Origin of the sequence: Streptacidiphilus alkalitolerans, from assembly GCF_042511045.1 — a bacterium.
GTDB lineage: Bacteria > Actinomycetota > Actinomycetes > Streptomycetales > Streptomycetaceae > Streptacidiphilus > Streptacidiphilus alkalitolerans.
In genome coordinates, this window is the sequence record NZ_JBHEZX010000005.1 from 284066 (window position 1) to 340353 (window position 56288).

At 71.5% G+C, this 56288-nt stretch carries 53 protein-coding genes, 1 tRNA gene and 1 pseudogene (2 of these 55 running past the window's edge); 28 read left to right on the top strand and 27 right to left on the bottom strand.

Features of this window, described 5'->3' with window-relative positions; genetic code table 11:
* Both ACEZDG_RS13465 and ACEZDG_RS13470 read right to left on the bottom strand, forming a co-directional pair.
* A pseudogene (locus tag ACEZDG_RS13465) lies at positions 1-593 on the bottom strand (NTP transferase domain-containing protein); it reaches 321 nt to the left of the window's first position.
* 12 nt (positions 594-605) lie between these two features.
* Positions 606-1772 (bottom strand): acyl-CoA dehydrogenase family protein, encoded by a 1167-nt coding sequence (locus tag ACEZDG_RS13470; protein WP_380507638.1) that lies wholly within the window; start codon positions 1770-1772, stop codon positions 606-608.
* A gap of 209 nt (positions 1773-1981) precedes the next feature.
* On the opposite strand from ACEZDG_RS13470, the gene ACEZDG_RS13475 reads away from it, so the two are divergent.
* Genes ACEZDG_RS13475 through ACEZDG_RS13485 form a run of 3 tightly spaced genes read left to right on the top strand, consistent with a single transcriptional unit; the run spans position 1982 to position 4872 of the window.
* Positions 1982-2740: a DUF5819 family protein gene (locus ACEZDG_RS13475; RefSeq protein WP_380507641.1), complete on the top strand. Its 759-nt coding sequence runs from the start codon at positions 1982-1984 to the stop codon at positions 2738-2740.
* Positions 2737-3990 (top strand): HTTM domain-containing protein, encoded by a 1254-nt coding sequence (locus tag ACEZDG_RS13480; protein WP_380507644.1) that lies wholly within the window; start codon positions 2737-2739, stop codon positions 3988-3990. The genes ACEZDG_RS13475 and ACEZDG_RS13480 overlap by 4 nt, the downstream gene beginning before the upstream one ends.
* A gap of 48 nt (positions 3991-4038) precedes the next feature.
* Positions 4039-4872 carry a BRO-N domain-containing protein gene (locus ACEZDG_RS13485; RefSeq protein WP_380507647.1) on the top strand — a complete coding sequence of 278 codons (834 nt, stop codon included), beginning with the start codon at positions 4039-4041 and terminating at the stop codon, positions 4870-4872.
* Here ACEZDG_RS13485 and ACEZDG_RS13490 read toward each other — a convergent pair.
* From ACEZDG_RS13490 to ACEZDG_RS13525, 8 genes are all read right to left on the bottom strand, one after another.
* Positions 4840-5631 carry a TrmH family RNA methyltransferase gene (locus ACEZDG_RS13490; protein ID WP_380507650.1) on the bottom strand — a complete coding sequence of 264 codons (792 nt, stop codon included), beginning with the start codon at positions 5629-5631 and terminating at the stop codon, positions 4840-4842. The two genes, ACEZDG_RS13485 and ACEZDG_RS13490, sit on opposite strands and share 33 nt — an antisense overlap.
* A gap of 91 nt (positions 5632-5722) precedes the next feature.
* On the bottom strand, positions 5723-6574 hold the full coding sequence (locus tag ACEZDG_RS13495; RefSeq protein WP_380507653.1) for an ABC transporter permease: 852 nt from the start codon (positions 6572-6574) through the stop codon (positions 5723-5725).
* A complete protein-coding gene (locus ACEZDG_RS13500) occupies positions 6574-7497 on the bottom strand; it encodes an ABC transporter permease (protein WP_380507656.1) in 924 nt (307 codons plus the stop codon). Before ACEZDG_RS13500 ends, ACEZDG_RS13495 begins: the two co-directional genes overlap by 1 nt.
* Positions 7494-8645, bottom strand: coding sequence for an ABC transporter ATP-binding protein (locus ACEZDG_RS13505; protein WP_380507659.1), 1152 nt, complete (start codon positions 8643-8645; stop codon positions 7494-7496). The genes ACEZDG_RS13500 and ACEZDG_RS13505 overlap by 4 nt, the downstream gene beginning before the upstream one ends.
* A 54-nt stretch (positions 8646-8699) precedes the next feature.
* Positions 8700-9944, bottom strand: coding sequence for an ABC transporter substrate-binding protein (locus ACEZDG_RS13510; RefSeq protein ID WP_380507662.1), 1245 nt, complete (start codon positions 9942-9944; stop codon positions 8700-8702).
* A 549-nt stretch (positions 9945-10493) separates the two neighbouring features.
* Positions 10494-12158 (bottom strand): phenylacetic acid degradation protein PaaN, encoded by a 1665-nt coding sequence (gene paaN / locus ACEZDG_RS13515; protein ID WP_380507665.1) that lies wholly within the window; start codon positions 12156-12158, stop codon positions 10494-10496.
* A 96-nt stretch (positions 12159-12254) separates the two neighbouring features.
* Positions 12255-12689: a MarR family winged helix-turn-helix transcriptional regulator gene (locus ACEZDG_RS13520; RefSeq protein WP_380507668.1), complete on the bottom strand. Its 435-nt coding sequence runs from the start codon at positions 12687-12689 to the stop codon at positions 12255-12257.
* Positions 12686-14146 carry an MFS transporter gene (locus tag ACEZDG_RS13525; protein WP_380507671.1) on the bottom strand — a complete coding sequence of 487 codons (1461 nt, stop codon included), beginning with the start codon at positions 14144-14146 and terminating at the stop codon, positions 12686-12688. Before ACEZDG_RS13525 ends, ACEZDG_RS13520 begins: the two co-directional genes overlap by 4 nt.
* Positions 14147-14257: 111 nt before the next feature.
* Here ACEZDG_RS13525 and ACEZDG_RS13530 point away from each other — a divergent pair, with 111 nt between their 5' ends.
* Together ACEZDG_RS13530 and ACEZDG_RS13535 are read left to right on the top strand one after the other, a co-directional pair.
* A complete protein-coding gene (locus ACEZDG_RS13530; protein WP_380508533.1) occupies positions 14258-14737 on the top strand; it encodes a GNAT family N-acetyltransferase in 480 nt (159 codons plus the stop codon).
* Between the two features lie 18 nt (positions 14738-14755).
* Positions 14756-15376, top strand: coding sequence for a TetR/AcrR family transcriptional regulator (locus ACEZDG_RS13535; protein WP_380507674.1), 621 nt, complete (start codon positions 14756-14758; stop codon positions 15374-15376).
* A 52-nt stretch (positions 15377-15428) separates the two neighbouring features.
* On the opposite strand, the gene ACEZDG_RS13540 is transcribed toward ACEZDG_RS13535, so the two are convergent.
* Entirely contained in the window at positions 15429-16076 is a 648-nt protein-coding gene (locus tag ACEZDG_RS13540) for an Lrp/AsnC family transcriptional regulator (RefSeq protein ID WP_380507677.1), read from the bottom strand.
* A 205-nt stretch (positions 16077-16281) separates the two neighbouring features.
* Here ACEZDG_RS13540 and ACEZDG_RS13545 point away from each other — a divergent pair, with 205 nt between their 5' ends.
* The 3 genes from ACEZDG_RS13545 to ACEZDG_RS13555 are packed head-to-tail and all read left to right on the top strand — an operon-like array spanning position 16282 to position 19759.
* Positions 16282-17415, top strand: a complete 1134-nt coding sequence (locus ACEZDG_RS13545) for a thiamine pyrophosphate-dependent dehydrogenase E1 component subunit alpha (RefSeq protein ID WP_380508536.1) — start codon at positions 16282-16284, stop codon at positions 17413-17415.
* Positions 17412-18413 (top strand): alpha-ketoacid dehydrogenase subunit beta, encoded by a 1002-nt coding sequence (locus ACEZDG_RS13550; protein WP_380507680.1) that lies wholly within the window; start codon positions 17412-17414, stop codon positions 18411-18413. The genes ACEZDG_RS13545 and ACEZDG_RS13550 overlap by 4 nt, the downstream gene beginning before the upstream one ends.
* 5 nt (positions 18414-18418) lie before the next feature.
* The gene (locus ACEZDG_RS13555) at positions 18419-19759 is read left to right on the top strand and encodes a dihydrolipoamide acetyltransferase family protein (protein ID WP_380507685.1); all 1341 of its coding nucleotides are present in this window, start codon (positions 18419-18421) and stop codon (positions 19757-19759) included.
* Positions 19760-19769: 10 nt separating this feature from the next.
* Here the strand turns inward: ACEZDG_RS13555 and ACEZDG_RS13560 are convergent, their stop codons facing one another.
* The 3 genes from ACEZDG_RS13560 to ACEZDG_RS13570 all read right to left on the bottom strand — a co-directional run bounded on the left by ACEZDG_RS13560 (position 19770) and on the right by ACEZDG_RS13570 (position 21634).
* Positions 19770-20273 (bottom strand): GNAT family N-acetyltransferase, encoded by a 504-nt coding sequence (locus tag ACEZDG_RS13560; RefSeq protein WP_380507688.1) that lies wholly within the window; start codon positions 20271-20273, stop codon positions 19770-19772.
* A 130-nt stretch (positions 20274-20403) separates the two neighbouring features.
* Positions 20404-20733 carry a rhodanese-like domain-containing protein gene (locus ACEZDG_RS13565; RefSeq protein WP_380507691.1) on the bottom strand — a complete coding sequence of 110 codons (330 nt, stop codon included), beginning with the start codon at positions 20731-20733 and terminating at the stop codon, positions 20404-20406.
* 85 nt (positions 20734-20818) lie between these two features.
* Complete coding sequence (locus ACEZDG_RS13570) at positions 20819-21634, bottom strand: hypothetical protein (RefSeq protein ID WP_380507693.1); 816 nt, start codon at positions 21632-21634, stop codon at positions 20819-20821.
* A 317-nt stretch (positions 21635-21951) separates the two neighbouring features.
* On the opposite strand from ACEZDG_RS13570, the gene ACEZDG_RS13575 reads away from it, so the two are divergent.
* From ACEZDG_RS13575 to ACEZDG_RS13610, 8 genes are all read left to right on the top strand, one after another.
* A complete protein-coding gene (locus ACEZDG_RS13575; protein WP_380507696.1) occupies positions 21952-24672 on the top strand; it encodes an ATP-binding SpoIIE family protein phosphatase in 2721 nt (906 codons plus the stop codon).
* A 62-nt stretch (positions 24673-24734) separates the two neighbouring features.
* Positions 24735-25163 (top strand): MarR family winged helix-turn-helix transcriptional regulator, encoded by a 429-nt coding sequence (locus ACEZDG_RS13580; RefSeq protein WP_380507699.1) that lies wholly within the window; start codon positions 24735-24737, stop codon positions 25161-25163.
* A gap of 92 nt (positions 25164-25255) precedes the next feature.
* Positions 25256-27385 (top strand): MMPL family transporter, encoded by a 2130-nt coding sequence (locus tag ACEZDG_RS13585; protein ID WP_380507702.1) that lies wholly within the window; start codon positions 25256-25258, stop codon positions 27383-27385.
* Between the two features lie 146 nt (positions 27386-27531).
* Positions 27532-27717, top strand: a complete 186-nt coding sequence (locus ACEZDG_RS13590; RefSeq protein WP_380507705.1) for a 2-hydroxymuconate tautomerase — start codon at positions 27532-27534, stop codon at positions 27715-27717.
* A 93-nt stretch (positions 27718-27810) separates the two neighbouring features.
* A complete protein-coding gene (locus ACEZDG_RS13595; RefSeq protein WP_380508539.1) occupies positions 27811-28443 on the top strand; it encodes an RNA polymerase sigma factor in 633 nt (210 codons plus the stop codon).
* Positions 28440-29606, top strand: a complete 1167-nt coding sequence (locus ACEZDG_RS13600; protein ID WP_380507708.1) for a CU044_5270 family protein — start codon at positions 28440-28442, stop codon at positions 29604-29606. Before ACEZDG_RS13595 ends, ACEZDG_RS13600 begins: the two co-directional genes overlap by 4 nt.
* Positions 29607-29773: 167 nt before the next feature.
* Positions 29774-30433: a zinc ribbon domain-containing protein gene (locus ACEZDG_RS13605; RefSeq protein WP_380507711.1), complete on the top strand. Its 660-nt coding sequence runs from the start codon at positions 29774-29776 to the stop codon at positions 30431-30433.
* A gap of 247 nt (positions 30434-30680) precedes the next feature.
* Positions 30681-32339: an RICIN domain-containing protein gene (locus ACEZDG_RS13610; RefSeq protein WP_380507714.1), complete on the top strand. Its 1659-nt coding sequence runs from the start codon at positions 30681-30683 to the stop codon at positions 32337-32339.
* 202 nt (positions 32340-32541) lie between these two features.
* Here the strand turns inward: ACEZDG_RS13610 and ACEZDG_RS13615 are convergent, their stop codons facing one another.
* Positions 32542-32880: a hypothetical protein gene (locus ACEZDG_RS13615; RefSeq protein WP_380507717.1), complete on the bottom strand. Its 339-nt coding sequence runs from the start codon at positions 32878-32880 to the stop codon at positions 32542-32544.
* Between the two features lie 146 nt (positions 32881-33026).
* Here ACEZDG_RS13615 and ACEZDG_RS13620 point away from each other — a divergent pair, with 146 nt between their 5' ends.
* The 3 genes from ACEZDG_RS13620 to ACEZDG_RS13630 all read left to right on the top strand — a co-directional run bounded on the left by ACEZDG_RS13620 (position 33027) and on the right by ACEZDG_RS13630 (position 35572).
* Positions 33027-33524, top strand: coding sequence for a YfbM family protein (locus tag ACEZDG_RS13620; protein WP_380507719.1), 498 nt, complete (start codon positions 33027-33029; stop codon positions 33522-33524).
* Positions 33525-33568: 44 nt separating this feature from the next.
* The gene (locus ACEZDG_RS13625) at positions 33569-34261 is read left to right on the top strand and encodes a hypothetical protein (protein WP_380507722.1); all 693 of its coding nucleotides are present in this window, start codon (positions 33569-33571) and stop codon (positions 34259-34261) included.
* A gap of 114 nt (positions 34262-34375) precedes the next feature.
* Complete coding sequence (locus tag ACEZDG_RS13630; RefSeq protein WP_380507725.1) at positions 34376-35572, top strand: barstar family protein; 1197 nt, start codon at positions 34376-34378, stop codon at positions 35570-35572.
* 399 nt (positions 35573-35971) lie between these two features.
* Here the strand turns inward: ACEZDG_RS13630 and ACEZDG_RS13635 are convergent, their stop codons facing one another.
* Positions 35972-36277, bottom strand: a complete 306-nt coding sequence (locus ACEZDG_RS13635; RefSeq protein ID WP_380507728.1) for a hypothetical protein — start codon at positions 36275-36277, stop codon at positions 35972-35974.
* Positions 36278-36920: 643 nt separating this feature from the next.
* The gene (locus tag ACEZDG_RS13640; RefSeq protein WP_380507731.1) at positions 36921-37964 is read right to left on the bottom strand and encodes an ArsR/SmtB family transcription factor; all 1044 of its coding nucleotides are present in this window, start codon (positions 37962-37964) and stop codon (positions 36921-36923) included.
* 179 nt (positions 37965-38143) lie between these two features.
* On the opposite strand from ACEZDG_RS13640, the gene ACEZDG_RS13645 reads away from it, so the two are divergent.
* Positions 38144-38698 (top strand): hypothetical protein, encoded by a 555-nt coding sequence (locus tag ACEZDG_RS13645; protein ID WP_380507734.1) that lies wholly within the window; start codon positions 38144-38146, stop codon positions 38696-38698.
* Between the two features lie 94 nt (positions 38699-38792).
* Here the strand turns inward: ACEZDG_RS13645 and ACEZDG_RS13650 are convergent, their stop codons facing one another.
* From ACEZDG_RS13650 to ACEZDG_RS13660, 3 genes are all read right to left on the bottom strand, one after another.
* Entirely contained in the window at positions 38793-38987 is a 195-nt protein-coding gene (locus ACEZDG_RS13650; RefSeq protein ID WP_380507737.1) for a hypothetical protein, read from the bottom strand.
* Between the two features lie 649 nt (positions 38988-39636).
* Positions 39637-40398: an ATP-grasp domain-containing protein gene (locus ACEZDG_RS13655; protein WP_380507739.1), complete on the bottom strand. Its 762-nt coding sequence runs from the start codon at positions 40396-40398 to the stop codon at positions 39637-39639.
* Between the two features lie 341 nt (positions 40399-40739).
* A tRNA-Leu gene (locus tag ACEZDG_RS13660) sits at positions 40740-40822 on the bottom strand.
* 507 nt (positions 40823-41329) lie between these two features.
* On the opposite strand from ACEZDG_RS13660, the gene ACEZDG_RS13665 reads away from it, so the two are divergent.
* The 7 genes from ACEZDG_RS13665 (at position 41330) to ACEZDG_RS13695 (ending at position 50095) form a co-directional block, all read left to right on the top strand.
* Complete coding sequence (locus ACEZDG_RS13665) at positions 41330-42298, top strand: FhaA domain-containing protein (RefSeq protein ID WP_380507742.1); 969 nt, start codon at positions 41330-41332, stop codon at positions 42296-42298.
* Positions 42299-42308: 10 nt separating this feature from the next.
* Positions 42309-42836: an FHA domain-containing protein FhaB/FipA gene (locus ACEZDG_RS13670; RefSeq protein WP_380507745.1), complete on the top strand. Its 528-nt coding sequence runs from the start codon at positions 42309-42311 to the stop codon at positions 42834-42836.
* A gap of 164 nt (positions 42837-43000) precedes the next feature.
* A complete protein-coding gene (locus ACEZDG_RS13675) occupies positions 43001-44488 on the top strand; it encodes a PP2C family protein-serine/threonine phosphatase (protein ID WP_380507747.1) in 1488 nt (495 codons plus the stop codon).
* The gene (locus tag ACEZDG_RS13680) at positions 44473-45900 is read left to right on the top strand and encodes an FtsW/RodA/SpoVE family cell cycle protein (RefSeq protein WP_380507750.1); all 1428 of its coding nucleotides are present in this window, start codon (positions 44473-44475) and stop codon (positions 45898-45900) included. The genes ACEZDG_RS13675 and ACEZDG_RS13680 overlap by 16 nt, the downstream gene beginning before the upstream one ends.
* Before the next feature lie 55 nt (positions 45901-45955).
* A complete protein-coding gene (locus ACEZDG_RS13685) occupies positions 45956-47422 on the top strand; it encodes a peptidoglycan D,D-transpeptidase FtsI family protein (protein ID WP_380507753.1) in 1467 nt (488 codons plus the stop codon).
* A 190-nt stretch (positions 47423-47612) separates the two neighbouring features.
* Entirely contained in the window at positions 47613-49544 is a 1932-nt protein-coding gene (gene pknB, locus ACEZDG_RS13690; protein ID WP_380507756.1) for a Stk1 family PASTA domain-containing Ser/Thr kinase, read from the top strand.
* A 122-nt stretch (positions 49545-49666) separates the two neighbouring features.
* A complete protein-coding gene (locus ACEZDG_RS13695; protein ID WP_380507759.1) occupies positions 49667-50095 on the top strand; it encodes a PPOX class F420-dependent oxidoreductase in 429 nt (142 codons plus the stop codon).
* A gap of 22 nt (positions 50096-50117) precedes the next feature.
* On the opposite strand, the gene ACEZDG_RS13700 is transcribed toward ACEZDG_RS13695, so the two are convergent.
* The 5 genes from ACEZDG_RS13700 to ACEZDG_RS13720 all read right to left on the bottom strand — a co-directional run bounded on the left by ACEZDG_RS13700 (position 50118) and on the right by ACEZDG_RS13720 (position 54281).
* Positions 50118-50855, bottom strand: coding sequence for a class E sortase (locus tag ACEZDG_RS13700; protein ID WP_380507762.1), 738 nt, complete (start codon positions 50853-50855; stop codon positions 50118-50120).
* 63 nt (positions 50856-50918) lie between these two features.
* On the bottom strand, positions 50919-52508 hold the full coding sequence (locus tag ACEZDG_RS13705) for a class E sortase (RefSeq protein ID WP_380507764.1): 1590 nt from the start codon (positions 52506-52508) through the stop codon (positions 50919-50921).
* A complete protein-coding gene (locus ACEZDG_RS13710; RefSeq protein WP_380507767.1) occupies positions 52505-53149 on the bottom strand; it encodes an aminodeoxychorismate/anthranilate synthase component II in 645 nt (214 codons plus the stop codon). The genes ACEZDG_RS13705 and ACEZDG_RS13710 overlap by 4 nt, the downstream gene beginning before the upstream one ends.
* Positions 53149-53463, bottom strand: a complete 315-nt coding sequence (locus ACEZDG_RS13715) for a hypothetical protein (RefSeq protein WP_380508566.1) — start codon at positions 53461-53463, stop codon at positions 53149-53151. The genes ACEZDG_RS13710 and ACEZDG_RS13715 overlap by 1 nt, the downstream gene beginning before the upstream one ends.
* 125 nt (positions 53464-53588) lie before the next feature.
* The gene (locus tag ACEZDG_RS13720) at positions 53589-54281 is read right to left on the bottom strand and encodes a DUF881 domain-containing protein (protein ID WP_380507770.1); all 693 of its coding nucleotides are present in this window, start codon (positions 54279-54281) and stop codon (positions 53589-53591) included.
* Between the two features lie 251 nt (positions 54282-54532).
* Here ACEZDG_RS13720 and crgA point away from each other — a divergent pair, with 251 nt between their 5' ends.
* A complete protein-coding gene (gene crgA, locus ACEZDG_RS13725; protein ID WP_380507773.1) occupies positions 54533-54784 on the top strand; it encodes a cell division protein CrgA in 252 nt (83 codons plus the stop codon).
* 244 nt (positions 54785-55028) lie between these two features.
* On the opposite strand, the gene ACEZDG_RS13730 is transcribed toward crgA, so the two are convergent.
* Together ACEZDG_RS13730 and ACEZDG_RS13735 are read right to left on the bottom strand one after the other, a co-directional pair.
* Positions 55029-55856, bottom strand: a complete 828-nt coding sequence (locus tag ACEZDG_RS13730) for a rhomboid family intramembrane serine protease (RefSeq protein WP_380507776.1) — start codon at positions 55854-55856, stop codon at positions 55029-55031.
* Between the two features lie 90 nt (positions 55857-55946).
* Positions 55947-56288 carry the 3' portion of a peptidylprolyl isomerase gene (locus ACEZDG_RS13735; RefSeq protein ID WP_380507779.1) on the bottom strand. The gene runs 186 nt beyond the window's last position, so the window shows 342 of its 528 coding nt (coding positions 187-528); its start codon lies off the right edge, out of view — the gene reads right to left on this strand; it ends in the stop codon at positions 55947-55949.

The window sequence follows — 56288 nt, forward strand, 5'->3', positions numbered from 1 at the left end:
GCCTCGGCGCGGGCTCGTGCGTCGGCCAGGTCGTCCCAGGTGTCGCAGTCCAGCGAGGCCCCCGCCGGGTCCGGCAGCCGCCGGGTGGCCAGCCCGCCGACCAGGCGGCGCAGTGGCAGACCGGACGCGTCGCCGTCCCGGTCCGCCACCAGCGCGGCCAGGGCCGCCCGCAGCGGCGCGGCGCGGTAGGCGGCGGCCAGCGGCTGGTCCCGTCCCCCGGCGTCGACCAGCACGGCGGCGTCCGCGGCGGGGTCCTCGGCCAGGGCGGTGACCAGTGCCTCCGCCGTCGCGGCGGAGAAGAACGGCAGATCGGCTGCGAGCAGCAGCACCGTCCCTGCGGTGACCTGCGGCAATGCCGCCGCCACCGCTGCCACCGGGCCGCCGCCCGGCGGCTGTTCGCGGACCTGCCGCACCGGCAGCGCCGTGACCCGCTCCGGCCCGACCACGATCACGCCGCGCGCGCCCGCACAGCCGGCCAGCACCCGGTCGAGCAGCGGCACCCCGCCGACCGTCAGCGCGGGCTTGTCCGTCCCCCCGCCGAGCCGCCGGGCCGCACCGCCGGCGAGCACCACCGCGTCGTAGACCTCATCCATGCGGCCAGTACATCAGAGCTGGTGCTCGGCGAGGATGTCGCCGACCTCCTGCTCGTACGCCGGGGCCGGGCCGAGGAACAGCTCCAGGTGCTTGGCCCAGGCGTGGTAGCGGTGCAGCGGGTAGTCGAGGTCCGCGCCCATGCCGCCGTGCAGGTGCTGCGCGGTGGCGGCGATGCCGCGCACGCCCTCCGCCGACCAGACCTTGGCGGTGGCCAGGTCGGCCGCCAGCGGGATCCGTCCAGGCTCCTCGGCCACCCCGGCCTCGGCGAGGCCGATCCGCCAGGCGGCCTGCCAGAGCGTCACCTCCATCGCCCGCAGGTCGACGTACCGGTCGGCGGCCTGCATCGCCACCGCCTGGAAGGTGGCGACCGGGTGGCCGAACTGCTCCCGCTTGCCGGTGTAGTCGGCGGTGATCCGCAGGATCTGCTCGCCGAGGCCCAGGCACAGCGCGGCGTTGCCGACGATCAGCAGTCCGCGCAGGTGCAGCCAGTTGGCGCCGTCCGGCGCGGGCTCGCCCAGCACGGCGGCGGCCTCCACCCGGGCGCCGTCGAAGACCATCTCGGCGGCCGGTTCGCCGTGCGCGGTGACCTGGCGGCGCAGTTCGACGCCGGGCCCGTGCGGGTCGACCAGCAGCAGCAGGGTGCCCAGGTCGCTGCGGGCGGGGACGACGATCCGGTCCATCAGCGGGGCGTAGGGGACGGCGGTCTGCGTCCCGTGCAGCAGCCAGCCGCCGTCCGGACCCGGCCCGGCCTCGGCGCGTACCGCCTGGTCGGCGGGCTCGTGCCCGGTACGGCCGTGCGGGGCGACGCCGAGCAGCAGCCGCCCGGCGGCGACCTCCGGCAGCAGCCGGCGGCGCTGCTCGGCGCTGCCGTAGCGCTGGACGGCCAGGGCGGCGGCGCCGGTCTCCAGCAGCGGCACCCGGGCCAGCACCCGGGCCGCCTCGCGCAGCACCAGGCACCAGGCGACCGGGTCGAGCCCGGAGCCGCCGTACTCCTCGGCCAGGGCCAGGCCGGTCAGGTCGGACTTGGCGAGGCGCTGCCACAGTTCGCGGTCGATGTCCTCGGCGACCGGCTCATTGCTGACGGCGGGGCTGGGCACGCCGTCCACCGCCACGTCGGCGAGGGCCGCGCGAGCGGCCTCGGCTGCGGCCTGCTGCTCCTCGGTGAAGGTGAAGTCCACGGCTTGCCCTTCCTCTGACCGGATGTGACGAGACGTCAGATTAGAACGGGTTCTAGTAGATGGGAAGGGGCGCGCCTGCCGCCGCACATTCCGGCAAATCGCCTATTCCGGGCAATGGTCGACTCCCGCTGTCACAAGCCCCACCGGGTCAGTACCGTTCGGGGCGGACAGGGACACACAGCACCACGACAGCGAGCGAGCGGGTAGGCGTGTCAGAACAACCTCAGCCGGACACCTCCATACCCGGCCTCGCCCTGCCCGCTCAGGCCGCCCTGCCCGCTCAGGCCGCCCTGCCCGAGCAGCCGGCCGAGCCCGAGCATCAGGACGTGCCCGCCCAGCAGCGCTGGTCGCTCCCGTCCCGGATGGTGCTGGCCGGCGCCGCCGCCGTCCTCCTCCTCGCCACCTGCTGGCACCTCGGCACGGTGTTCCTGGCCATTGCGCCCGGCAATCCGGCGTCCCACCGCTACAGCGCGCAGATCTCCGCCCATGTCTATCCGGAGTTCGAGCAGAACTGGCAGCTCTTCGCGCCGAACCCGCTGCAGGACAACATCGCGGTCCAGGCCCGGGTGCAGACCCTCACCGCCGAGGGCGGCCACCCCCAGTCCGGCTGGACCAACCTCACCGCGCACGACATCGCCGCGGTCCGCGGCGACCTCGCCCCCAGCCATGTGGACCAGAACCAGCTGCGCCGCGCCTGGGACTACTTCTCCACCTGGCACAGCCTGCCGAGCGAGGACTCCCTGGGCAGCGGCGGCCCGCTGTCCAAGGAGTACCTCAAGCGGATCGCCCTGCAGCGGATCGGCCGCGACTGGGACGGCAGCCCGGTCAACCAGATCCAGTTCCGGATCGCCACCACCCCGGTGGCCGGACCGGCCTGGACCCAGGCCCAGCTGAAGCCGAAGACCACCTACCAGACCCTCCAGTGGTGGGTCGTCGGCGACGAGGACTACACGGGGCTGCTGCCATGACCACACCGACCACACCCGCACCCACCGCAGCCGCACAGTCGACGCCCGTTCCGCTCCCGGAACGCCTCGGCGCCGCGGCCCGCAGCGGCTGGGCCGCCGCCACCTCCCGGACGCTGGCCCCGTACCAGGCCGCCGTGGTCCGGATCGGATTCGCCCTCTGCTTCGGCGGCTTCCTGCTGCGCGAGTGGCCGCACCGCCGGGTGCTGTACGGGGACCGCTCCCCCTGGAGCCTGGACCTGGCCCGGCAGATGCTGGCCGGCAACCACGCCTTCACGGTGCTGGCCTGGTCCGACAACCGCTGGTGGTTCGAACTGGTCTATACGCTGGCGATCCTGGTGAGCGCCCTGCTGCTGCTCGGCTGGCGTACCCGGACCATGTCCGTGCTGTTCCTGGTCTGCGTGCTGTCCATCCAGAACCGCAGCGTGCTGGTCGGCGACGGCGGCGACAACGTCATCCACCTGATGGCGATCTACCTGGCCTTCACCCGCTGCGGCGCGGTCTGGTCGCTGGACGCCCGCCGACGCCGCCTGCGCGGCGAGGAGGCGGCCGAGGGCGGCGGCGTCGCGCTGTGGGCGGTGCTGGGACTGCTGCTGGCGGTCGTGCAGTTCTCCGGGCTGGTCGACACCCGGGGCATGCTCGACCCCGGGCTGTACTCCTGGAGCACCGTCTTCTGGTGCTTCTGGCTGCTCAGCGGCCTGTGGTGGTACCTCGGCCGACGCGATCCGGAGGGCGAACCGCGGGCCCTGCTGGACACCCTCGGCGACATGCTGCACAACTGCGCGATGCTGGTGGTGGCGGTGGAGGTCTGCTTCATCTACGCCACGGCCGGCTGGTACAAGATCCAGGGCTCGCTGTGGCAGGGCGGCACCGCGCTCTACTTCCCGCTGCACCTCGACTACTTCAACCCCTGGCCCGCGCTCTCCCAGCAGATGGGCGCGCATCCGCTGATCGTCTTCGCGCTCAGCTACGGCACGGTGATCGTCCAGGTGGCCTTCCCGTTCGTGGTCTTCAACCGGCGGATCAAGAACGTGCTGCTGGTGCTGATGATGATCGAGCACGCGGCCATCGCGTTCATCCTCGGCCTGCCGTTCTTCTCGCTGGCGATGATCTCCGCGGACGCGGTGTTCCTGCCGACCTCGTTCCTGCGGTGGGCGGGGGCTGGGGTGGCGCAACTCGCCACCCTCGCGCGCGACTCTTTCACGCGCCGTATACAAACTGCGCGCTCCCCCAACCGGGTGACCTCAGTCTGACAATCGCGTTTGGCATGACGTCAGCACCACCTCACTGAGAGGAACGTCATGTTCCGCACCGAAAAACCGACCCTGACCCACTCCGCCTTCCCGGTCACCGGACAGCCGATCCGCGTGGTCATGATCGACGGCGAGCCCTGGTTCGCCACGACGGACGTCTGCCGGATCCTGGGCCGGACCAACCCGAGCGAGGCTGCCAAAATGCTCAAGGGGCACCAGACGCAGACCTTGGACATGCGGACCGTAGATCTAAGTTCAACCGAGACCTACGAGGAAACCGCAGGTCGGAATGCCTATGGAAGGGGGAATCCCACCCTCAACCTGGTCAGCGAGAGCGGGCTGTACACCCTGGTCATGCGCTCCAGGAAGCCTTCTGCCGAGCCCTTCCAGCAGTGGGTCACCGCCGAACTGCTCCCCTCCCTCCGTCGTGGAGACATCAACATCGAGGCCGAGCGCCTGCGCATGGCCGACGTCCTCACCGGGGCGGTCGAGCACCGGCCCGTCGACCTCCTCTCCCAGGTCGACGGCATCCAGGAGGGTGACTTCCGCGTCCTCGCCGACGGCGCGGTTCACTGCCTGCACGGACGTACGGATGTCTTCGTGCCCAAGCGCGAAGAGAACAGCGGGCCGTACTTCCGCTGCCCCGAGCTGCGACGGGTCGGGATCCGGGGCAGCAAGGGCATCCGCCCCTGCGGCAGCATCCGCTTCGTGGACGTGGTCCGCCGCCTCGCCGCTCCGCGCGAGCCCGAGACCCCCGCCGCCGCGGCCACGCCGCCCACCGGGCCGGGGCTGATGTCACTGAACATCGGCAAAGCCCGGGTGCACGGCACCGCCCAGGAGATCGCCGGACTACTCCGGGAGCTCGGCATCGCCGTTGCGTGACCCCGGCCCGGACCCCCAGTGGAACAGGCCCATCCCGACGCTCGTCGCCAGGTTGAAGCTGGACACCTGCGGCCGCATCGGGATGGCCACGAGCCGTGTCGCCCGGGCACGCAACTCGGCCGACAGGCCGTGCCGTTCGGAGCCGAAGGCGAGCAGCGTCGCGTCCGGGAAGGTGATCCCCCGGATGTCCTCGCCCTCCGGGTCCAGGGCGTACAGCGGTCCACCGCCCGGTAGTTGATCGACCGTCAACTGCTCGACCACAGTGGCAAAGTGGAGGCCGGCCCCGGCCCTGACCACGGTCGGGTGCCAGGGGTCGGCGTCTCCGGTGGTGACCACGCCGGTCGCGCCGAAGCCGGCCGCGAGGCGGACCACGGCACCGATGTTGCCGAGGTTGCGGGGGTTGTCCAGGACCACCACCGGGGCCCGGCGCGGCTGCGCCGCCAGCGCGGCGAGGTTGGCCGCGCGGTCCGGCCTGGCGGCGAGGGCGGCGATGCCGGTGGGGTGGATCCGCGGCACGAGCTGTTTCAGCGCCTCGGCCGGGACCTGCACCGCCAGCGCGTCGATCCGGTCGGCGACATCGGGGGCGAGCTCCCTGGCCAGCGCCGCGACGGCGGCCCGGTCGCTGGTCAGCACCAGCTCCACCGCGGCGTCGAAGCGCAGCGCGTGCTTCAGCGCGTGGAAGCCGTCGAGCAGCACGCTGCCCGGCGCCGCCCCGCGCCACCGCCGCACCACCACCGCGTCAAGGAGTTCCTGGTCCACCCCCCGACCATACGCGCGGCGCGGCGCGACGCGACGCGGCCCGCCGCCCCCGCCAGGGGCAGGCAGACCGCGCCGTCCGTACGAACAGGAGCTAGCGCCGGGTGGCGCGCATCCGGCCGAGCGCCGTGGAGGCCGCGATGATCAGCATGGTGACGATCAGCATCAGCGAGCCGATCACATTGATCTGCGCCGGGTAGGCGCGCTGCACCGAGCCGAAGATGAACATCGGGAAGGTCTCCCGCTGTCCGGCCGTGAACGCGGTGATGATGTAGTCGTCGACCGACAGCGCGAAGGAGAGCAGCGCCGCGGCGGCGATACCGGGGGCGACCAGCGGCAGGGTGACCTTCATAAAGGTCTGGGTCGGGGTGGCGTAGAGGTCCTGCGCCGCCCGCTCCAGGGTCGGGTCCATGCCGGCCAGCCGGGATTTGACCGTCACCACCACATAGCTGAGGCAGAACATCACATGCGCGATGGTGATGGTCCAGAAGCCCAGCGAGCCGGGGCCGATGGTGTTGAAGAACAGCGCGGTCAGGGTCGCGCCCATGACCACCTCGGGCGCCGCCATCGGCAGGAACAGCAGGGCGTTGATGCCTGACCTGGCCTTGAAGCGGTGCCGCACCATGGCGAAGGCGATCATCGTGCCGAGCAGGGTGGCGACCACGGTGGCGATGGCGCCGATCCGCAGCGACAGGCTCATGCTGGTACAGAGTTCCTGGGTGGCGCAGGGATGGGCCCAGGCATGCAGCGAGAACTTGTTCCAGACGTAGTCGTACTTGCCGATCGGCTGGTTGAACGACATCACCAGGATGACGAGGTTCGGCAGCAGCATGAAGACGAAGATCAGGGCGGTGAGGAAGCCGAGCAGGTGGTCGCTGATCCAGGCCAGCGGGCTGCGGCGGCGGATCACCGGCGCGGTCGGCCATTGTGCGGATTGAGTAGCCATCAGATCAGGTCCTCCGTACCGGCCTTGCGGATGTAACTCATCACCAGCACCAGGGTGCCGACCATCATCAGGACCGACATCGCCGAGCCGACCGGGTAGCCGTCGGTCTGGCGCAGGAAGAGGTTCTCGATGCTCTGGCCGACCACGCTGGTGTTGGGGTTCCCGAGCAGCTGGGCGTTGATGTAGTCGCCGATCGCCGGGATGAAGGTCAGCAGGGTGCCGCCGATCACCCCGGGCATGGACAGCGGGAGGGTGATCCGGCGCCAGGTCTGGAAGGTGCTGCAGTACAGGTCGTTGCCGGCCTCCAGCAGCCGGGCGTCGATCTTCTCCAGCGAGGTGTACAGCGGCAGGATCATGAACGGCAGGAAGTTGTAGACCATGCCGAACACCACCGCGCCGGGGCTGGCCAGCACCCGGTGCTCCACGGTGATGCCGAGGCTGCTGGTGACGCTGAGGATGTGCAGGTGGTCCAGCACCCGGACCACGATGCCGTGGTCGGCGAGGACCGTCTTCCAGGCGATGGTGCGGATCAGGAAGCTGGTGAAGGAGGGCACGATCACCAGGGCCATCAGCAGCGACTTCCACTTGCCGCCCTTGAAGGCGATGAAGTAGGCCACCGGGTAGCCGAGCGCCAGGCAGAGCACCGTGGTGGCCACGGAGTAGATGCCCGAGTGCAGGTACTGGTGCCAGAACGGGTGCAGCGCCGCCTTGTAGTTGGCCCAGTGCCAGGTGAGCTTGAAGCCGTCGTCGAAGTTGCCCTGCTGCACCGAGGCGGAGACCGAGCTGAAGATCGGCACCAGGAAGAACAGCACCAGCCAGAGCAGGCCGGGCAGCAGCAGCATCCAGGGCGTCAGGTTGCGGCGCGGCTTGCGGTCGGCCGGGGCCGGCGGCGCCGTGGGCTTGTCGAGCAGGGAGGTGGTCACGCGGCGCCCTCCTCGTCCAGGACCGCGCCCGCGTCGATGTCCTGGGTGCCGTCCAGGCCGAAGCCCTGGCTGGGGTCCCAGTGCACGACGACCTCGGTGCCGGGGCGCTGGATCGCGCGGCCGGTGTTCTGCTCGAAGACCGAGATCTCCTCACCCGAGGGCAGCTTGACCAGGTACTGGGTGGAGACCCCGATGAACGAGGCGTCGGAGACGGTGCCGCTGAGCGCGTTGTAGCCGCTGGGGACCTCCGCCTCGGTCGCCACCAGCTGGACCTTCTCCGGCCGCACGCCGAGGATGACCGCGCCGGACAGCGAGCGGCAGCGCTTGGCGTCCAGGGTGAGCCTGCGGCCCTGCGCGGAGACGGTGACCACGTCGCCGGTGGCCGACTCGACCGTGCCGGGGATCAGGTTGGACTGGCCCAGGAAGTTGGCGACAAAGGTGGTCAGCGGGTTCTCGTAGAGCTCGGCGGGGGAGCCCATCTGCTCGATCCGGCCCTGATTCATCACCGCGATGGTGTCGGCCATGGTCATGGCCTCCTCCTGGTCGTGGGTGACGTGCACGAAGGTCAGCCCGACCTCGGTCTGGATCCGCTTGAGCTCGATCTGCATCTGCCGGCGCAGCTTGAGGTCCAGCGCGCCCAGCGGCTCGTCCAGCAGCAGCACCTGGGGCTCGTTGATCAGGGCCCGGGCCAGCGCGATCCGCTGCTGCTGGCCGCCGGACAGCTGGCTGGGCTTGCGCTTGGCCAGGTGGCCCAGCTCGACCAGCTCCAGCATCGCCTCGACCTGCGGCTTGACGCTCTTGAAGCCGCGGCGGCGGAGGCCGAAGGCGACGTTCTCGAAGATGTCCAGGTGCGGGAACAGCGCGTAGTTCTGGAACACCGTGTTGACCGGGCGCCGGTACGGCTTGGTGTCGGTGACGTCCTTGTCGCCCAGGAAGATCTGGCCCGCCGTCGGGTCCTCCAGACCGGAGACCATCCGCAGCGTCGTCGTCTTGCCGCAGCCGGACGCGCCGAGCAGGGCGAAGAAGGAGCCCTGCGGGATGGTCAGATCGAGGTTGTCGACGGCCGTGAATGCGCCGAAGCGCTTGGTGAGGCCGGCCAGGCGCAGATCGCCGCCCTCGGTCCGGCCGAGTACGTCAGTGGAGCTCATCGAAAGTTCTTCCTTCGCGTCGATGAAAGGGGAGGCGTCCTTCGGCGGGACCGGCTACTGGCCGATGGTCTGCTGGAACCGGCTGGTGTAGTCGTTGAGTTGGGCGATGGTGAGCGCCATGAAACCGTGCGCCTTCGCCTCCATCTCCTTGGTGGGGACGATCAGCGGCGAGGACGCGGTGTCCGGGTCGAGCTGCTGCAGGGCGGCGACCGCGCCGTCCACCACGGGGACGTAGTCGATGTAGTCGTCGAGCGCCGCCGCCACGTCGGGCTGCAGGTAGTAGTTGAGCAGCTTCTCGGCATTGGTCTTGTGCCGGGCGAAGTTGGGGATCACACAGTTGTCGGACCAGGCCAGCAGCCCCTCCTTGGGGAGGTTCACGGTGACCAGGTAGTCGATCCCGAGCTGGGCCACGTCGCCGGAGTAGGCCATGGTCACGGCGGTGTTGCCGTTCTGGAAGTCGCTCAGGTAGTCGTTGCCGGTGAAGGCGCGGATCTGGCCGGAGCTCTTGGCCTTGCGGATGTACTCCAGCGCCTCGTTGAACTCGGCGTCGGTGAACTTCTCCGGGTCGTGGCCGAGGGCCAGCAGGGCCAGCGCCGCGGTGTCCTCCATCTCGCTGAACAGCGAGACCTTCCCGTGCAGGTCGGGCCGGGTGAAGATCTCGGCGACGGAGGTGATCGGCTGCTTCACCAGCTTGCTGTTGTACGCGATGGTGGTGAAGCCGTAGGCCCACGGGATCGAGAAGCGGCGGCCGGGGTCGGTCGGGTCCTTCAGGACGCTCGGCAGCATCTTGTCGTGGTTCGGGATGTTGGCGAGGTCCAGCTCCTGCAGGTAGTCGTACGTCCGGTACTTGGCCACCATGTAGTCGCTGACGACCATGATGTCGTAACCGGTGTCGATGCCCTTGACCAGGTACGGGTCGACCTTGGTGTAGAAGTCGTTGTTGTCGTTGATGATCTCCAGGTAGTCGACCTGGATGCCGCTCTCCTTGACGAAGGCGTCCAGGGTGGGCCGCTTGTCCGGATGCTTGTCGTCGATGTCGATGTAGGCCGGCCAGGTCGCCCAGACCACCTTCTTCTCGGTGTCCGAGTAGTCCTTGCCTGCCTGCCCGGTCGCCTTGGCGCCGGGCGGGACGACGTGGCCCTGGACCCCGCAGGCCGACAGCAGTCCGGCTCCGGCGACGGCCAGACCTCCTGCTGTGGCGCCGCGGAGCAGGGAGCGGCGGCTCATCGCGGCAGCAGACGAGCGGGCACGGGTGCGGTTGGCGAACCGTGCGAGGTCTTCGAAGCTGGGGCCGGTCATGGGGGAGGCGTGGCCTTTCTGCGACAAGTCAGGGAGGCGATGGGGTCAGAGATTAGGACTAAAACCTGCGCTTTCCAGGCTTGGAGGGGCGTTCGACAGCGGAATCGTTATCGTTCGGAGGAATTGGCAACGTGATCCGCATCACCGCTTACCCTGCGTCACAGGTCGTCCCGAGGGACAGATACAGCCTGTAAAAGACGCAACAGAAGGCTTGCAGGTATGACAGCGGTACCGCCGGGGCGGCGCGCGGGACAATCGGGCGTTCAGACCCGCGGCCGGGCGCCGCGGCCGGGTCGGGCGCGGCGCCCCGTACCGGGGCCCGAGACGGAGGCGCCGCCGGAGGCGCTGAAGAAGATCAGCGCCCCCAGCGGCATCGGGTGGACCCGCCGGCTGGTTCACAACCGTGGCGGCCATTCTCACCCCTGTCAGGTAAGCGGAAGGGAAGACTCCGTTCGACCTAGAGTCTCAACCCTCGCGCCACCCGGATCACCAGGCATTTCGTCAACCGTCCGTACGCCTCCTTGACACTCTGCCTACGTAGCGTTGACCTCAGCTGTGCCTGCGGACCTCGATCGTGCGGAACCGGGAGGCGACGAAGGCCGCGTCGCAGTAGGCCGAGTTGGCGGCCGGGTTGGCCCCGGTGCCGTGCAGGTCGGAGAAGGCGGCGGTCTGGTTGACGTAGACCTGGCCGGTGAGGTTCAGCGACAGCGACACCCCGGCGTCCAGGCAGGCGGCGACGACCGCGTGCTCCACCTCCGGCGAGGTGGTGTACGCCGAGGCGGTCATCGCCCCGCGCTCGCGCACGGTCTCGGCCAGCAGCTCCACGCCGCGGGCGGCGGAGTCCACCGCGACCAGGAAGGCCACCGGGCCGAAGCACTCCCCCGGCAGGGTGGCCTCGGCGCCGTCCAGCACCACCAGCGCCGGGGTGCGCACCACCGCGTCCGGCCAGTCCGGGACGGCGACCGGGCGCGGGGCCAGGGCCAGTTCGCCGAACTCGCCCTTCTCCGCCTGCTCGATCCGGCCCAGCACCCCCGGGTTCACGATCGCGCCGAGCAGCGCCGCCGCCCGGGCGTCGTCCCCGAGCAGCCGGTCCAGGGCCGCGGACAGGTCGGCGACGAACTCGCGGAAGGAGCGGTGGCCCTGGTCGGTGCCGATGCCCTCGCGCGGGACCAGCAGGTTCTGCGGGGTGGTGCACATCTGCCCGCTGTAGAGCGCCAGCGAGAAGGCGAGGTTGGCCAGCAGCCCGGCGTAGTCGTCGGTGGAGTCCACCAGCACCGTGTTGACCCCGGCCTTCTCGGTGTAGACCAGGGCCTGCCGGGCGTTGTCCTCCAGCCAGTCGCCGAACTCGGTGGAGCCGGTGTAGTCGATCACCCGGACCTGCGGGTGCAGCGCCAGCGTCTTCGCCAGTCCCTCGCCGGGCCGCTCGGCGGCGAGCAGCACCAGGTCCGGGCTGAACCCGGCCTCGGCCAGCACCTCGCGGGCGGCCGAGACGGTGAGCGCCAGCGGCAGCACCGCCCGCGGGTGCGGCTTGACCAGCACCGGGTTGCCGGTGGCCAGCGAGGCGAACAGGCCGGGGTAGCCGTTCCAGGTCGGGAAGGTGTTGCAGCCGATCAGCAGGGCGACCCCGCGCGGGACCGCGGTGAACTCCTTGACCATCTTCAGCGGGTCGCGCTTGCCCTGCGGCTTGGTCCACTCGGCGCTGGCCGGCAGCCGGGTCTGCTCGGCGTAGGCGCAGGCCACTGCCTCGAGGCCGCGGTCCTGCGCGTGCGGTCCGCCGGCCTGGAAGGCCATCCCGGGCGCCTGCCCGGTGGTGTGCATCACGGCGGTGCCGAACTCGGCCGAACGGGCGTTGATCCGGGCCAGGATCTCGAGGCAGACCGCCGCCCGCAGCAGCGGTCCGGCCGCCGCCCAGTCCGGCTGGGCCGCCCGGGCCGCGGCCACCAGCGCCGCCGGGTCGCCCGCGTGCGGATAGGCCACAGCCAGCTCGGGCCCGTACGGGGAGCGCTCGCCGCCGTCGGCGGAGCCGGGGCCGACCCGTCCGTCCGTCCCGGGCTGGTCGAGCAGCAGTTCCAGGCCCTGGAGCGGCTCCAGGGCGACGGGTTCGCCGTAGCCGCGCGGCGACTCCGGGTACGGGGACCAGTAGTCCCGGTCGGCCAGGGCGGCCAAGGCCCGGTCCAGAGTGGCCTGGTGACGGTCGATCAGCTCATGGGACAAGGTGACTCCTCGGTCGGTCCTGGCGGCGCTGCCAGAACCCAGACTAACCGAATGGTCGGTCGGTACAAGAGGAGCGCGCGGCCCGCGCGGCCCGGATCAGAGCTTCGCGATCGTCCGCTCCAGCGCCGCCAGCTCCTCCGCGTCCAGGGCCAGCATCCGGGCCGGCGGCCGGGCCAGGATCTCCTCCGCCACCGCCGCCGCGGCGGTCCCGGCGGCGGTGACGGTGACGATCTTGCTGCGCCGGTCCTCCGGGTGCACGCTGCGGACGACCAGGCCGCGCCGCTCCAGGTCGTCCACGATCAGCGTGGTGTACGGCTTGTCGGTGGTGAGCTTGGCGGTGAGCTCGCTCATCCGCATCGGCCCGGCGGCCAGCGCCCGCAGCGCCTTGCTGCGGCCGAAGCTCATGCCCAGCGCCTCGGCGACCTCGCCGCGCCGGTCGTCGCTCTCCAGGACCAGGTGGCGCATCACCGCGTAGACCCGGGTGGCGGCCTCCAGCCTGCTGTCCTGGTCGGCGTCCGTGTGCTCGTTCATGCGGCGACCGGTGTCCTGACGTCCTCGGGGGCGAGCTTGGCGGCGTTGCGGGCGGCCGTGCCCCTGGCCCAGGCGCCGGTGGTGAGGATACCGAGCGCCAGCACCACCAGGCCGCAGGCCACGTTGATCCACCAGCCGATGTGGCTGGCCTGGGTGAAGGCGGCGGGGGTGCTCGGCCCGTGCACCGAGGAGGTGACCACCGAGACGATCACCGCGACGCCCAGCGACTGCCCCACCTGGCGGCTGGTCGAGGCGACGGCGGCGGCCACCCCGGCCTGGCTGCGCGGCATCCCGGAGACCGCGGTGTTGGTGATCGGCGCGTTGAGCATCCCGAAGCCGAGACCGAAGATCAGGTAGGCGGCCATCAGCTGCCAGGTCGGGGTGGTCAGGCTGAGCCCGGTCAGGGTCAGCCCGCTCAGCGCCATCGCGATCCCGGCCACCACCAGCGGGATCCGCGGCCCGCGCGAGCCGACGATCCGTCCGGACAGCGGCCCGAAGACCACCGTCATCCCGGCCATCGGCAGGGTGAACAGGCCGGCCTTCAGCGCGCTGTAGCCGAGGGCGTTCTGCAGGTAGAGGGTGTTCAGGAAGAGGAAGCCGGCCAGCGAGGCGAAGCCGGAGACGGCGATGACGGTCGCCCCGGAGAACGGGACGCTGCGGAAGAACCGCAGGTCGATCAGGGGCTCCCGGCGGCGGGACTCGTAGACCACGAAGACCGCGGTGGCGGCCAGGCCGAGGCCGAAGCAGCCCAGGGTCTGGGCCGAGGTCCAGCCCGCGGCGGGGGCCTCGATGATGGCGTAGGTGATCGACGCCAGCAGGGTGATCACCAGCAGCTGGCCGACCGGGTCCACCCTGCGGGCCCTGGCGGCCTTGGACTCGGGGATGAAGCGTCCGGCCAGGACCAGCGCGGCGAGGCCGACCGGGATGTTGATCCAGAAGATCGACTGCCAGCCCACGGTGCCCACCAGCAGGCCGCCGACCACCGGGCCGAGCGCCATGCTGAAGCCGACCGTGCCGCCCCAGACGCCGATGGCGCGGGCCCGCTCGCGCGGGTCGGTGAAGGTGTTGGTGATGATCGACATGGCGACCGGGTTGAGCATCGAGCCGCCGACCGCCTGGATCATCCGGGCGGCGATCAGCCAGCCCAGGCTGGGGGAGAGGCTGCAGAGCAGCGAGCCCAGGGTGAACAGGGCCAGGCCGGTCTGGAAGGTGCGGCGCCGGCCCAGCCGGTCGCCGGTGGAGCCGGACAGCATCAGCAGGCTGGCCAGCACCAGGGTGTAGGCGTCGATGGTCCACTGCAGACCGGACACCGAGGCATGCAGGTCGTGCTGGATGGACGGCAGCGCCACATTCACGATGGTGTTGTCGAGGCCGACGATGAACAGGCTCATGCAGCAGATGCCGAGGACGAGGAAGCGCCGACGGACGCTGAGGGATGCTGCGCTGGTGTCCGGCACGAGGCCACTCCGGTCAGTAGTTTTACTTCTATAACTGTTATGACCATACAACTATCTCGGCAGGGTGCCAACCAGGCTCGCTACCGTTGCCCCGTGACCGCACTCACACCCATGCTCCCCGAGCACGCCGACGCCGTCCTGGCCGTCTACGGCCACGGCATCGCCACCGGGAACGCCACCTTCCAGACCGAGGTCCCGTCCTGGGAGGAGTTCTCGGCCGGCCGGCTGCCGCGGCACCGGCTGGTCGCCCTGGACCGGCCGGACGGCCCCGATCTGCTCGGATGGGCCGCGGTCAGCGCCGTCTCCACCCGCGAGGTCTACGCCGGAGTGGTCGAGGACGCTGTCTATGTGCACCCGGACGCCCGTGGCCGGGGCGTCGGCCGGCTGCTGCTGGCCGGGCTGCTGGCCTCCACCGAGGCAGCCGGGGTGTGGACCGTCCAGGCCGGGATCTTCCCCGAGAACGCCGCCAGCCTCGCCCTGCACCGGGCGCTCGGCTTCCGCGAGATCGGCGTGCGCGAGCGGATCGGCCGGCACCACGGGGTCTGGCGGGACGTCCTGCTGCTGGAACGGCGCAGCGCCGCGGTGGGGTGAGACCGTAGGCTTCCCGGCATGGTCGACAACTCCCGGACGCAACGGCGTGACAGCTACACCGTGGACACGCTGCTCGCGGTGACCGTGCGGGTCTTCAACGAGCGCGGCTACGACGGCACGTCCATGGAGGATCTCTCCCGCGCCGCCGGGATCACCAAGTCCTCGATCTACCACCACGTCCGGGGCAAGGAGGAGCTGCTCCGGCTCGCCGTCGGCCGGGCGCTGGACCACCTCTTCGCCATCCTGGACGAGCCCGGCGCCGCGAGCGGCCCGGCCGTGGACCGGCTGGAGCACGTGGTGCGGCGCACCACCGAGGTGCTGCTGCTGGAACTGCCCTACGTCACCCTGCTGCTGCGGGTGCGCGGCAACACCGGCACCGAGCTGTGGGCGCTGCAGCGGCGCCGGGAGTTCGACCAGCGGGTCTCCGACCTGCTGGCCGAGGCGGTCGGGGCCGGAGAGCTGCGGGCCGACGTGGAACCGCGGCTGGCCACCCGGCTGCTCTTCGGCATGATCAACTCGCTGGTGGAGTGGTACCGGGAGGACCCGGACGGCAGCGTCGCGGGCCCGGCCGTCCAGCACATCGCCGACGCGGTGACCACGCTGGCCTTCAGCGGCCTGCGGGCGGCGCCCCGGCGCTGACGGTCCTGCCGACCGGGGCCCACCGCCCCCGCGGACGGCGGCGCGAGGGCGGTCAGTCCGGCAGGACCGGCGTCCGGTCGGTCTCGTCGAAGACCAGCAGGGTGTGCGTGCCGAGCACCTCGGGGATGCTCTGGATCCGGTTCAGCACCAGCTCCCGCAGCGCCCGGTTGTCCACCGTGTGGACCAGCAGCAGCACGTCGAAGTCCCCGCTGACCAGCGCGATGTGCTCCACCCCCGGCAGCTCGAGCAGCTGCCCGCGGACCGAGCGCCAGGAGTTCTGCACGATCTTCAGGGTGATGTAGGCGGAGGCCCCCTGCCCGGCCCGCTCGTGGTCCACCCGCGCGGTGAACCCCCGGATCACCCCGTCCTCCACCATCCGGGCGATCCGGGCGTAGGCGTTGGCCCGGGAGACGTGCACCCGCTCGGCGACCGAGCGGATCGAGGCCCGGCCGTCCTGCTGCAGCAGCCGCAGGATGGCCCGGTCGATCCGGTCCAGCAGGCGCTGTCCGACCACGGACTCCCCCGCGGGCTTCGGCGGCTCGCCGGCCGCCCGGCCGCCCACCGGGGGCCGCGCCGAGGCAGCCCGCTGCCGGGCCCGCTCCGCCACCCAGTCGGCGGCCGGACCGCTCCGCAGCGCGGGCAGCGGCCTCCGGCGTGCCGAACGCGGTTCACCCGCTCCGGCCATCTGTTCAGCAGGCATGGTCCCCCGTCCTTCCCTGATGGACGTCCGGATTCCAGCACAGCGCTTACCCGGCCGTTTGTCCACCACTGGGCCGCGAGAGTAGCCGATTCGATCAAACAACCGAACAATCGGTAGGGAACACCTTGTTTTTCAAGCCCCGCCAGCACCTCTTCCACCCACCGACACCAGGAGGTGCCCCGTGACCGTGCTCGACCACTCCGCCGTGTCGACACCGCTCGCGTCCGTCTGGTCGCCCGAGTCGCACGGCCCCCGCCGCGACCCGGCACCGCTACTGCCCGAGGCCGAACCGGTCCGCGTCCTCGGCACCCCTGCCTTCGCCGAGCTCGCCGGACGCCCCGGCGGCCCGGAACTGCTGCGCGACCTCTACCGCCGCCTGGTCACCGGGCGCCGCTACAACCAGCAGGCCACCACCCTCACCAAGCAGGGCCGGCTCGCCGTCTACCCGGCCTCCACCGGCCAGGAGGCCTGCCAGGTCGCCGCCGCCACCGCGCTGCGCCGCACCGACTGGCTCTTCCCCAGCTACCGCGACACCCTCGCGGTGGTCTCCCGGGGGGTGGACCCGCTGGAGGCGCTCACCCTGCTCCGCGGCAACGCCCACAGCGGCTACGACCCCTTCGAGCACCGGGTCGCCCCGCTGTCCACGCCGCTGGCCACCCAGGCCCCGCACGCCGTCGGCCTGGCCCACGCGGCGAGGCTGCGCGGGGACGCCACCGTCGCCCTGGCCCTGGTCGGCGACGGCGGCACCAGCGAGGGCGACTTCCACGAGGCGCTGAACTTCGCCGGGGTGCTGAACGCGCCGGTGGTCTTCCTGGTGCAGAACAACGGCTATGCGATCTCGGTCCCGCTGGCCAAGCAGTCGGCGGCGCCGACCCTGGCCCACAAGGCCGTCGGCTACGGCATCCACGGACACCTGGTCGACGGCAATGACGCCGCCGCCGTGCACAGCGTCCTCAGCGAGGCCGTCGAGCACGCCCGCGCGGGGCTCGGCCCGGTCCTGGTCGAAGCCGTCACCTACCGGATCGAGGCGCACACCAACGCCGACGACGCCGGGCGCTACCGCAGCAGCGAGGAGGTCGCCGCCTGGCAGCAGCGCGACCCGCTGGCGCTGCTGGAACGCGAACTGCGGGCGGCCGGGCTGCTCACCGACCTGGACGTGCGGCAGGCCGCGGACGCCGCCGAGGCGCTGGCGGAACGGATGCGCACGGTGTTTCACGTGAAACCGGAACTGGACCCGATGTCGCTGTTCGCCCATGTCTACGCCGAGCCCACACCCCAACTGCGGGAGCAGGCAGCCCAATTGGCCGCCGAGCTGGCCGCCGGGGCGGAGACCTCATGACCAGCGTCGCCGCCCCGCCCCGCACCACCCTGGCCGCCGCCCTGAACGCAGGGCTGCGCGACTCCATGCGCGACGACCCGTCGGTCCACGTCCTGGGGGAGGACGTCGGCACCCTCGGCGGGGTCTTCCGGATCACCGACGGCCTGGCCGCCGAGTTCGGCAGCGAACGCTGCCTGGACACCCCGCTGGCCGAGGCCGGCATCCTCGGCACCGCGGTCGGCATGGCCATGTACGGGCTGCGGCCGGTCGTGGAGATGCAGTTCGACGCCTTCGCGTACCCGGCGTTCGAGCAACTGGTCAGCCATGTGGCCAAGATGCGCAACCGCACCGCGGGCGCGATGCCGCTGCCGATCACCATCCGCATCCCCTACGGCGGCGGCATCGGCGGCGTCGAGCACCACAGCGACTCCTCCGAGGCGTACTACGCGCACACCCCCGGCCTGCACGTGGTCACCCCCGCGACGGTCGCCGACGCCTACGGGCTGCTGCGCTCCGCCATCGCCTCGGACGACCCGGTGGTCTTCCTGGAGCCCAAGCGGCTGTACTGGTCCAAGGACGACTGGTCCGCGGACGCCCCCGCGCCGATCGAGCCGATCGGCCGGGCCGTGGTCCGCAGGACCGGGACCTCGGCGACGCTGCTCACCTACGGGCCCTCGCTGCCGGTCTGCCTGGAGGCCGCGGAGGCCGCCCGGGCCGAAGGCTGGGACCTCGCCGTGGTCGACCTGCGCAGCCTGGTGCCCTTCGACGACGAGACCGTCTGCGCGGCCGTCCGCGCCACCGGACGGGCCGTGGTCGTGCACGAGGCCGCCGGATTCGCCGGCATCGGCGCGGAGATCGCTGCTCGCGTCAGTGAGCGGTGCTTCCACCACCTCGCCGCACCGGTCCTGCGGGTCACCGGCTTCGACATCCCCTACCCGCCGCCGATGCTGGAACACCACCACCTGCCCGGGGTGGACCGCATCCTGGACGCGGTGGCTCGACTGCAGTGGGAGCAGTGACCGTGATGCCCTCCGTACGAGAGTTTCCGCTGCCCGACCTGGGCGAGGGCCTGACCTCGGCCGAGATCGTCCGCTGGCTGGTGGAGGTCGGGGACGTGATCGTGGTCGACCAGCCGGTCGCCGAGGTCGAGACCGCCAAGGCCGTGGTCGAGGTGCCCTGCCCGTACGCGGGCGTCGTCACCTCGCGGGCGGGGGAGGCCGGCACGGAGGTCCCGGTCGGCGCCGCGCTCGTCACCGTCGCGGTGGGTCCGGCGGCCGAGCCTGCGGGCGAGCCGGACCCGGGGACCGGGGCGGCGGCGGACACCGCCGAAGGCTCCGGCAACGTCCTGGTCGGCTACGGCACCACCGAGAGCACCGGCGCGAGGCGCCGCCGCGTCGTCCCGGGCTCGGCCACGGCCCCGGCGCCGCCCGCGCCAACTCCCGCTCCGGGTACGGCGACGGCTCGCGCGGCCTCGCCGGGGGCCGCGCCCGTTGCCTCCCCCGCCGCCGCGCGGGCGACCGCGCCGGCGGTGATCTCGCCGCTGGTGCGGCGGCTCGCGCGGGAGCACGGGATCGACCTCGCCGCCCTCACCGGCAGCGGCCCTGACGGCCTGATCATGCGTGCCGACGTCACCGCCGCGGCCACGGCGTCCGCGCCCATACCTACACCCGTGCCCCTGGAACAGGAAGACGTCACCCCGCTCCGCGGCACCGCGCGTCTCGCCGCCGAGACCTTCAGCCGCAGCCGCCGGGAGATCCCCGACGCCACCTGCTGGGTGGACGCCGACGCGACCGAGCTGCTCGCCGCCCGCCGCAGCCTCGACCTGGGCCTGCTCGCCCTCCTGGCAAGGATCTGCACGGCCGGGCTGGCCCAGTACCCGGAGCTCAACTCCAGTGTGGTGACCGGCCCGGACGGCGCCGCGACCGGCATCCGCCGGCACCGCGCGGTGCACCTAGGCTTCGCCGCGCAGACCCCGCGCGGCCTCGCCGTCCCGGTGGTGCACGACGCGCACCTGCTGAGCACGTCCGGCCTGGCCGCCGAGCTGGCCCGGCTCACCGCCGCCGCCCGCGAGGGCAGGCTCGCTCCCGCCGACCTCACCGGCGGGACCTTCACCCTCAACAACTACGGGGTGTTCGGCGTCGACGGCTCCACGCCGATCATCAACCACCCGGAGGCGGCGATGCTGGGGGTGGGCCGGATCGCGCCCAAACCGTGGGTGCACCAGGGGGAGTTGGCGGTGCGTCAGCTGGTCCAGCTGTCCTTCAGCTTCGACCACCGGGTGTGCGACGGCGCGGTCGCCGGGGCGTTCCTCCGCTTCGTCGCCGACGCGGTGGAGTCCCCCACCACCCTGCTGCGCCACCTCTGACAGCCGGTCGTCACCGCAGCACGAACCGCGGCAGCCCGTCCTCGTTGTGCCCGTCCCGGACGAATCCCGACCGGAGCAGCACGGCCTGCGAGGCGGTGTTGGCCGGATCGGTGTGCGCCTGCACCACGACCACCTCCGGGTCGGCCAGGGCGTAGGCGGTCAGCAGGCCCACCGCCTCGGTGGCGAAGCCGCGTCCGCGGGCGGACACGGCCAGGTCGTAGCCGATCTCGACCCGGCCGCCGCTCGGCGGGCCGTGGTAGCCGGCCCCGCCGAGCGCCGCGCCGTCCTCGCGCCTGATGATCGCGAACGCGCCCCAGCGGGGGTCGTAGGCCCCGGTCTCCGCGGCCTTCACGATCATCCCGCAGGCGTCCCTGGTCCCGTCGTAGGGGCCGCCGGGGGCCCAGGCGAATCCGCCGCTGCCGGTGCCCCGGGCCAACTCGGCCGCCGCGGCGGGGGTGATCACTCGCAGTTCGATCCGGTCGGTACACGGGAGGGAGGACGCGCCGGAAGCCATATGACCCCTCTGGGCAGGTTATGTACTGCTGACCGGCCCATCATGGCGGATCACCCCCCGCCCGCACAGCTGCTTTCCGCAGTTCGTTCGCCCACAGCCGCACCGGCCGCACCGGCACCCGCCCGCGCCGCTACAGCACGAACGCCTCGGCGCCGCCGGTCCCGGTCATCGGGCGGCCCGCGGCCTCCCACGCGTACATCCCGCCGTCCACGTTCACGGCCTCCCGGCCCTGGGCCACCAGGTACTGCACCACCTGGGCCGAGCGGCCACCGACCCGGCAGACCACGTACAGCTTCTCGTCCGGCAGCTCGCCGAGCCGGGCCGGCACCTCGTTCATCGGGATGTGCAGCGCGCCGTCGACATGGCCGGCGTCCCACTCGTCCTGCTCGCGGACGTCGAGCAGCGCGCCGGTGGCCGGTACGGAAGCGGCGTCCACGGTGGGGACGGCGGCGTGGGGCATGGGTCTCTCCAAACGGTGAGGTCAACAACGAGGTCGGTGTGCTGCTGCCAAGTATGGAACGCAAGTGTGGAACGTCGGGGGGAGGTCAGAACGCGCCGACCAGCCGGTCCAGCTCGGCCTGCCGGGTGGCGACCGATTCGAGCAGCTGCTCCGCGAGCACCTCGAGCAGGGCGTCCGGGTCGTCCGGCAGCAGCATCAGCAGCTGGCCCATCGGGCTGTCGACGAGCTCGGCCCTGGTCGCCTCGATCCGGTGCAGCCGGGCGGTCAGCCAGTCCAGGCGCTGCCGCAGCCAGGCCACCCGCTCCGGGGTGCCGCCGGCCGGGGCCCCGTTGTCGCCGGTCTCCCCGGCCCACTCCTCGGCGAGCGCCGCCAGCGCGAGTACGTCGCCGCGGGCGTAGGCCTCGTTGACCCGGGCGATGAAGGCGCCGCGGAGCTGCTGCTCGGCCGGGTCCTGGGCCAGGTCGGGGTGGGCCCGGCGGGCCAGGTCGCGGAAGAGCCGCTGGGCCTCCTTGTCGGGCCGGATCCGCTGCGGGGCCTGCGGGATGACCGGCTGCTCGGTCTCCGCGCCGTCCTCGCCGGACGCCGCGTCGGCCTCGGCGAAGAAGGCCTCCAGATCCGGCATCGGCTCCACGATGTTGCGGGCCTCGAAGGCCCGCCTGATGTCCTCGGGGTCGCCCGTCTGCGCGGCCGTGGCCTCGGCGATCAGCGCGTCCAGCTCGTCCAGGCGCACGTACATGGGGCCGAGCCGCTGATGGTGCACCAGCGCGAAGTTGTCGAGCTCCACCCGCAGGGTCTCGACCTCGACCTCGGCGTCGACCCACTGCGCCTCGGTGCGCGCGATCTGCTCCTCGAGCAGCTGCTCGTCGGGGTCGATCCACCGGACCGGGGTGTCGGCAGCCATGTCAACCTCAATGCTTGTCGTTTGTACCGCGTGTCCGCCCCGTCACCCTACTGGCCCCACGGCGGCGACCGAGGGCGCACACTAGGGCGTGCGAGCCCGCGCACGCTACTGGTCACCTCAAATGTTCTCCGATGTCAGGCAACGGAGGCACGTTTCGTGCTTGCCTGGGGTACTCCCTACCTTGAATACCTTGAGGTGCGGCGCAGAACGATCAGCAGTGGGAGCTGAGAGAGGTGAATATGGCGGAAGAGTCCTTCGCGGCTTCCGGGCGAGGGCGGCCTGACCCTGCTCCGAACCCCCCTGCCCAGGATTCCACCGTGCCCACCGCCGCCGCTCCGCTCTCGGCGCCGTCCGGTGTGGTGGCCGTGGTCCGCCTCGCCGTGCTGATGGTGGACCCGGACGGGCGGCTGAGCCACTGGAACCGCGCCGCAGAGGAGGTCTTCGGCCACCGCCGCGACGATGTCTTCGACCGCCCCGCCTCCGGTCTGCTGCCGCTGGCCCGCGGCTCCGCCCCGCACCCGACCGGCAGCGCCGCCGCACCGGCGTCCCCGGCCGAGGGCCGGCTCGGCGACGCGCTGGACCACCTGGACGACCTCACCGCCTACACCCCGTCCTGGACCGGGGAGTTGCAGGTCACCGACCGGGACGGGCGGACCGTCGAGGTCCTGTGCTGGACCTACCGCCTGGTCGAGCCCAACGGCCGCAGCCTGCTGGTGCTGGCGGCCGACGCCAGGCCGCTGCGCGAGGCGGGTCCGCGGATCGCGCTCGGCGACCAGTTCCTCCCCTACGCCGCGGCCGGCGCCTCCGGGCAGCCCGCCGTCAGCATCCTCCCGGTGCAGACCGCCACGACCGGGGCCGCCGACGTGCAGCGCACCGCGCAGCGGCTCTCGGTGATCCTGCCCAGGTCCGCCGAGGACCGGCGGGCCCGGCTGATCGGCCAGCTGCTCGCGGCCGGGGCCCCGGCCCTGCTGGTGAACGGCACGATCCGGCTGCCGGTGCTGCCGCACGAGCTCCCGGACGGCTCGCCGCTGCCCGGCTGCGCCGACCTGCCCGCGCCCGACCGGTCCGGCGCGGACGCCACCGTCCAGGACGACGGCCGGGACTCCGACAACCGGGGCGCCGGGCGGGACGCGATCGTCGACTACGCCAAGAACCGTCCGGACGCCTCCTCCGGCGGCTGGGCCGGCGGCCTGCTGCCGACGGCCAGGAACGAGCACCCACAGGCCCTCTCGCCGACCGCGCGCCGCCGCCCGGGCTTCGAGGAGGGCCCGTTCAGCGGGCCGCCGACGGTCCCCACGCTGACCCTGCCGCCGGGTCTGGCGTCCGGGGCCGGCTTCACCGCGGCGACCGCCGTGCCGCTGCCGCTGACCCTGCCGGCCAATGAGCAGCTGCGGCTGCTCAGCCACGCCGGCGCGCGGATCGGCACCACCCTGGACCTGGATGTGACGGTCCATGAGCTGTGCCAGGTCGTGGTCCCCGGCATCGCCGACTTCGCCTGCGTGGACCTGCGGGACCGGCTGATCGTCGACACCGAGCTGCCCCGGGACCGCCCCGACGACGAGACCCAACTGCGGCGAGTGGCACGGGCGTTCAGCGAGTCGCTGGCCGGCTGGGAGCACCAGGTGCACGAGGGCAGCCTGTTCCAGCTGTCCGGGGACACCCCGTCCGGGATGGCGCTGCAGACCAACCAGCCGGTGCTGGTCCCGCTGGTGGACGACGTGGTGGCGGAGCAGTGCGCGACCGGACGCGGCAACGCCGCGCTGGCGCCGCTGTTCGCCGGGCGGTCGATGCTGACCCTGCCGCTGGCGGCGCGCGGCACCGTGCTCGGGATCCTGACGCTGCTCCGCAGCGCCGACCACCCCCCGTTCGACGAGACGGACGCGGCGTACCTGCGCGAGCTGGCGGCCCGTGCGGCGCTGTCGATCGACAACGCCCGGCTGCACCGGATGGAGGCGAAGACCGCGCTGACGCTGCAGCGCAGCATGCTGCCGAACCGTCCGCCGAAGATCCCCGGGGTGCTGATCGCGCACCGCTACATCCCCGGCGACCGCCGCGCCGAGGTCGGCGGGGACTGGTTCGACGCGATCCAACTGCCGGGCAGCCGGGTCGCGCTGGTGGTCGGCGACGTGATGGGCCACGGCCTGCACTCGGCGGTGGCGATGGGCCGGTTCCGCACCGCGATGCAGACCCTGGCCGCGCTGGACCTGCCGCCGGGCCAGATCCTGCGGCACCTGGACAACCTCTCCCAGCGCCTCGGCGACGACCACCTGGCCACCTGCCTCTACGCGGTCTACGACCCGATCGCCCGGACCTGCACCCTGGCCAGCGCGGGCCACGTACCGCCGGTGCTGGTGCACCCGGACGGCCGGGGCGAACTGCTGGACCTGCCCTCGGGCGCGCCGATCGGCGTGGGCGGGGTGCCGTTCGCCTCCCGCGAGATCAAGGTCTCCGACGGCAGCATGCTGGTGCTCTGCACCGACGGCCTGGTGGAGATGCGCGGCGGCGACATAGGGGACGGCCTGGCCGCGCTCTGCGGCGACATCGTGGACCCGCGGCGCAGCCCGGACGAGGTCTGCGACACGGTGCTGGAGCGGCTGCACACCGACGACCGCAATGACGACCTGGCGCTGCTGATCGCGCGCTTCGACGGCATCCCGCCGCAGGACGTGATGTCCTGGTCGCTGCAGCTGGACCCCACCGAGGTGCAGCGGGCCCGGCGGATGGTGCGCGAGCAGTTGCTGCAGTGGGGCCTGGACGAACTCGCCGAGACGGCGGCGCTGCTGGTCAGCGAGCTGGTGACCAATGCGCTGCGGGTGGCAAGGGACCGGGTCGAGCTGCAGCTGATGCGGGTCGGCAAGCTGCTGGTCGAGGTCAGCGACGACGACCACAACCTGCCCTCGCTGGAGCCCTCCGAGGCGCTGGACGAGGACGGCCGGGGGCTCGGCCTGGTCAGCAGCCTGTCGGCGCGCTGGGGGACCAGCCGCAAGGCGGTCGGCAAGGTGGTCTGGTTCGAACTTCCGCTGCCGCACCGTTCCTGAGCGGTTCGGACGGGACATCTGCCGGTTTTGGTTGTATTGTACAACCAAAGAAGGAGCCTCCCTTGTCCGAGCCCACCCGCTCAGCGTCCATCGACGCCATCCAGCGCGAACTCACCGCCGTGGCCCGGCGCGCCCGCGCGCTGGCCTTCAGCATCCATCCGAGCCTGACCCTGGTCACCTACACCCTGCTGGACCACCTGCACGAACGCGGCGGCTGTCGCGGCACCGACCTGGCCGCGCACTTCATGCTGGACAAGTCCACGGTCAGCCGGCAGATCGCGGCGCTGGAGAAACTCGGCCTGGTCGAGCGCACCGCCGACCCGGAGGACCTGCGCGGCCAGATCATCCGCGCCTCCGCGGCCGGCGAGCAACTGCTGTGCGGCGTCCGCGAGCAGCGCCACGCGGCCTTCCTGGAACGCCTCGGCGACTGGCCCGACGACGACCTGGAGCGCTTCTCGACCTACCTCGCCCGCTACAACGCCCGCATCTGAGCGGTGACCTGCGGAGCTTGACACCATCGGAGCGGTGGCACATCGTATTCCCAACGATCGCGATGTATCGCGTTACTTGGGGGATACACACAATGAACTTCGCCCGGCGGCTCGCCGCCCTACCCTGCGGACGACGCGGCAAATGGGTCGTCCTCGTCTCGTGGGTCATCCTGTTGCTGGTCCTGGCACCGCTCGCCGGGAAGCTCACCAACGCCGAGGACAACCAGGCGTCGAGCTGGCTGCCGGGGAGCGCCGAGTCGACCAAGGTCCTCAACCTGGAGACCCAGTTCTCCTCCACCCAGACCGCGCCGACCGTGGTCCTCTACACCCGCGACGGCGGCATCACCGCCGCCGACCGGGCCAAGGCCACCGCCGACGCCGCCGCGTTCGCCTCCGCGCCGAACGTCAAGGGCGCCATCGAGGGCCCGATCCCGTCCCAGGACGGCAAGGCGCTGCAGACCGTGGTGCCGGTCGACACCAGCGGCGGCTGGAACGCCCTCACCCCGGCGGTGGACTCGCTCCGCGCCACCGCGACCAAGGACGACCCCGGCCTCGCCGTCCACATCACCGGTCCGGGCGGGGTCGGCGCCGACCAGAGCAAGGCCTTCGCCGGGATCGACGGCACCCTGCTCTACGCCACCGTCGGCATCGTGATCGTGCTGCTGCTGCTCACCTACCGCAGCCCCACCCTGTGGATCCTGCCGCTGATGTCCTCCGGGCTGGCCCTGACCGCCTCCGAAGCGGTCATCTACCTGCTGGTCAAACACGCCGGACTGACCGTCAACGCGCAGAGCGCGGGCATCCTGCTGGTGCTGGTGATCGGCGCCGGGACGGACTACGCGCTGCTGCTGGTCGCCCGCTACCGGGAGGAGCTGCGACGGCACGAGGACCGGCACGAGGCGATGGCCGAGGCCCTGCACCGGGCCGGACCCGCGATCCTGGCCAGCGCCGCGACCGTCGCCATCAGCATGCTCTGCCTGCTGTTCGCGGAGATGAACTCCACCAGCGGGCTCGGCCCGGTCTGCGCCATCGGCATCGTGGTCGCCCTGGCCGCCATGCTGACCCTGCTCCCGGCCCTGCTGGTGATCTGCGGACGCTGGGTGTTCTGGCCGGTCAAGCCCGCCTTCGGGACCGCCGAGCCGACAGAGAGCGGCGTCTGGTCCCGGGTCGGCGGCGGCATCTCGCGCCGCCCCCGGCTGGTCTGGATCGGCACCACGCTGGCCCTCGGCGCCCTGGCGCTGGGCATGTTCAGCCTCAAGGCGGACGGCCTGTCCACCGCGGGATCCTTCACCGGCAAGCCGGACTCGGTGGTCGGCCAGACCGTGCTGGCCCAGCACTTCCCGGCCGGGGCCGGCTCACCGGTGGTCGTGATCAGCTCCGCCTCCGGCGCGGACGCGGCGGCGCAGGCGCTGAAGAGCGTCCCCGGCATCGCCTCGACCACCCCGCCGGTGGTCAAGGGCGACCACGCCTACCTCACCGGCACCCTCTCCTCCGCCCCCGACAGCAAGGCGGCGCAGGACACCGTGGACCGGGTCAGGACCGCCGAGCACGCCGTGCCCGGCGCCCAGGCCCTGGTCGGCGGCAATACCGCGGTGCAGTTGGACACCGAACGGGCGTCCCGGCACGACAGCTTCGTGATCATCCCGATCGTGCTGCTGGTGGTGCTGCTGATCCTGGCGCTGCTGCTGCGGGCCGTGGTCGCGCCGCTGCTGCTGATCGCCACCGTGGTGCTCTCCTACGCCTCGGCGCTGGGGATCAGCTCGCTGGCCTTCACCCACCTGTTCCACTTCGAGGGCGAGGACAGCTCGTTCCCGCTGTTCGTCTTCGTCTTCCTGGTCGCGCTGGGCATCGACTACAACATCTTCCTGATGACCCGGGTCAGGGAGGAGTCGGCGCACCGCGGCACCCGCGGCGGCGCGCTGGCCGGACTCGCCGCGACCGGCGGGGTGATCACCTCCGCCGGGCTGATCCTGGCCAGCACCTTCGGGGTGCTGGGCACGCTGCCGGTGGTGGGCTTCGCCGAGATCGGCTTCGCGGTCTGCCTCGGCGTCCTGCTGGACACCCTGGTGGTCCGCTCGATCCTGGTCACCGCGCTGACCATGGACATCGACCGGCACCTCTGGTGGCCCAGCGCGCTCAGCAAGGTCACCGCCCCGGCCACGCCCCCCGCCGCCCGCGGCGGGCAGCTGACCCAGGACCAGCAGACCGGCAGCAGGGCCTGACCGTGCGCCAGGGCCCGGCCGCACGCCGGGTCCTGGCCGCACGCCGGGGCCTGGCCGCGCAGCCCCCGCACGAGGTACGGCCCGCCGACTCCGCGTCGGCGGGCCGTACGCTTTCCGGGACCACGACGTCCTGATCAAGGAGCACCATGCCGATCATCCAGGTCAAGCAGCTCGCCGGGCGCAGCGAGGAGCAGAAGCGCGCCCTCGCCCGCGAGCTCACCGACGCCTACGTCCGGGTGACCGGCATCAAGCCCGAGTCGGTCTGGGTCACCATCGACGAGCTCCCGGCCGAGAACTGGGCCATCGGCGGCGAACTGATCGCCGACCGCTGACCCGGTGACCCGCCGACCCCGGGTGCGCCCGAGTAGGTGCCTGTGACCGGGATCACGGGAACCCGGGACCCCGCGGGCGACAGCTATCCCGGTGTGGACACCACCCTGCGATCCCGCGTGCGTTCGGGCGACCCGGACGCGTTCGGGGAGCTCTTCGACGCCTACCACCATGCCGTCTACAACCACGCCTTCCGGCTGACCGGCGACTGGTCCGCGGCCGAGGACGTGATGGCGCTGACCTTCCTGGAGGCCTGGCGGCTGCGCGCACGCGTCGACCCCGACGGCGGCTCGCTGCGGCCCTGGCTGCTCGGCGTCGCCACCAACACCGCCCGCAACACCAACCGCACCGCCCGCCGGCACCGCGCCGTACTGGGCCGGATGCCGCGCGGCGAGACCACGGTCCCCGACTTCGCCGAGGACAGCGCCGGGCGCGTGGACGACGCGGTCCGGCTCGCCGCGATCCAGCGCTCGCTGCGCGGCCTGCGCCGCCAGGAACGCGAGGTGCTGGCGCTCTGCGTCTGGTCCGGACTCGGCTACGCCGAGGCCGCCGAGGCACTCGGCCTGCCGGTCGGCACCGTCCGCTCCCGGCTCTCCCGGGCCCGGGCCAAACTGCGCAGGCTCACCGAGGAAACGCTGCGCCGGGACCGGGAACCGGCCGCCGCACCGCGACAGGTAGAAGGAGACCGCGCACCCGCGGTCCGGTCCACCCAGGAGGCCCACCGATGAACGCCACCGAGCCCCGGCCCGAACGGGCCGCGCGCGAGGAACTGGCCCGGCTGCTGCCGGTCCCGGCTGAACGGGACCTGCCGACCGACCGCAGCACACTCCACCGGGAGAACCTGATGCGCCACTTCACCTCCGACGCGCCCGCGGCGGCCCCCGTCCCCGCCGACCCGCAGGCCGGCCCGTCCGCAGACCCGTCCGCCGGGCCGTCCGCAGGCCCGTCCACCGACCGGCACGTCGACCGGTACGCCCCGCGGCCCAGGCCCCGCCGCCCGCTGCTGCTGCGCCCGGCGCTGCTCGCCCCGCTGGTCGCCGCCGCCCTGGTCGGCGCGCTCGCGGTCGGCGCCCACCAGCACTCCGCCGCCGACCACAGCAGCACCCAGGCCGCCGGAGCCGTCCCCGACCCGGTGATCGCCGTACTGCCCGGCAGCACGGCCGGCCTGAGCAGCACCCTCGGCCGGATCGCCGACGCCGCGTCCGTCCAGCCGGTGTTCACCGTGAAGCCGGACCAGTACGTCTATACGAAGACCGTGTCGCAGTTCGCCGGAGCGTCCCAGGAGAAGACCTTCGACTCGCCCTGGGTGATGTATCCGGTGACGCACCGTGAGACCTGGTACAGCCAGCGCCCCGGCACCGAGGACAGCTTCTACCGCGAGAACGGCCAGGACGTCACCCTGCACGCGGATTCCAGCACGGTCGGCATCAACAATCCCACCTACGCCTGGACGGCCGCGCTGCCGACCGACCCGGCCGCGCTGCTCGCCGAGGTCTACGCCGACACCAGGGACAGCGGCACCGCCGAATCGTCCGGTCCGGACCAGGCCGCCTTCGCCGCGATCGGCGAGTTGCTCGGCGACTCGGTGATGCCGCCGAAGGTCGAGGCCGCGCTCTACCGCGCCGTCGCCCGGATCCCCGGCGTGGTCCTGCTGCCCGACGCGGTGGACGCGGCCGGACGCCACGGCATCGGCGTGGCCAGGGTCGACAACCACAGCAGCGAGCGCAGCGAGTGGATCTTCGACAAGGACTCCCTGCGCTACCTCGGCGAGCGCGACTACCTGGTCCACGACACCGTCAACGGCAAGGCCGGGATGCTGATCGGCGTCAGCGCGGTGCTGGCCCGTGGCGTCGCCGACACCAAGGGCGGGGCGCCCGTGGCCACCGAGTAGCCGCGGACGGTTTCCGGGGCGCGAACGCCCGGGATACGGTCAACGGCGGGCATAACGGTTGCGAACGGATCATGCGTCAGTCCTTATCGCCCGCCGTGCCGCTGTGCCACTCTTTGCCTACGGGGTTCTTTGGTTATGGCATGGGATTGTGTGGGGGCAGCGGCACCATGAGCAACGAGATCTACTTCAGCAACAACTACCGCGACCTGTGCGAGCAGCGCGGAACGGGGGCCGGCTTCCAGTTCGAGTTCTCCTGCTCCCGCTGCTCGGACACCTGGCGTTCGGCCTTCAAGCCGTACACCAGCGGTCGGGCGGCCGGCTGGGCGGACCGGGTGGTGGGCAGCGCCTGGGGCGCCTTCGGCCGGGCCGGGAGCGAGGCCAGCAGCGCGCTCGGCGGACTCGTCGGCGCCAACTGGGGTCCGAGCAAGGACAGTGCCTTCCAGCAGGCCATCACCGACGCCCAGGCGCACTTCAACCGCTGTGCGCGCTGCACCAGTTACGTCTGCGGCCGGTGCTGGAACGAGACCCAGGGCCTGTGCCTGAACTGCGCCCCCGACACCGCCGCCGAGGTCGCCGCCTCGCAGCAGCGCGGTCTCAACGACGTGGCCTCGCAGCGGGCCTACGAGGTCGGCGGCACCCAGGGCGCGGCCTACAACGTGGACCGCAGCACCCAGTTGGTCTGCCCGCAGTGCCGCACCGAGACCCACGGCGCCCGGTTCTGCCCGGGCTGCGGCCACCAACTGGGCGCCCAGGACCAGTGCGGCTCCTGCCGGGCCACGCTGCCACCGGGCTCGGTCTTCTGCCCGGACTGCGGCACCCGCCGCTGACCCCGGGTCCGATCGGGCCTGACCCGATCTGATCACTCATCACCCCGAACGCCCGCAGCCGACCTCCCGGCCGCGGGCGTTCGGCGTTTCCGCTTGTCATGAGTCCGATCAAAAAAGATGAGCACTGCTCTTGTTTTGTTACCCGCCGGTACCTAGCATCTGCCACTGGCTGATCCAGCTCTCCCCGTTCAGCACACCACCCGGCCCACCCGCCGGGCGGCACCCCCTGCCCTCAGAGGAGCCACGTGTGATCAGAACAGCCCTGCCCAGAATCGCCGCGCTCGCCGCGGCCGGCCTCTTCGGAGCCCTCGCCCTGACCGGCACCCCCGCTGCCGCCAGCACCCCCGCCGCCGCAGCAGCCGTACCCGCCGCAGCGCCCGCCGCAGCCCGTACCCCCGCCATCGTCGCCCTCGGCGACAGCGCCATCTCCGGAGAAGGCGCGGGTACCGACACCAGCGACGGATACACCGCCGGAACCGACGGACCCGTCAACTACTGTCACCGGCACCCGCTTTCGGAGATCTACGACACCGGCCTGACCGGCCTGACCGCGGTCGACCTGGCCTGCTCCGGCGCGCAGACCGGCGACCTGGTCAGCGACCCGGCCCTGGCCCAGGTCACCGGGAGCGGCAGCGGGGACTTCGGCGAGGCCAAGCAGGACGTCCAACTCGCCCGTACCGCAGCGCAGTACCAGGTGAAGATGGTCGTGGTGACCATCGGCGCCAACGACGACTTCGACTTCAGCGGGGTCATGGAGAGCTGCCTCGGGCAGTACTTCCCGATCCCCCAGTCCCAGGGCTGCCGCGACACCATCGGCAGCGCCACCATCGCCGCCCGCGCCAAGGCGGTGATCCCCAAGGTGCAGGCCGCGCTCACCGACGTCCGGCAGACCATGCGCGACGCCGGATACCCGGACGGCTCCTACCAGTTGGTGATGCAGTCGTACTTCACCCCGCTCACCCCCGACATCCGCAGCAACACCTATGCCGCGAAGGTCGCCCAGGGCTGCCCGGCCTTCCCCGAGGACATGGCCTGGGGCCACAACTGGGTGGTCCCGCAACTGGAGGACGCGCTGCGGACCGCCGCCGAGGCGGTGCCCGGCGTCCGCTTCCTGGACCAGCGGCGGTCCACCTACGGCCACGAGGTCTGCGCCGAGATGACCAGCTCGCCGTACGAGTACACCAACGGCGACGTGATCGACCTCAGCGAGAACACCCGCAACGGCTGCGACTACTCCATCGGCATCCTCAGCCTGTGCGAGAACGAGATCCGGCAGTCGTTCCACCTGCGGGTCGCCGGATACCAGGGCGAGGGCAACTGCCTGGGCGAGTTCTACGACGACCCGTCCCAGCAGGAGGCCTACTGCACCCTGGACCAGGGCGACGGCACCACCATCGAGCCGCTGACCGTCGGCCGGCCGTTCGACGACGCGCCGGACGACGGAGCCTGGTTCCAGCTCACCAACCACGCGAGCGGCAACGTCCTCGACTTCGCCGGGGGCGGCAGCTACGGCGACAGCACCAACGGCCGACTGGCCATCAGCTATCCCGCGGACGGGGGACTGAACCAGTCCTTCGTGTTCGAGGCCAAGGCGGGCGGCAGCTACGAGCTCGACTTCAGCGGCAACCGCGACATGTGCCTGGACGCCACCGGCGGCTCCACCGCCGCGGGCACCCGGCTGGAGCAGTGGCGCTGCAACGGCGGCGGCAACCAGCACTGGGTGCTGGAGCCGGCGGGCAACGGCCTGTACAAGATCGCGGACTCGCAGAACACCGCGATGGTCGCCACCTTGAGCACGGACAGCGACTCCCTCGGCAACCCGATCACCGAACTCAAGCCGGACACCGGCGCGGCCGGCCAGCTCTGGCAGCTCACCAAGCTCGGCATCGTCTACCTGCACGGCTGAACCCAGGGCCCCGGCCCAGGGCGCGAGCCCCCCACTTCCCGGAACCTGCCGGCACCCGCCGGGGGTCGGCCGGGGGCCGGACGGGGGGCTCGCGCCCGGCCGCCGACGGTGTCCATCCGCAAAGCCCCTGCCCGTGCCTCGCGGGGATCCTGACCCCGGCCGGCCCGCCAACTGCCCGCCGCCCGGCCACCCGGCCCGCCCGTCAACCCGGGCGGCCGGGCCGGGCGGTGGGGACGACCACCACCTGGTGCTCGTCCTCGTAGATGACCCTTCCGGGGTCCAGCGACCGCGCCTCCACACACACGATGCCGTGGGCGCGGAGCAGCTGCCGATAGCCTTCGACGCGCTCGATCAAGTGCCGCGCCGACATCTTGAACCAGGCCGTCGCCCCGGGGTTCAGCTCATGGTCGTAGACCGTCGGATCGACATCGGCAGGATTGGCGAAGTTCGCGTCGAACCAGTCATTGCTGGACCGCCTGAACCGCTCCTGCTCCTCAGTCAGCTGCCCACGCCTCGCCAACCCATTGGTCAGCGCGAACACGCCAGGGAACATCCCCCGCCGATTGCGCTCAACCCCGTGGTACCGCACATACATACGCCCTCCCCACAGCCGCCCACCCGGACCGCCCCCATCATCCGCGACCCCACCGACTGGATGTGTCACACCCTCCGCATAGCCTGCGGCCCATGAGCATGATCGGGGAGTACCTGCGCCTGCAGCCCGCCGAACTGGCCCGCGCCCTCCAGGATCCAGCCTGGGCGCTGGAATTCGCCCAGGAGATCCAGGACACCGAGGAGAGCGACGGGTCACCTCCGCACGAGGCCCGCCTCTTCAGCACCCACCAGACGTGGGACCTGCTCGGCTTTCTCCTGCGTCGCCGCGGCTTTCCCGTCGACATCGTGCACGGCGAGGAGCCGTTCACGGACGAGGACTGGGGCTACGGACCTCCCCGGTTCCTGCCTGCCGACCGCGTACGTGTCGCAGCCGAGACGCTGAGTCGCACGACCTACGACGATCTCGTCAACGGCGTCCACCACCAGGAGCTCCAGGAAGCCGGGGTCTACCCGCTCGGCTGGGACACCCCGGCCTCCCTCGACTGGGCCCGCGACCGTTTCTCGCTCCTGACCGCCTTCTTCGAAGCTGCCGCAACCGACGGCGACAGCATCCTCCTCTGGCTCGACTGAGCGCCGGACGTATTCGTTGGAGATTGAAGGGTGCAGGGGACGTTGTGAGTTTTGATCTTGGTGTGTGGTTCGAGGGGGAGCGCCCCTCGCGTGCTGCGGCGGCGGTGGCCGGGTTCTACGCGGCGCTGGTTGCCAAGTTCCCCGAGGTCGAGGATGTGGGGGACGAGTCGTCGCCGTGGTCGGCGGGCCTTGATGTCGACGACGGCTGCGTTCTCATGGCCATGCAGTGGGGCCGGGCAGCAGAAGTGGCGCCGCGCGTCGTCGAGCTGGCTGGTCAGAGCGGGCTGATCTGCTTCGACCCGCAGGCCGGTGTCGTTCATGTCCCGCCTGCGCTGCGCAGTGCGGATGCGCTGGGACTGCAGTCGTGTGTCGGCCTGCCGGTCAGCGACCCGGACCAGGAGAGCGTGGAGCGGGCGGTGCGTCGGCTGTCGGCCGAGAACTGGTTCGTGGTCCTTGAATCTCCGTCAGGACGGTACGTCCAGGTGGGAACCGGTGCTCGGGCGGGTGCTGGGAAATGGCGTCACTGTGAGCGTCGGAGTGGTGGCCCACCCGGCACGGTGAGCGGGCCACCCGCCGATCACTGGGTGCGGCGGATCGGGACGATGTCGGTTCGCAGGTGCGGCGTCATGGGCCGGGCAGCCTCCGGGGTAGCCAGCCCCAACACCGGTGTGTGCGCATCCACGTCTTCGTCCCGCGTCAGCATCCAGGCCCCAGACCCGGCCGAAACGAAGGCCTGATCGGCCTGTTGCGGTTGAAGGGGGCGGCGACGCCCTGCAGTTTTCGAAGGGCTTCGGTTGCGGCGGCCCGTAGGGTTGGCGCGCCAAGACGGCCTGGTTAGCAGGGGAAGAAGCATGCGGTCTGAGGAACATGTGGGGTGGGAGGGAGACTTTCTGGTCCGATATCTCCTGGTTCAGGAGGATACCGGTGACGAGGAGGGGGATGTGCTGTGGGGGCGGTGCGCGGAAGTCGAGGGTCTGTTCGCGGATGCGCCTGCGCTCCCGCGAGAAGTCCTGACACTGCGCGGCTGCCCGCGCGAGAGCCTGCTGGTCCAGGCAGTGACAGCCGACCTCGAACCGGTGCGGCTGCTGGGGAACGGAATGCTCTCGATCGAGCCCGCGGATCCCGCGAGCGGCGGGCCGGCCCTCTTCTGGGACCTGGAGGACACGGCCGTCCTGGCCCAGCGGCCCACGCCGGGCGATCCCGGACGCGTGGACATCGTCGTGGGCGCCGGCGTCGCACGATACGACGACCTCCGGGGCGGCAGGCGACTGCCTTCGAGTCCCCGGTTCGAACTTTGGTTCCCCTCGATCCGGGGAGACAACCCATCGGGCGGTTGCCGTTCCATTGACGGCCTGTTCACCCCGCGCCCACACCGACCCACCCAGCCCGTGCACTTGATCGGCTGCGAACCCGCCCCACCACTGCTGGCCCTGCTGTGTCATCCCCTTCCACAGCAGGCCGACCCGATCACGCTCCGGTGTCTCGATCGCCATGGCCGCACGATGGCCAACTACCGCCTCGGCCTGGACACCGTCGAGGCTCGCCCATCCGTCCTCGGCGGAACCCTGATCGACGTCACCATCACCGACCCTGGCCACGACCGACCCACCCTGGCCGCCCGCACAGTCTGGGAGATCTGGTCCCGCGGTGTTCCCACGCGGCCCAACCAGTGGGCACAGTTCGACGCCGAGGGCCGGTCTGCCTGGCTGAACCTCACCCGAGTCGGCCCGTACGGGCTGCACGGCCACTCCGGCGGGACGTACCACCTGGACGGACAGCACGCCACCGACAGGTCCGGCTTGCTCCTGGCACTGGGCGAAGCCCTGCTCGGCCCCGGCGCCAACTACGGCATGAACCTGGACGCGGTGGAGGACAACCTGTGCGGCGGACCCTCCGTCGTGCCCCCGTTCACTCTCGTGTGGCACCACGCCGCCATCACCCGCCACGCCCTCGCCGGACACATCCTCCATCACCTCGGCGGCCTGTCCTACTTCGAGGCAACCGTGAACATCCTGCGCGAGAAGGGCGTCACCATCGTGCTCCAGTGAGGTTGCGACGGACAATCCCGGGCCGCTTGAAGATGGCACAGGATCATTCACGGACTTCCGATCGGAGCCAAATCCAAGAAGCGCCATCACGCTGACCGGGTGAGCCCAGTTCCCACCCTCATCAGCATCTGGCCGAGCAAGTGGTGGGCTCGTGCCCGCGTCGGCGCTCCGCGCGCTGTGCCTTGCCAGTAGGTGTCGGTCAACTTCTCAGTTGCCGCGAGGGTGCGGTCGTCCTTCTGAGCAGCCAGCACGAGGACGAAGCGTACATAGTCGCCGATGTCGGTGCCCGGAGGGTTCTGGTCTGCGAAGTACCGCAGGCGCGGAGAGAGGGCGGGCAGCGTACGTTCCGTAGGGAAGACCGCGGCGAGACCGGCGAGTGCCAGCCGGACCGCTGGGCACTCAACCGGCCAGCGAGTCAGCAGGTTCGGGAGGCACGACCGGAGCGAGCAGAGCCGTTCCGTCTGCGGTGTCGGGCTGGCACGTGTCCTGATGGAGGATCTCGTTGAAGAGGTCGGCGAGGAATCCCAAGTCGTCGTCCCATGAAGGATCCGCAGGTCCGAACAGCAGCGCCGGCTGCGGTGGCCGCCGGTCCGGCAGGCGGTCGGCGATGACCTCCCGGAAGACCCGCCGGATCGCCGGGCCTGTGACGATCACGCCGCGCTGCGGATCATGCCGCGTCGGCTCAGGGGCGGTGTGCGGGTCCATGGCCAACGCAGCCTAGCGCCGGAAAGCAGTCCAGCAACGTCAAAAATCGTGGCGCGAGGGCACCGACTCGAGCAGGTACTCGGCAGCCTGGAGCCGGCTGCGGCATCGCCCCGGGTGGCACGCCGGCGCCGTTAGCCGAGTGATTGGGCGAGCCTGCGGTACTGGAGGGCTCTCTTCCCCGCGCTTTCGCGGACAGCTGGGATTCCGGAGGATCGCAGGTCCTCGCGTGCTTCCTGTTGGCACAGCTGCTCGAGTTCCCGCAGGCTGCTCGCCTCGGCCAGGTGCAGTGGCTGCGGCCAAAGCTCTGCGGCGCGCACTGCTTCGGCCAGGACGTCCGTCGGACGACCTGCGCCGATCGGGGCTGAAACCGTCTCAAGGGCAAGGCCGAGGCAGGCGAGGCCGGCCCTGGCGAACGGCGCTGTCAGGGTAGTCCGCCAGCAACTTCCGCTGGGCCCTGTGCGCGTGGCGCATCAGCTCGGCGTTGAGGTCGCGGCCCTCGCAGGCCCGCAGGACGGCCCGAACTCCCCCGTCGGCGACGTAGTACAGCTCGCCGAGGCCGACGGCCTCGGTGAGGACGGCTCAACCATGGCTCAGGCCTTTCACGGGTAGCTGACGGCACACATGCCCACCGCCCGGCGCGGGTTCAGTTCGGGCCGGAGGGGGTGTGGGGGCCGGAGGGGGTATGGGGGCCGGAGGGGGTGTTCGGGCCGGTAGGGGCATGGGGGCCGGAGTAGGTGTTCGGGCCGGTGGCCAGGTCCCGGCCGAGTCGGGTGGGGGTGTGGTGGACGGTTTGGCCGTTGCGGATGGTGGTGATCAGGCCGGCGGTGCGCAGCACGGTGGTGTGGCGGGAGGTGGTGGCGGCGGACAGGCCGAGGGCGATGGCGAGTTGCCCGGTGGTGGTGGCGGGGTGGCAGGTGATCGTGGTGAGGATAGCTGCCCTGGTGGGTCCCAGGAGTGCGCTCAGGGCCGGGTCGGGGGTGGTCGGCCGGCGGTCCCGCACGACGGGTGCGTCGGTGGCCGGGTAGGTCACGGTCACGGCGTGCGGTTGCGGGTCGTAGCTGATCCCGGTGGCGAAGACCGCGGGGCGCAGGACCAGCGGACGCCCGGCGAGGGACTGGGTGCAGTCGTGGAAGGTGTTCAGGGCCAGGACCGAGCCGTCCCAGCTGATCTTGGGGTGCACCGCGCGGAGCATGGCGTGGGTTCCGAAGGCCGCGGCGTGGGCGCGGGCCTGGGCGCCGGCGGTGGCGACGAGGGAAGCCACGTTGCGGCGGTAGGGGTCCAGGGCCCGGGTTTGTAAGGCCGTGATGCCTCGGTCCAGGGCCGCGTAGGCGGAGGTCTGCCCGTCGGCCAGGGCCCGGGTGAAGGGGGTCAGGGCGCGGGCCCGCGCCAGGTCGTGCAGGTGGGATGCGGCTCCTGGGCCGACTGCCGTCGTGCCGGGTCCTGAGTCGTCGCGGTGGGCGGTGTGGAGGAAGAACGCGGGCAGGTAGTCGGGGGTGTAGAGCTCGAAGAGCTTCGCGATGCCGGTGTCCCAGTCCCGTGCCACGTCCCGGCGCCACTGCGACAGCCGGGCGCTGCGGATCCGGCCTGCCAGCAGGTCCGCGCCGAGGGCGAGTTCAAAGCCGAAGTCGGGTTTTTCGGCGACGGTGATCCGGTCGATGTCGCTGGCGGTCAGCCGCAGGCGTATCAAGACCGGCCCCCCGGAGAATCCCTGTTCGGTGTCAACTTCCGCTTCCACCAGGGCATTTGCGGCCTGGCGCAAGAGCTGGCCCGGCTGGTCGGACGGGCCGGACCATAAGTGCGTCAGCAACTGCCGACGCACCCGCCCTACCAGGGGCAATCACGAAATATATCGGAGGGATCGCTGAGATGCGACGTGTCCGAATGGCCACCTTTGTGGCGCTCGTAACCGCCGGCCTCGTGGCCACGGCCGTGGCGCCGGCGCAGGCCCAGATCACGTGGAACTACCGGACCCTGCAGAACAGCAACACGGGCCAGTGCGTGACCGTGGACTTCTCCACGTTCTACGCGAACATGCAGCCCTGCACCAGTGCCAATGCGCAACGGCAGGAGTGGAACCTGATCTACGGCGCGCCGGATGCCGGCGGCCACGCCTACGAGCTCATCCAGAACTCCTTCCGCACCAACATCTGCCTCCGTGCCATGGGGGCGGGGACGGGTCCGTCCCAGATCGCGGGCTCCAGCGATGTGGAGGGCGCGACCTGCAACCGGAACGACCCCAGCCAGGTCTGGGCCATGTCGACGCAGTCCGCACCGTCCAACGGCTACTCCCACATCCAGTTCTTCACGTTCGGGGGGAGGGACTGCCTGGACGGCGGCATCGGCATCTACGGATTCCCGGAGGAGGGCTGCAACCCGGGCAACTCCTACCAGACCTGGAACGTCAGCGGGGCTCAGCAGTAGCAGCGAGCTTCGCCCAGCCCGGTCGCGGGCCGCTCCCGGGCCGGGCCACCGCAAGGAGGGGGCGTCCGCGCCGGCGGACGCCCTGCTCGCTGCTTCAGTCCGTCGCTTGCCAGTAGAACGCGTACTGGGTGTTCGGCTCACCCGAGGCCGGAGCATTGCCGGTGAACAGGCTGAACCCCGTGGCGGACACGGACCCCACGGCGCACAGCAGACCGGCCGTCGAGCCGTTGGCCGGCGTGATCATGACCGTGGGCGTGACGGCGAACGGCGTGCCGAAGGTCAGGTGCACCTGTGCGCCTGCCGTGGCCGAGGCCCTGGTGCCGAACGTGACCAGGCCGGAGCGGTTGTCCGGCCCGGGGCCAGTCTGGGGTGCGGGCGCCGACGGCCGCGGTGTCGTCCGTGGTTCCGTTCCCGGTCGCGTTGTACGGCGCGTCCGTGACGTCGTACCAGCCGGCGCCCGTGGTGGCCGCAGCCGCCGCGGAGTCGGCCGAGCCGATCGTCGCCGCGGCGGCGATCCCTCCCGCGCCGACCACTGACCTCAGTACCGCTCGTCGCGAAGACCCCATCTCACCCCTCCTTGTCGACGTTGACTGCACGGCTGAGGGCGGTCTCAGCTGCGGGCCCCCGAGTCCTCAACTGCCGCGTGAGGGTACCGGGGAGCATGTGCATGCGGATCATGAACCTGCCGGGCAGGAAGCGATCGAGCGGGCCGGCACTCCCAAACCGCACCCACCCCACTGCCGCCAACGAGAAGAGGTGCCTCCCTCAGCGACTTTCGTCTCTGCTGGAGGTACCTTCTCGTGCTTCGCTGTGGGACACCGGCGAAAGTCGCCAGCCAGTCCGAAGAGGCAGACTTGGAGGGTTGGTTCCCCCGCTCAATGTGATCGTCTCCCCGTTGTCGGTGTACCGCGGAAGCGGGCCGGCCCTCACCAGCGTCCTCATTCCTCAGTGGCCCTGGGGGCGCGGAGGAATGGGTGATCACGGGATGTGACGGTGCCGTGAGGTCCAGCGGCCCGGAGTACGACGTCCAGGGCCCGCTGCGGGTCGGAGGTGTACATGCCGCTTGCCCAGGCGGCATTGGCTTCGATCACCGACCAACAGCCGTGAGCCTCTCCCACGTCCACGACGATGGCGGAGGGCAGCGTGTCACCGCATTCGGCCAGCAGTTCCGCTCCGAAGGCCGCCGCGTCCTCGTCGAGCGGTCCAAGACTCAGTCGCCCGTGCCGGGCGTACCGGCTGCCGGTGTGCACCGCTCCGTCGAGCAGGTACAGCCGGTACTCGGTGGCGAACTCCACTACGTCGCTGATCAGCACTGGTGTGTGCGGATCCACCTCGTCCGGGCCGGGGAGCCGTGATCCGTCGGTGTAGACCAACGCCGGTATCTGCTTGTCGTTGGGCGACTTGATGAACGCGGGCCGACGCAGGCCGTACGCCTCGCGGATCGGTACGAGGTGAATCTCGCGCTTGGTGAACTCCCGAGGAAGCAGGGCCAGCCAGTCCATGGGGGCCTGCAGCAGCGCGACGCCGAGAGCGGGTGCCACGACGTCGGCGAAGCTGGGCCCGGCGTGCAAGTGCTCGGCGCGCAGGTCACCCGGTACGGCGAAGGTGGGCAGTTGCACCGTGTGCAGGCCTCGGCGGTGAGCTGCCTCACGCAGGACCTGGGCAGAGTCAGTGAGCCGGGGCGGCAGGACGAGAGTCACAAGGACCGATCATGACCTACGACAAGCGGTCGTCCCACCCGATATTTGCGCGCGGTCCCAGGCCGTGGCACTGCTGCAGCATCGCCGCCCAGGCCTTCCCACTCGCCCACGCCGACCGACGCAAGATCAGTATCTGGCTCGACACCCTCACCGGCCCCGGTCGGCCACCTCGAACCCGCCGCCGGCTGAAACCCCGCACCACCGACCACCAGGGCCCACCCCTGCCCGAAACCACCCCGCAGACCCCGGCGACCGCACCCACCCCACTGCCGCCAACGCGAAAAGGTGCCTCCCTCAGCGACTTTCGTCCCTGCTGGAGGCACCTTTTCGGTGCTTCGCTGTGCGCGAGGGGGGATTTGAACCCCCACGCCCTTTCGGACACTGGCACCTGAAGCCAGCGCGTCTGCCATTCCGCCACTCGCGCATTGAGTGATGTCGTTGACTCTACCGAAAGGGACCCGGTGTCTTCAAACCGGTTCTCGACCGGCCCTCCGACTGCCTGGAATCCCTTGGCAGCGCCTTGCGACAAGAAGAACATTAGCACGTCGGAAGGGGTCTCCCGGACGCCCTCGGACCACCCCCGGACCACCCCCGCACCCGCCCCGCGCCCGGCCCCGGGCCGTCCCCGCGGGCGCAAGCCGGCCGAAGCCGAACGGGTGATCAGCGGATGACCACCCGCCTCAGGGGGTACGTCTCAGCCTGCACACCCCGACTCGTACCGGACCGGCACTCCCCGATGGCATTCTTCATACAGAAGCGGAACCCGTACGCTCCCGCCGCCGCACCGTGAGGAATCGCACGGTGCGGCCCGGCTGCGCCGAGGAACCGCGCGCGGGCCCGCCGCGTAGATACGATCAGTAAGGACGACAAGTACGCAGCCGCCGCGCAGCCGCACGGCGGGCCGAGAACGCCCGATGGAAGGGGGTGCCCCGTGGGAGCCCTGAAGAAGTTCGAGCAGCGACTCGAGGGATTCGTCAACGGCGCCTTCGCCAAGGTGTTCAAGTCCGAAGTGCAGCCCGTGGAGATCGCCGGAGCGCTGCAGCGCGAGTGCGACAACAACGCCAGCATCTGGAACCGGGACCGCACCGTCGTCCCCAACGACTTCATCGTGGAGCTCAGCTCGCACGACTACGAGCGGCTCAGCCCGTACTCCGCGCAGCTCGGCGGGGAACTGGCCGGGATGGTGCGCGAGTACGCCCAGGCGCAGCGCTACTCCTTCATGGGCCCGCTCAAGGTCGCCCTGGAGGAGGCCGCGGACCTGGACACCGGCCTGTACCGGGTCCGCAGCCGGGTCGAGGCCGCCCCCGAGGCGGCGGCGCCGGACCCGTACGCGGCCGACCCGTACGGCCACCAGGGCCAGCAGGGCCAGGGCCAGTACCAGCCGCAGCAGCCCCCGTACCCGGCCCAGCAGGCCCAGCAGCCGCCGCAGGCGCAGCCGTACGGGGGCAGGCAGGCCGAGGCGTGGCAGCCGCAGCTGCCGCCCCCGCCGCCGACCGCCCCGGCCTTCCCCGCCGTGCCGGGCGGCAGCCCGGGCGGCCCCGGCGCTCCGGGTGCTCCCGGCGCCGGCGGCGGCAATGTCCGCCCGCTCCCCGGCTCCGGCTTCGGCCCGGCCGGGACCACCACCCGGCGCTGGCTGGAGATCAACGGCGACCGGCACCAGGTCTCCACCCCGGTGGTGGTCCTGGGCCGCAGCACCGAGGCCGACATCAGGGTCGACGACCCCGGTGTCTCCCGCCGGCACGCCGAGATCCGGATGGGCAGCCCGTCCGTGGTCCTCGACATGGGCTCCACCAACGGCATCGTGGTCGACGGGCAGCACACCCAGCGCGCTACGCTGCGCGACGGCTCACGGATCATCATGGGCAGCACCACGATCGTCTACCGGCAAGCCGAAGGGTGACCCGCTCCACATGTCAGAGCTGACCCTCACAGTCATGCGGCTGGGCTTCCTGGCCGTCCTCTGGCTGTTCGTCATCGTCGCGGTGCAGGTGATCCGCAGCGACCTGTTCGGCACCAAGGTGGTCCAGCGCGCCGCCACCGCGCGCCGCGGCGCCCCGGCCGCCGCCGGGGCCTCCGGCACCGGGCGGCAGCAGCCGCCGCAGCAGCGGGAGAACCGCCAGCAGGGCCAGCGCCCGCGCCGCGGCGCGCCCACCCAGCTGGTGGTCACCCAGGGCTCGCTGGCCGGGACCACGGTCGCGCTGCAGGGCCAGACGATCACCCTGGGCCGGGCCCACGACTCGACCATCGTGCTGGACGACGACTACGCGTCCTCGCGCCACGCCAGGATCTACCCCGACCAGAGCGGGCAGTGGATCGTCGAGGACCTGAACTCCACCAACGGCACGTACCTGGACCGGACCCGGCTGACCAGCCCGACCCCGCTCCAGCCAGGGGCGGCCATCCGCATCGGCAGGACCGTCATCGAGCTGCGGAAGTAGTCGCGCATGAGGCATGGGCACCAGGCCCGCACCCCGGGGGCGGACGGCGGGCACCGCGATTCGCACCCGCGCCCGGACAGGCCGGACACGGCACCGTACGATGCATCAACGCACGCTGCACCGGGGCATCGCGCAGGGGACCGAGGGAAGGGGGCGGACGGCACATGAGCCTCGTGCTGCGCTTCGCCGCCGGGTCGCACAAGGGCATGATCCGGGAGGGCAACGAGGACTCCGGCTACGCCGGTCCGCGGCTGCTCGCCGTGGCCGACGGCATGGGCGGCCAGGCCGCGGGCGAGGTGGCCTCCTCCGAGGTCCTCTCCACCATGGTCGAGCTGGACGAGGACGTGCCCGGCACCGATCCGCTCACCGCACTGAGCGCCGCGGCCGACCGCGCCAACGAGCGGCTGCGGCTGCTGGTCGAGGGCGACCCCGCGCTGGAGGGCATGGGCACCACGCTCACCGCCCTGCTCTGGACCGGCCAGCGGGCCGGCCTGATCCACATCGGCGACTCCCGCGCGTACCTGCTGCGGGACGGCGCGCTGAGCCAGATCACCCAGGACCACACCTGGGTGCAGCGGCTGGTGGACGAGGGCCGGATCACCGAGGAGGAGGCCAGCACCCACCCGCAGCGCTCGCTGATCATGCGGGCGCTGATGGGGACCGGCGAGGTCGAGTCCGACCTGTCGATCCGTGAGGTGCGCGCCGGGGACCGCTACCTGATTTGTTCCGACGGCCTGTCAGGGGTGGTCAGCCACCAGACCCTGGAGGAGACCCTCGGCAGCTACTACGCGCCCGAGCAGACCGTCTCCGAGCTGATCCAGCTGGCGCTGCGCGGCGGCGGCCCGGACAACATCACCTGCGTGGTCGCGGACGTCCTGGACGTCACCGACGGCGACACCGTGGCGGGCCACTTCAGCGACACCCCGGTGGTGGTCGGCGCGGTCGCCGACGGGCCGCCGACGATCACCCACCACGCCATGGCGAACACCCCGGCCGCCCGGGCCGCCTCGCTCGGCCGCCCGCAGCCGGGGGCGTCCGCCGCCGCGGCCCCGGGCTACCAGGGCGGCTACGACCAGGACTACCAGGACGAGTCCTACGCCCAGGACGAGACCGACCAGGACTACCTCCCCGAGGAGGGGGGCCGGCGCAGCCGCCGCAAGCAGCGCGAGGGCCGCCGGCGCCGCTGGGCGGTCCCGGTGGTGGTGCTGGTGGTGGTGCTGGCCCTGATCGGCAGCGCCGGCTACTTCGGCTACCGCTGGACCCAGACCCAGTACTTCGTCGGCGCCGACGGCAGCACCGTGGCGATCTACCAGGGGGTCAACCAGAGCCTGGCCGGGATCAGCCTGTCCAAGGTGCACCAGGCCACCGACATCCAGCTGAAGGACCTGCCGCCGGCCGAGCAGACCCATGTGAAGGGCACCATCTCGGCGGGCAGCCTGAAGGACGCGCAGAGCCAGGTGGCCACCCTGAAGACCCAGGCCGACCTCTGCAAGGCCAAGGCCGCCGCCGGCACCACCGCCAACAACCCCGCCCCCGCGCCGTCCGCGGGGCCGAGCAGCAAGCCGAGCACCACCCCGAGCACGGTCCCGTCCGCCACGCCCTCGCTGAGCCCCCAACTCCAGCAGATGGCCGACCAGTGCGTCGCCTCCTGACCTCGGAGGGAACGGCGGCCACCGCCACCATCACTCCGCAGGGGGCGCCGAACCGGCGCAACACCGAGCTCGCGCTCCTCGTCTTCGCGGTGCTGCTGCCGCTCTTCGCCTACGCCGACACCGGCCTGGCGATGGACGGCAGGGTCCCGGCCGGAATGCTCGAGTACGGCCTCGGCATGGGCCTGTTCGCGCTGCTGGCGCATCTGTCGGTCCGGCGCTTCGCGCCCTTCGCCGACCCGCTGATGCTGCCGATCGCCGCGCTGCTGAACGGCCTCGGCCTGGTCTTCATCTGGCGCCTGGACCGGGCCAGGCAGCTGGCGCACAACTACCCGGGCGCGCAGAACCAGTTGATCTGGAGCGGCCTGGGCATCGCCCTGTTCATCGGGGTGATGGCGCTGCTGAAGGACCACCGGCTGCTGCAGCGCTACACCTACATCGCCGGACTGACCGCGCTGGTGCTGCTGGCGGTGCCGGCCTTCATGCCGGGCCGGGCCTCGGACTTCGGCGCCAAGATCTGGATCCACATCGGCGGCTTCTCGATCCAGCCCGGCGAGTTCGTGAAGATCATCCTGCCGGTCTTCTTCTCCGGCTACCTGATGGTCAAGCGGGACGCACTGGCCCTGGCCAGCCGCCGCTTCCTGGGCCTCTACCTGCCGCGCGGGCGGGACCTCGGCCCGATCATCGCGGTCTGGGTGCTCAGCCTGATGATCCTGGTCTTCGAGACCGACCTGGGCACCTCGCTGCTGTTCTTCGGCATCTTCGTGATCATGCTCTACGTGGCCACCGAGCGGACCAGCTGGATCGTCTTCGGGCTGGCCATGGCCGGGGCCGGCTTCTGGGTGGTCGCCAGCACCGAGCCGCACGTCCAGTCCCGGATCACCGCCTGGCTGCACCCGCTGACCGCCGCCCCGGACGGCGGCGGGGTGGGCCAGCTCGGCCAGGCCCTGTTCTCCTTCGGCGCGGGCGGCACCCTGGGCACCGGCCTCGGCCAGGGCCACTCCTGGCTGATCGGCTTCGCCGCCAAGAGCGACTTCATCCTCGGCACGGTCGGCGAGGAGCTCGGCCTGGCCGGGCTGATGGCGATCTTCGTGCTCTACGCCCTGCTGTTCGAACGCGGGCTGCGGACCGCGCTGGCGGCCCGCGACCCCTTCGGCAAACTGCTCGCGGTCGGCCTCTCCGGGGCCTTCGCGCTGCAGGTGTTCATCGTCGCCGGGGGCGTGACCGGTACGATCCCGCTGACCGGTATGACGATGCCGTTCATGGCCCAGGGCGGATCCTCCGTGATCACCAACTGGGCCCTGGTGGCCATCCTGCTGAAGATCAGCGATGTGGCCCGCCGTCCGGCCCCGGCACCCGCCGCCGCGCCGGGACCGGGGTCAGGAGAACCGACCCAGGTGCTCACATCGTCATAAAGCACGTGTAGACAAGGTCCGGACCGCACGTCGTGCCAGGAGGGGAACCCCGCTCGTGAACAAGCCCATCCGCCGGGTATCGGTGTTCTGCCTGATGCTGGTCCTCGCGCTGATGATCCGGGTGAACTACGTCCAGGGTGTCGAGGCGAGCGCGCTCAACAAGAACACCAACAACGCCCGCGGCACCATCGAGGCGTACAGCTACCCGCGCGGCGACATCATCGCCGGCGGCAAGGCGGTCACCAAGGACCTGCTGGTCAACGGCAACAAGTACAAGTACCGCCGGGCCTATGTGGCCGGCCCCGAGTACGCGCCGGTGACCGGCTACTCGTCCCAGGTGTTCGGCAGCAACCTGCTGGAGAACGTCGAGAACGGGATCCTCAGCGGCAGCGACTCGACCCTGTTCTTCCACAACACCCTGGACATGCTGACCGGCAAGCAGAAGCAGGGCGGCGACGTGGTCACCACGATCGACCCCAAGGTGCAGGCCGCCGCCTGGAACCAGTTCAAGGACTCCGGCAAGAAGGGCGCCGCGGTCGCCCTGGACCCGACCACCGGCGCGATCCTCGGCCTGGTCAGCGCCCCCTCGTACGACCCGACCAGCATCGCCGGGGCGGACGACGCCAGCAGCGCGGCCTGGACCAAGCTGCAGAAGGACCCGTCCAACCCGATGCTCAACCGGGCGCTGCGGCAGACCTACCCGCCCGGTTCGACCTTCAAGCTGGTCACCGCGGCGGCGGCGCTGGAGACCGGCAAGATCACCGACATCAACGCGCCGACCGACTCCCCCGACCCGTACCCGCTGCCGGACACCGCCAACGCCAAGCTGGTCAACGAGGCCGGCGACAACTGCCTGAACGTCTCCATGAACGACGCGCTGCGGGTCTCCTGCAACACCGTCTTCGGCAAGCTCGGCGACGAGATCGGCAACGCCCGGATGGCCGAGGAGGCGGACCGCTTCGGCTTCAACAACGCCGGCCTGCTGATCCCGGTCGGCGTGGCGAAGAGCGTCTTCGACACCGGCATCAACCGGCCGCAGAACGCGCAGTCCTCGATCGGCCAGTTCGACACCAGGGCCACCCCGCTGCAGATGGCCATGGTGGTCTCGGCCATCGTCAACAACGGCACGCTGATGAAGCCCTACCTGGTCTCGCAGACCCGGACCGCGGGCCTCTCGGTGATCGACCAGGCCAAGCCGTCCCAGCTGTCCCAGGCCACCACCCCGCAGGTCGCCCAGCAGCTGCAGACCATGATGGAGAACGTGGTCCAGAACGGCACCGGGCACAACGCGCAGATCCCCGGCGTCACCGTCGGCGGCAAGACCGGCACCGCCCAGAACGGCGTCGACAACAAGAACAACCCGTACGCCTGGTTCGTCTCCTACGCCAAGGACTCCAACGGCAAGGAGATCGCGGTGGCCGTGGTGGTCGAGGACAGCAACGCGGCCCGCAACGAGATCTCCGGATCGGGCCTCGCGGCACCGATCGCCAAGTCCATGATGCAGGCGTATCTGGGCAAGTGACCACGGCCTGCCAGGGACCCGTCAACGGATACCGGTCTCATATCAAGGTGACCCTGGAGCAGGTGAAGCGCCTCCGGGCCCGGTAGCGTATCCGCAAGCAGCGGTCTGCCCCCAAGACCTCTGCCACCACCGAAGACCACGCAGGACCGACAGATCAACCTCGGCACTGGCGAGGGAGAGGGTTGGAACCATGGAAGAACCGCGTCGCCTCGGCGGCCGGTACGAGCTGGGCGGCGTCCTCGGGCGCGGCGGTATGGCAGAGGTCTACCTCGGCCACGACATCCGGCTCGGACGCGCCGTCGCTGTGAAGACGCTGCGGGCCGACATGGCCCGTGACCCGTCGTTCCAGGCCCGTTTCCGACGCGAGGCACAGTCCGCCGCCTCGCTGAACCACCCCTCGATCGTCGCCGTGTACGACACCGGCGAGGACTACATCGACGGGATCTCCATCCCGTACATCGTGATGGAGTACGTCGACGGGTCCACCCTGCGCGAGCTGCTGCACTCCGGCCGGCGGCTGCTGCCCGAGCGCGCGCTGGAGATGACCACCGGCGTGCTGCAGGCGCTGGAGTACTCGCACCGCAACGGCATCGTGCACCGCGACATCAAGCCCGCGAACGTCATGCTGACCCGCAACGGCACGGTCAAGGTGATGGACTTCGGCATCGCCCGGGCCATGGGCGACGCCGGCATGACCATGACGCAGACCTCGGCGGTCATCGGCACCGCGCAGTACCTCTCGCCGGAGCAGGCCAAGGGCGAGCAGGTCGACGCCCGCTCCGACCTGTACTCCACCGGCTGCCTGCTCTACGAGCTGTTCACCATGCGCCCGCCGTTCGTCGGCGACTCGCCGGTGGCCGTGGCGTACCAGCACGTCCGCGAGGAGGCCCAGCCGCCCTCGGTGTACGACCCCGAGGTGCGCCCCGAGTACGACGCCATCGTGATGAAGGCGCTCGCCAAGGAGCGGGACTACCGCTACCAGAGCGCCGACGAGATGCGCGCCGACATCGAGCGCGCCCTCGACGGCCTCCCGGTCTCCGCGGCCCAGCCGGTGGCCTACGGCGCCGGCGGGATGGCCGGCTACGGCCAGCCCCAGGGCTACGGCCAGCCGGACCAGTACGGCCGCACCACCGCGATGCCCCAGCAGGGCCCGGACGCGGCCGGGCAGACCAGCCTGCTGCCGAGCGTCGGCCAGGGCTACGACGTCGGCGGCGACGGCTACGACACCGGCGGCGGGTACGACGACGGCTACGGCGGTCGCGGCGACCGCCGGCGCGCGGGCAACGGCGGCGGCCGGAACCGCAACACCTCCTGGATCATCCTCGCGGTCGCCGCGGTGCTGGTCCTGGTCGGCGCCTACTTCGTCGCCTCGACGGTGTTCAAGGGCCCCGGCACGCCGACCTCCTTCCCGGTGCCGAGCCTGGTCAACCAGGACTGGGCGGCGGCGCAGGCCGCGGTCGCCAACAGCCAGGGCACGCTCAAGGTGGTCCAGGGCCCCGCGGTCGCCTGCGACCCGGGCACCGCCGACAAGGGCAAGGTCTGCAACCAGACCCCGACCCCCGGCACCGAGGTCCCGGCCGGCAGCACCATCACCGTCCACCTCAGCACCGGCGCCCCCACCAAGCAGGTGCCGGACACGGCCGGCAAGCAGCCCAACGACGCCACCACGGCGCTGGAGGCGGCAGGCTTTTCGGTCAGCAACCAGACCCAGCAGGCCAGCGACACCGTCCCCAACGGCACCGTGATCGGCACCAAGCCCGCGGCCGGCAGCAACGCGGCGAGCGGCTCGGGCGTCACCCTGATCGTGTCCTCGGGCCCGGCCCAGGCCACGGTGCCGAACCTGCTGGGGCTGAGCCAGCAGGCGGCCCAGGAGGCCCTGAACAAGGCCGGCCTCACCCCCGACCCGCAGGGCGACGACAACCAGCCCACCAACTACGCGGCGGGCACGGTCTCGCGCCAGTCCCAGCCGCAGGGCACCAAGGTGGCCCCGAACAGCTCGGTCCAGTTCTGGCTGGCCCCCCAGCAGCAGAACAACAACGGCGGGACCTCGCAGTCCCCTTCCCAGGGGGCGACAGGCACCATCGGAAACCCCGGTGACAACCAGGGCGGCCAGGGCCAGTAGCAGCACGGCCCGCCGACGCCGCCTGATCGCCCCCTGACCGCAAGGGCTCGAAGGGCCGGGACGCACCTCGCGTCCCGGCCCTTCTCCGTGCGCGCCGGGCGCCGCTGCCCCACGATGGGGGCATGGCTACTCCGATGACCGAGACCGAGTGGCGGGCCTTCCTCAGCGAGGGCACCCGCACCGGCAAGCTCGCCACCACCCGCGCCGACGGCCGCCCCCACGTCGCCCCGATCTGGTTCCTGCTGGACGGCGACGACATCGTCTTCAACACCGCCGCGACCACCGTCAAGGGCCGCACCCTGGCCCGGGACGGCCGGGCCGCGCTGTGCGTGGACGACGACCGGCCGCCCTTCTCGTTCGCCCTGGTCGAGGGCACCGCGACGCTCAGCGACGACCTGGACCAGGTCCGCCACTGGGCCACCCGGATCGCCGCCCGCTACATGGGCGAGGAGCGGGCCGAGGAGTACGGCGCCCGCAACGGGGTGCCGGGCGAGCTGGTGGTCCGGCTGCGGATCGGCAAGGTCGTCGCCTTCTCCTCGCTCTCGGACTGAGCCGCCTACCGCGGCGGGTCGGTCAGCGCAGCTCGGGCGGGAGGTCGCGGGCCGGGTCCACCGGCTCGGTACGGGTCAGCGAGGCCCAGACCGCCATCCGGTAGCGCGAGGTGTACGCCGGGGTGCAGGTGGTCAGGGTCAGGTAGCGGCCGGGCACGCGGTAGCTGGACTCGGCCGGGACCGGGGCGGTGACCCCCACGTCGTACTTGGAGGTCTGCTGCAGCGTGCTGTCGACCGTGTAGACGTACCAGGTGTCCCGGGTCTCCACCACGACCTTGTCCCCCCGGCGCAGCTCCGGCAGGTTGTGGAACTTGGCGCCGTGCCCGTCCCGGTGCGCGGCCATGGCGAAGTTGCCGCTCTTCGCCCAGGGCATCGCCGCCGGGTAGGGCGCCCGGTAGACCCCGGCCACGCCCTGGTTGAGCACCTCGGTACTGGTGCCCATGGTGATCAGGACCTGGTAGTCCTTCCCCAGCCTGGGGATGTGCAGGAAGCCGATCCCGTCCCCCGGCCGGAACACCCGCGGCGGGGACGGCCGGGCCGGCCGGGCGTCGGAGCGGGCCGGCGGGGCCGCCCAGGACTGCCGTACCCTGGCCGCGGCCCCGGCCGCCTGCCCGTCCGCGACCACGTCGGTCCACCACAGCGAGTAGACGACGAAGAGGCCGAGCAGCACCCCGAGCGTGATCAGCAGCTCGCCGAACAGGCCCAGCACGGTCGACAGCGGGCCCGGACGGCGGCGGGGGGCGGCGGGGAAGGACGGCATGGCGGCAGGGGCTCCTCGGGACGTACCAGCGGCCACCCGCCAGGTCCCGAGGACGGCTCCGCGTCAGCCGGTCTGCAGCGCCTGGGGCTTCTGACCCGAACTCTTCGGCAGGTCCTGGGTCAGCTTGCCCCACACCGCCATCCGGTACTTGGAGGTGAACTCCGGCGTGCAGGTGGTCAGGGTGATGTAGCGGCCCGGCTCCTTGAAGCCGGACTCCGGCGGGACCGGCGCGATCACACCGACGTCGGACGGCGAGGTCTGCGGGAGGGTGCTGGTCACCGTGTAGGTGTAGTAGTCGTAGGCGGTCTCCACGACGATCTTGTCGCCGGGGACCAGCCGGTTGATGTAGCGGAACGGCTCACCGTGGGTGTTGCGGTGCCCGGCCAGCGCGAAGTTGCCGGTCTTGTCCCACGGGAAGGCCGTCTCCAGCGCCCCGGTGTAGTGCCCGACCAGGCCCTTGTCGAGGATCGAGTCCTTGTCCACGCCCTCGGCGATCGGCGTCATCACATCCAGTTTGGGGATGTAGATCAGCGCGAACTTGGTGCCCTCGGATATCGCGGAGGGGTAGGGCGCGTGGTCCTTCGGCGGTATGCCGGTCCCGGTGCCGGTGCCGCCGTCCGGCGGGCCCCACTGCTTCTCCAGCGTCTTGGCGCTGCCGCTGGCGTAGGCGTCCGCCGTCACATTGGTCCACCACAGCTGGTACGCGACGAACAGGAACATCACCACGCCCAGGGTGATGAACAGCTCGCCCATGATCCGCACCGCGACGATCCCGGCGCTCTCCTTCGGCCGCGCGACCTTGCCGTTGCCCTTGCCCGCGGCGGCCGTCCGGCCGCCCCTGCGCCGGGCCTGCTGCTCGGCCCGGCGGCGTTCGGCCCGACCGCCGACCGCGGGCGTCCCTGCGGCCTCCAGCGGTTCGGTCTCCGACGGTTCGGCCTCCGGCAGCACGACCGGGGGCGGGACCCGCAGGGTGATGGTGTCGGAGGACTCCTCCGCCGCCGCGGCGGCGCGTCCGCGCAGGGCCGGGTCGCCCAGGCCGAGTTCGCGCCGGTTGAGCACCCGGGTGTCCTCGTCCTGCAGATCAGCGGCCATGCGCTCCAGCGGACGCGGATCGACCGGCCGCCGACGCGAACGCGGGGTCGGGGACAACGGCGCTTCGCGCCGGTCCTGGCCGACCGCGTCGGGTGTCGGAGCACCGAGGCCGAGGCCCAAAGGATCCAACGGGTCCAGCACCAACGCGTCCACCGGATCAACCGGGTCACCCGCCTCAGCGGGGTCACCCAGGTGAGCGCGGTCCAGCGGGTCACGCGGGTCACGCGGCTCGGCGCGGTGCCGCGGCTCGACGCGGTCACCCGTGTCCACCGCATCGCGCTGCACGCGCCGGCCCACCGGGTCACCCGGCTCAGCGGGATCGCGCGGCTCAGCCCGGTGCCGCGGCTCAACACGGTCCCCCAGGCCCACCACGTCACGCTGCACGCGCGGGTCGGCCGGATCACGCCGGTCAGTGCGGTCACGCGGGTCCAGCGGATCACCCGGGTCCACCAGGTCCTCCGCGTCGCGCGGGTCCGCCGCGTCGCGGTAGACGCCCTGCTGCGGCTCGTCCTCCTCCCAGGAGGGGGACTCGCTGCCGCGTTCCGGGCGCAGGGCGGTCATGCGACCGCCGCCCGGCCGATCACCGGCGCCAGGCCGGCCGAGCGGCCCACCGCGTCCGGATCGCCGCATTCGGCGAGCCAGTTGGCGAGCATCCGGTGGCCTCCCTCGGTGAGCACCGACTCCGGGTGGAACTGGACCCCCTCGACCGGCAGGTCGCGGTGCCGCAGGCCCATCACGATGCCCGAGTCGGTCCACGCGGTGACCGCCAGCTCCGGCGGCAGGGTGTCCCGCTCGACCGCGAGCGAGTGGTAGCGGGTCGCGGTCAGCGGCGAGTGCAGCCCGGCGAAGACCCCGCCGTCCAGGTGGGTGACCGCGGAGGTCTTGCCGTGCAGCAGCTCCGGCGCCCGGCCGACCACCGCCCCGTACGCGACCGCGATCGACTGCAGCCCCAGGCAAACCCCGAACAGCGGGATGCCGGCCTCGGCGCAGTGGTGCACCATCTGCACGCACACCCCGGCGTCCTCGGGCGTGCCGGGGCCGGGAGAGAGCAGCACCCCGTCGTAGCCGTCGGCGGTCACCGACTCCACCGCGACCTCGTCGTTGCGGACCACCTCGCAGGTCGCGCCGAGCTGGTAGAGGTACTGGACCAGGTTGAAGACAAAGCTGTCGTAGTTGTCGACGACGAGGATGCGGGCGGCCATCAGGCAACAACTCCGGTCGGGACGAGTGGTACGCGCGGAATGTAGGTGGGGAGGGCGGCGCCGTCGATCGTGGGCGCGCTGGACTTCCCCCCACCGGACGGCGAGGGGGACGCGGTTCCCGTGGGCGCCCCGGTCGGCTGCACACTGCTGGTCCCGCCGTCGTTGACTGTGACGTCGCCGAAGGGGAGCAGCGGTTCCGCCCAGGGGAAGACCCATTTGAAGAGGATCGCCACCGCCGCGAGGAACAGCAGCAGCGAGAGGCCGGCCCGCACCGCCGCGTTGCCGGGCAGCCGCTGCCAGATCCAGGCGTACATCGCGTTCCCTCCTCCTGCCCTGTTCTCCGCCGCACCGGGTTCTCCGCCGCACCAGAGTACGGGGCGTCGTGCCCGGTCGGTTCATCTTCGGGGGCGCACCACCCCTGCGGGTCACTCCCGCCGGGTCACGGCCGCGCCGCGGCGTACTGGAGGTCCACAGTCCCCGCATAGGCGGGCAGGGTCATCGTCCCCGCCTGCTGGAGCTTCCAGCCGAGCCCGTAGGCGGCCACGTACTGGAGGTAGGTCTGCAGCGCGGTGTCCTGGGCGATGGACGCGGTCAGCGCGGTCCGGTCGCCGACCGCCCTGATCACATAGGGCGGGGAGTAGACCCGGCCCTGCAGGATCAGCTGGTTGCCGACGCAGCGCACCGCGCTGGTGGAGATCAGCCGCTGGTCCTGGACCTGGACGCCGGTGGCGCCGCCGCGCCACAGCGCGTTGACGACGGCCTGCAGGTCCTGCTGGTGCACCACCAGGTCGTCCGGCTGCGGCTGCGGCACCCCGGGGACCTTGGCGGTGGCCCCGGGCGGGGCGTCGTTGAGGGTGACGGTGACGCCGGCGCCGCTGAGCGGGTCGAGACCGACCGCCTGTTCGAGCGTGCCGAGCCGCTTGATGCCGGCCGGGTCCTGCACGTGCTGCGCGGCCAGGGCGTCGATCCGGGCCCGGAGTCCGGCGACGGTGTTCTCGGCGGCGGCGTTCTCCTGGCTCCGCTGCTGTATGACGTCGGAGAGCCGGAGCAGGGTGTCGTCATTGCGAAGTGAGGTGCCGTGCGCCGCTCTCGCACTGGTGTAGAAGAGAAAGCCGGCCAGGGCGAAGACCATACATGTCGCGAAACGACCGACAATTCGGGCGGCCCCCGGGCGTTTTCGAGGAACCGGTTCGGTCACGGGCGGAACTTCTTCCGAATCTGCCACGTACCCTTATCTCCTTCTGACTCCGCGAGCCACTACGCTAACGGACGCTGGAGACGTATGCGGCGCCACCGGCGGCCGTGCCACCGTTCCAGAACAACCCACAGCTCAGCAGGTGCCCTAGGGCCATGCAGCGCAGCGCATCGACAGGAGTGCTCCTCGTGCCGAAGTCCCGTATCCGAAAGAAGTCGGACTACACCCCGCCCGCTACGGCGACCGCGGTGAAGTTGAGTTCGGGACGCAGTTGGATCGCCCCGTTCATGCTGGCGCTGTTCCTGATCGGACTGATCTGGATCGTCGTCTACTACGTGTCCAGCGGCTCCTGGCCGATTTCGGCGATCGGCAACTGGAATATCGTCATCGGCTTCGCGTTCATCGCGGGCGGCTTCGGCGTCTCCACCCAGTGGAAGTAGGCGGCCGACCAGCCGCCGCCGCTCGTTGTCCACATGGTTATCCACAGTGGGGAAAACCATGACTATCTGTGGATAACTTGATTCCCAGGCCGGGGAAGTCCACCCGTCCAGCCCCGACCGCAGGGACAGCCGTGCAGGTGGACGCGGGTAGACAAGACTGAGCACAAGGGGCCCGCACAGGTGTGCGGGCCCCTTGTGGACAACTCGGCCCGGCCGCCCCTCGGAGCCGCCGGGCCGGCCCCGCTCAGTTCAGCCCGGCCACCCCGAGCAGCGACACCACCAGCACCGCGACCAGCACCAGCACCACCGACCCGGCCTGCACCAGGGTGCGGTTCCGCAGCGGCGCGTGCGCCAGGCCGAAGCCCAGCAGCAGGCCCGCCGCCAGGCCGCCGACGTGCCCCTCCCAGCTGATGCCGGGGATGGCGAAGGTGGCGACCAGGTTCACCACCACGATGGCCATGATCGGCCCCAGCTCGTAGCCGCGCTTGCGCTGGATCACCAGCAGCGCGCCCAGCAGCCCGAAGATCGCCCCGGACGCCCCCAGGGTGGGCGTGTACGGGTCCGCCAGCAGCACCAGCGCCGAGCCGGCCAGCCCGGAGACCAGGTACAGCGCCAGGAACCGCCAGCGGCCGAGCAGCCGCTCCAGCGGCGGCCCCAGCACCCACAGCGACCACATGTTCAGCGCGATGTGCCAGGGCGCGGTGTGGAAGAACACCGCGGTGAACATCCGGTACCACTGCCCGTTCGCCACCCCCGGGCCCCACATGTAGAGGTCCAGCACGGACGCCGGGCTCATCACGTAGTGCAGCAGCCACACCGCCGCGTTGAGGCCGATCAGGACCTTGGTGACCAGCCGCCCGTCGGCGACCAGGCCCCCGCCGAACTCGGTCCTGGCCACCCGCTGGGCCGGGCCCCCGCCGGCCGGGCCCGCGCCGCGCACGCACTCCCGGCACTGGAACCCCACCGCCGCCTCGACCCGGCACTCCGGGCACACCGGCCGCTCGCAGCGGTTGCAGCTCACGCCGGTCTCCCGCCCCGGATGGCGGTAGCAGTCGGGAAGCGTGTCAATCATGTTCATCCTGTCCTCCGACGGCCCGGGCACACGACGGGCCCGGTGCTCGACAAGGACAAGCCTGCCGCGCACCGGGCCGCAGGGATACACCTATCGGCGGGAGATCTCCACCGACTGGATCACCACGTCCTCGACCGGGCGGTCGTTGAACGGGGTGACCTTGGTGGCCACGATCCCGTCCACCACGGCCTGGCCGTCCTTCCCGGTGACCTCGCCGAAGATGGTGTGCTTGCGGTTCAGCCAGGCGGTCGGGGCGACCGTGATGAAGAACTGCGAGCCGTTGGTGCCGGGGCCGGCGTTCGCCATGGCCAGCAGGTACGGGCGGTCGAAGGACAGGTCCGGGTGGAACTCGTCGCCGAACTGGTAGCCGGGACCGCCGGTGCCGGTGCCCAGCGGGTCCCCGCCCTGGATCATGAAGCCGGCGATGACCCG

Bases quoted from the DNA above. Each gene is read 5' to 3' on its own strand.
- ACEZDG_RS13630 (WP_380507725.1), top strand. From the start codon at position 34,376: ATGCGGTCTGAGGAACATGTGGGGTGGGAGGGAGACTTTCTGGTCCGA.
- ACEZDG_RS13560 (WP_380507688.1), bottom strand. From the start codon at position 20,273: ATGGCTTCCGGCGCGTCCTCCCTCCCGTGTACCGACCGGATCGAACTG.
- ACEZDG_RS13620 (WP_380507719.1), top strand. From the start codon at position 33,027: ATGAGCATGATCGGGGAGTACCTGCGCCTGCAGCCCGCCGAACTGGCC.
- ACEZDG_RS13485 (WP_380507647.1), top strand. From the start codon at position 4,039: ATGTTCCGCACCGAAAAACCGACCCTGACCCACTCCGCCTTCCCGGTC.
- ACEZDG_RS13520 (WP_380507668.1), bottom strand. From the start codon at position 12,689: ATGAACGAGCACACGGACGCCGACCAGGACAGCAGGCTGGAGGCCGCC.
- ACEZDG_RS13715 (WP_380508566.1), bottom strand. From the start codon at position 53,463: ATGTACGCCTGGATCTGGCAGCGGCTGCCCGGCAACGCGGCGGTGCGG.
- ACEZDG_RS13555 (WP_380507685.1), top strand. From the start codon at position 18,419: ATGCCCTCCGTACGAGAGTTTCCGCTGCCCGACCTGGGCGAGGGCCTG.
- ACEZDG_RS13695 (WP_380507759.1), top strand. From the start codon at position 49,667: ATGGCTACTCCGATGACCGAGACCGAGTGGCGGGCCTTCCTCAGCGAG.
- ACEZDG_RS13585 (WP_380507702.1), top strand. From the start codon at position 25,256: ATGAACTTCGCCCGGCGGCTCGCCGCCCTACCCTGCGGACGACGCGGC.
- pknB (WP_380507756.1), top strand. From the start codon at position 47,613: ATGGAAGAACCGCGTCGCCTCGGCGGCCGGTACGAGCTGGGCGGCGTC.
- ACEZDG_RS13700 (WP_380507762.1), bottom strand. From the start codon at position 50,855: ATGCCGTCCTTCCCCGCCGCCCCCCGCCGCCGTCCGGGCCCGCTGTCG.
- ACEZDG_RS13635 (WP_380507728.1), bottom strand. From the start codon at position 36,277: ATGGACCCGCACACCGCCCCTGAGCCGACGCGGCATGATCCGCAGCGC.
- ACEZDG_RS13720 (WP_380507770.1), bottom strand. From the start codon at position 54,281: ATGGTCTTCGCCCTGGCCGGCTTTCTCTTCTACACCAGTGCGAGAGCG.
- ACEZDG_RS13605 (WP_380507711.1), top strand. From the start codon at position 29,774: ATGAGCAACGAGATCTACTTCAGCAACAACTACCGCGACCTGTGCGAG.
- ACEZDG_RS13540 (WP_380507677.1), bottom strand. From the start codon at position 16,076: ATGCCTGCTGAACAGATGGCCGGAGCGGGTGAACCGCGTTCGGCACGC.
- ACEZDG_RS13495 (WP_380507653.1), bottom strand. From the start codon at position 6,574: ATGGCTACTCAATCCGCACAATGGCCGACCGCGCCGGTGATCCGCCGC.
- ACEZDG_RS13675 (WP_380507747.1), top strand. From the start codon at position 43,001: ATGAGCCTCGTGCTGCGCTTCGCCGCCGGGTCGCACAAGGGCATGATC.
- ACEZDG_RS13600 (WP_380507708.1), top strand. From the start codon at position 28,440: ATGAACGCCACCGAGCCCCGGCCCGAACGGGCCGCGCGCGAGGAACTG.
- ACEZDG_RS13705 (WP_380507764.1), bottom strand. From the start codon at position 52,508: ATGACCGCCCTGCGCCCGGAACGCGGCAGCGAGTCCCCCTCCTGGGAG.
- ACEZDG_RS13480 (WP_380507644.1), top strand. From the start codon at position 2,737: ATGACCACACCGACCACACCCGCACCCACCGCAGCCGCACAGTCGACG.
- ACEZDG_RS13590 (WP_380507705.1), top strand. From the start codon at position 27,532: ATGCCGATCATCCAGGTCAAGCAGCTCGCCGGGCGCAGCGAGGAGCAG.
- ACEZDG_RS13550 (WP_380507680.1), top strand. From the start codon at position 17,412: ATGACCAGCGTCGCCGCCCCGCCCCGCACCACCCTGGCCGCCGCCCTG.
- ACEZDG_RS13710 (WP_380507767.1), bottom strand. From the start codon at position 53,149: ATGGCCGCCCGCATCCTCGTCGTCGACAACTACGACAGCTTTGTCTTC.
- ACEZDG_RS13530 (WP_380508533.1), top strand. From the start codon at position 14,258: ATGCTCCCCGAGCACGCCGACGCCGTCCTGGCCGTCTACGGCCACGGC.
- ACEZDG_RS13645 (WP_380507734.1), top strand. From the start codon at position 38,144: ATGCGACGTGTCCGAATGGCCACCTTTGTGGCGCTCGTAACCGCCGGC.
- ACEZDG_RS13570 (WP_380507693.1), bottom strand. From the start codon at position 21,634: ATGGCTGCCGACACCCCGGTCCGGTGGATCGACCCCGACGAGCAGCTG.
- ACEZDG_RS13565 (WP_380507691.1), bottom strand. From the start codon at position 20,733: ATGCCCCACGCCGCCGTCCCCACCGTGGACGCCGCTTCCGTACCGGCC.
- ACEZDG_RS13505 (WP_380507659.1), bottom strand. From the start codon at position 8,645: ATGAGCTCCACTGACGTACTCGGCCGGACCGAGGGCGGCGATCTGCGC.
- ACEZDG_RS13535 (WP_380507674.1), top strand. From the start codon at position 14,756: ATGGTCGACAACTCCCGGACGCAACGGCGTGACAGCTACACCGTGGAC.
- ACEZDG_RS13730 (WP_380507776.1), bottom strand. From the start codon at position 55,856: ATGATTGACACGCTTCCCGACTGCTACCGCCATCCGGGGCGGGAGACC.
- ACEZDG_RS13510 (WP_380507662.1), bottom strand. From the start codon at position 9,944: ATGACCGGCCCCAGCTTCGAAGACCTCGCACGGTTCGCCAACCGCACC.
- ACEZDG_RS13670 (WP_380507745.1), top strand. From the start codon at position 42,309: ATGTCAGAGCTGACCCTCACAGTCATGCGGCTGGGCTTCCTGGCCGTC.